The sequence below is a fragment of the Sphaerospermopsis sp. LEGE 00249 genome (assembly GCF_014299995.1).
Lineage (GTDB): Bacteria > Cyanobacteriota > Cyanobacteriia > Cyanobacteriales > Nostocaceae > Sphaerospermopsis > Sphaerospermopsis kisseleviana.
Genome location: NZ_JACJUZ010000009.1, coordinates 1 through 57,671 on the forward strand (window position 1 = coordinate 1; position 57,671 = coordinate 57,671).

General features: G+C 38.4%; 58 protein-coding genes, 1 tRNA gene and 2 pseudogenes. 38 read left to right on the forward strand and 23 right to left on the reverse strand.

Going from position 1 to position 57,671, the window contains the following annotated elements; all coding sequences use genetic code 11:
* Positions 1-305: 305 nt before the first annotated feature.
* The 3 genes from H5968_RS04945 to H5968_RS04955 all read right to left on the reverse strand — a co-directional run bounded on the left by H5968_RS04945 (position 306) and on the right by H5968_RS04955 (position 4,619).
* Complete coding sequence (locus H5968_RS04945; protein ID WP_187039031.1) at positions 306-2,372, reverse strand: NAD(P)H-quinone oxidoreductase subunit 5; 2,067 nt, start codon at positions 2,370-2,372, stop codon at positions 306-308.
* Between the two features lie 820 nt (positions 2,373-3,192).
* Entirely contained in the window at positions 3,193-3,579 is a 387-nt protein-coding gene (locus H5968_RS04950; RefSeq protein ID WP_096570599.1) for a co-chaperone YbbN, read from the reverse strand.
* Between the two features lie 323 nt (positions 3,580-3,902).
* Positions 3,903-4,619 (reverse strand): NnrU family protein, encoded by a 717-nt coding sequence (locus H5968_RS04955; RefSeq protein WP_187039032.1) that lies wholly within the window; start codon positions 4,617-4,619, stop codon positions 3,903-3,905.
* A 412-nt stretch (positions 4,620-5,031) separates the two neighbouring features.
* Here H5968_RS04955 and H5968_RS04960 point away from each other — a divergent pair, with 412 nt between their 5' ends.
* The 4 genes and pseudogenes from H5968_RS04960 to H5968_RS04975 all read left to right on the forward strand — a co-directional run.
* The gene (locus H5968_RS04960; RefSeq protein ID WP_187039033.1) at positions 5,032-6,051 is read left to right on the forward strand and encodes a LysR family transcriptional regulator; all 1,020 of its coding nucleotides are present in this window, start codon (positions 5,032-5,034) and stop codon (positions 6,049-6,051) included.
* 92 nt (positions 6,052-6,143) lie between these two features.
* On the forward strand, positions 6,144-7,583 hold the full coding sequence (locus H5968_RS04965) for a serine/threonine-protein kinase (protein ID WP_187039034.1): 1,440 nt from the start codon (positions 6,144-6,146) through the stop codon (positions 7,581-7,583).
* Positions 7,584-7,924: 341 nt separating this feature from the next.
* A pseudogene (locus H5968_RS04970) lies at positions 7,925-9,258 on the forward strand (ABC transporter substrate-binding protein).
* Positions 9,255-9,908, forward strand: a pseudogene (locus tag H5968_RS04975) (PstS family phosphate ABC transporter substrate-binding protein); the annotation flags it as partial. The pseudogenes H5968_RS04970 and H5968_RS04975, both read left to right, overlap by 4 nt.
* A 71-nt stretch (positions 9,909-9,979) precedes the next feature.
* On the opposite strand, the gene H5968_RS04980 reads toward H5968_RS04975, so the two are convergent.
* Complete coding sequence (locus tag H5968_RS04980; protein WP_096572776.1) at positions 9,980-10,699, reverse strand: Crp/Fnr family transcriptional regulator; 720 nt, start codon at positions 10,697-10,699, stop codon at positions 9,980-9,982.
* Positions 10,700-10,995: 296 nt separating this feature from the next.
* Between H5968_RS04980 and H5968_RS04985 the strand changes: the two genes are divergently transcribed.
* Together H5968_RS04985 and H5968_RS04990 are read left to right on the forward strand one after the other, a co-directional pair.
* Positions 10,996-11,883 carry a DALR anticodon-binding domain-containing protein gene (locus H5968_RS04985; RefSeq protein ID WP_222620563.1) on the forward strand — a complete coding sequence of 296 codons (888 nt, stop codon included), beginning with the start codon at positions 10,996-10,998 and terminating at the stop codon, positions 11,881-11,883.
* A gap of 111 nt (positions 11,884-11,994) precedes the next feature.
* Positions 11,995-12,174, forward strand: coding sequence for a hypothetical protein (locus tag H5968_RS04990; RefSeq protein ID WP_187039035.1), 180 nt, complete (start codon positions 11,995-11,997; stop codon positions 12,172-12,174).
* A gap of 215 nt (positions 12,175-12,389) precedes the next feature.
* Here the strand turns inward: H5968_RS04990 and H5968_RS04995 are convergent, their stop codons facing one another.
* Positions 12,390-13,241: a Cof-type HAD-IIB family hydrolase gene (locus H5968_RS04995; protein ID WP_187039036.1), complete on the reverse strand. Its 852-nt coding sequence runs from the start codon at positions 13,239-13,241 to the stop codon at positions 12,390-12,392.
* Between the two features lie 76 nt (positions 13,242-13,317).
* Here H5968_RS04995 and polA point away from each other — a divergent pair, with 76 nt between their 5' ends.
* Positions 13,318-16,293: a DNA polymerase I gene (gene polA / locus H5968_RS05000; RefSeq protein WP_187039037.1), complete on the forward strand. Its 2,976-nt coding sequence runs from the start codon at positions 13,318-13,320 to the stop codon at positions 16,291-16,293.
* A 92-nt stretch (positions 16,294-16,385) separates the two neighbouring features.
* Here polA and H5968_RS05005 read toward each other — a convergent pair whose 3' ends face one another.
* The 3 genes from H5968_RS05005 to cofH all read right to left on the reverse strand — a co-directional run bounded on the left by H5968_RS05005 (position 16,386) and on the right by cofH (position 20,202).
* Positions 16,386-17,882: a family 10 glycosylhydrolase gene (locus H5968_RS05005; RefSeq protein WP_187039038.1), complete on the reverse strand. Its 1,497-nt coding sequence runs from the start codon at positions 17,880-17,882 to the stop codon at positions 16,386-16,388.
* A gap of 657 nt (positions 17,883-18,539) precedes the next feature.
* Positions 18,540-18,938: a photosystem II protein Psb27 gene (gene psb27 / locus H5968_RS05010; RefSeq protein ID WP_096572777.1), complete on the reverse strand. Its 399-nt coding sequence runs from the start codon at positions 18,936-18,938 to the stop codon at positions 18,540-18,542.
* Between the two features lie 124 nt (positions 18,939-19,062).
* Positions 19,063-20,202: a 7,8-didemethyl-8-hydroxy-5-deazariboflavin synthase subunit CofH gene (gene cofH / locus H5968_RS05015; protein WP_187039039.1), complete on the reverse strand. Its 1,140-nt coding sequence runs from the start codon at positions 20,200-20,202 to the stop codon at positions 19,063-19,065.
* 543 nt (positions 20,203-20,745) lie between these two features.
* On the opposite strand from cofH, the gene H5968_RS05020 reads away from it, so the two are divergent.
* Positions 20,746-21,990, forward strand: coding sequence for a glycosyltransferase (locus tag H5968_RS05020; RefSeq protein WP_187039040.1), 1,245 nt, complete (start codon positions 20,746-20,748; stop codon positions 21,988-21,990).
* A gap of 56 nt (positions 21,991-22,046) precedes the next feature.
* Here H5968_RS05020 and H5968_RS05025 read toward each other — a convergent pair whose 3' ends face one another.
* Positions 22,047-22,589, reverse strand: a complete 543-nt coding sequence (locus H5968_RS05025) for a hypothetical protein (RefSeq protein ID WP_187039095.1) — start codon at positions 22,587-22,589, stop codon at positions 22,047-22,049.
* 101 nt (positions 22,590-22,690) lie between these two features.
* On the opposite strand from H5968_RS05025, the gene petN reads away from it, so the two are divergent.
* Together petN and H5968_RS05035 are read left to right on the forward strand one after the other, a co-directional pair.
* Positions 22,691-22,777 carry a cytochrome b6-f complex subunit PetN gene (petN, locus tag H5968_RS05030; RefSeq protein WP_013189847.1) on the forward strand — a complete coding sequence of 29 codons (87 nt, stop codon included), beginning with the start codon at positions 22,691-22,693 and terminating at the stop codon, positions 22,775-22,777.
* Between the two features lie 7 nt (positions 22,778-22,784).
* On the forward strand, positions 22,785-22,946 hold the full coding sequence (locus tag H5968_RS05035) for a hypothetical protein (protein WP_096570625.1): 162 nt from the start codon (positions 22,785-22,787) through the stop codon (positions 22,944-22,946).
* A 250-nt stretch (positions 22,947-23,196) separates the two neighbouring features.
* Here the strand turns inward: H5968_RS05035 and H5968_RS05040 are convergent, their stop codons facing one another.
* From H5968_RS05040 to H5968_RS25480, 3 genes are all read right to left on the reverse strand, one after another.
* Positions 23,197-23,565 carry a type II toxin-antitoxin system PemK/MazF family toxin gene (locus H5968_RS05040; protein WP_187039041.1) on the reverse strand — a complete coding sequence of 123 codons (369 nt, stop codon included), beginning with the start codon at positions 23,563-23,565 and terminating at the stop codon, positions 23,197-23,199.
* Positions 23,562-23,837, reverse strand: coding sequence for a ribbon-helix-helix domain-containing protein (locus tag H5968_RS05045; RefSeq protein ID WP_096570629.1), 276 nt, complete (start codon positions 23,835-23,837; stop codon positions 23,562-23,564). The genes H5968_RS05040 and H5968_RS05045 overlap by 4 nt, the downstream gene beginning before the upstream one ends.
* 302 nt (positions 23,838-24,139) lie before the next feature.
* Positions 24,140-24,274, reverse strand: coding sequence for a hypothetical protein (locus H5968_RS25480; RefSeq protein ID WP_255427049.1), 135 nt, complete (start codon positions 24,272-24,274; stop codon positions 24,140-24,142).
* Positions 24,275-24,789: 515 nt separating this feature from the next.
* Between H5968_RS25480 and H5968_RS05050 the strand changes: the two genes are divergently transcribed.
* The 3 genes from H5968_RS05050 (at position 24,790) to H5968_RS05060 (ending at position 29,806) form a co-directional block, all read left to right on the forward strand.
* Positions 24,790-27,999: a glycoside hydrolase family 15 protein gene (locus H5968_RS05050; protein ID WP_187039042.1), complete on the forward strand. Its 3,210-nt coding sequence runs from the start codon at positions 24,790-24,792 to the stop codon at positions 27,997-27,999.
* A gap of 144 nt (positions 28,000-28,143) precedes the next feature.
* A complete protein-coding gene (gene dmeF / locus H5968_RS05055; protein ID WP_187039096.1) occupies positions 28,144-29,133 on the forward strand; it encodes a CDF family Co(II)/Ni(II) efflux transporter DmeF in 990 nt (329 codons plus the stop codon).
* Between the two features lie 61 nt (positions 29,134-29,194).
* The gene (locus H5968_RS05060) at positions 29,195-29,806 is read left to right on the forward strand and encodes a Uma2 family endonuclease (RefSeq protein ID WP_187039097.1); all 612 of its coding nucleotides are present in this window, start codon (positions 29,195-29,197) and stop codon (positions 29,804-29,806) included.
* 98 nt (positions 29,807-29,904) lie between these two features.
* On the opposite strand, the gene H5968_RS05065 is transcribed toward H5968_RS05060, so the two are convergent.
* Positions 29,905-30,843, reverse strand: a complete 939-nt coding sequence (locus H5968_RS05065; RefSeq protein ID WP_187039043.1) for a serine hydrolase — start codon at positions 30,841-30,843, stop codon at positions 29,905-29,907.
* Positions 30,844-30,902: 59 nt separating this feature from the next.
* Between H5968_RS05065 and H5968_RS05070 the strand changes: the two genes are divergently transcribed.
* From H5968_RS05070 to H5968_RS05100, 7 genes are all read left to right on the forward strand, one after another.
* Complete coding sequence (locus H5968_RS05070) at positions 30,903-31,145, forward strand: hypothetical protein (RefSeq protein WP_255427050.1); 243 nt, start codon at positions 30,903-30,905, stop codon at positions 31,143-31,145.
* Positions 31,142-31,369, forward strand: coding sequence for a type II toxin-antitoxin system HicB family antitoxin (locus tag H5968_RS05075; RefSeq protein ID WP_187039044.1), 228 nt, complete (start codon positions 31,142-31,144; stop codon positions 31,367-31,369). The genes H5968_RS05070 and H5968_RS05075 overlap by 4 nt, the downstream gene beginning before the upstream one ends.
* Entirely contained in the window at positions 31,362-31,586 is a 225-nt protein-coding gene (locus tag H5968_RS05080; RefSeq protein ID WP_187039045.1) for a type II toxin-antitoxin system HicA family toxin, read from the forward strand. Before H5968_RS05075 ends, H5968_RS05080 begins: the two co-directional genes overlap by 8 nt.
* 89 nt (positions 31,587-31,675) lie before the next feature.
* Positions 31,676-31,864 (forward strand): hypothetical protein, encoded by a 189-nt coding sequence (locus tag H5968_RS05085; protein ID WP_187039046.1) that lies wholly within the window; start codon positions 31,676-31,678, stop codon positions 31,862-31,864.
* 226 nt (positions 31,865-32,090) lie between these two features.
* Positions 32,091-32,804 (forward strand): C40 family peptidase, encoded by a 714-nt coding sequence (locus H5968_RS05090; RefSeq protein ID WP_187039047.1) that lies wholly within the window; start codon positions 32,091-32,093, stop codon positions 32,802-32,804.
* Between the two features lie 99 nt (positions 32,805-32,903).
* On the forward strand, positions 32,904-33,914 hold the full coding sequence (locus H5968_RS05095) for a glycosyltransferase family 2 protein (protein ID WP_187039098.1): 1,011 nt from the start codon (positions 32,904-32,906) through the stop codon (positions 33,912-33,914).
* Positions 33,915-33,961: 47 nt separating this feature from the next.
* A complete protein-coding gene (locus H5968_RS05100) occupies positions 33,962-35,194 on the forward strand; it encodes an MFS transporter (protein ID WP_187039048.1) in 1,233 nt (410 codons plus the stop codon).
* Positions 35,195-35,440: 246 nt separating this feature from the next.
* Here the strand turns inward: H5968_RS05100 and H5968_RS05105 are convergent.
* Positions 35,441-35,514 (reverse strand) — tRNA-Arg (locus H5968_RS05105).
* 37 nt (positions 35,515-35,551) lie between these two features.
* On the opposite strand from H5968_RS05105, the gene moaC reads away from it, so the two are divergent.
* The 5 genes from moaC (at position 35,552) to H5968_RS05130 (ending at position 37,617) form a co-directional block, all read left to right on the forward strand.
* Positions 35,552-36,073, forward strand: a complete 522-nt coding sequence (gene moaC, locus H5968_RS05110; RefSeq protein ID WP_187039049.1) for a cyclic pyranopterin monophosphate synthase MoaC — start codon at positions 35,552-35,554, stop codon at positions 36,071-36,073.
* Positions 36,074-36,240: 167 nt separating this feature from the next.
* On the forward strand, positions 36,241-36,498 hold the full coding sequence (locus tag H5968_RS05115; RefSeq protein ID WP_187039050.1) for a hypothetical protein: 258 nt from the start codon (positions 36,241-36,243) through the stop codon (positions 36,496-36,498).
* Positions 36,499-36,627: 129 nt separating this feature from the next.
* Entirely contained in the window at positions 36,628-36,936 is a 309-nt protein-coding gene (locus H5968_RS05120; RefSeq protein WP_187039051.1) for a DUF3181 family protein, read from the forward strand.
* Positions 36,902-37,432, forward strand: coding sequence for a hypothetical protein (locus H5968_RS05125; protein WP_187039052.1), 531 nt, complete (start codon positions 36,902-36,904; stop codon positions 37,430-37,432). Before H5968_RS05120 ends, H5968_RS05125 begins: the two co-directional genes overlap by 35 nt.
* Positions 37,399-37,617 (forward strand): acetyltransferase, encoded by a 219-nt coding sequence (locus H5968_RS05130; protein WP_187039053.1) that lies wholly within the window; start codon positions 37,399-37,401, stop codon positions 37,615-37,617. The genes H5968_RS05125 and H5968_RS05130 overlap by 34 nt, the downstream gene beginning before the upstream one ends.
* 81 nt (positions 37,618-37,698) lie before the next feature.
* Here H5968_RS05130 and H5968_RS05135 read toward each other — a convergent pair whose 3' ends face one another.
* The 4 genes from H5968_RS05135 to H5968_RS25485 form a co-directional block, all read right to left on the reverse strand.
* A complete protein-coding gene (locus H5968_RS05135; RefSeq protein ID WP_187039054.1) occupies positions 37,699-38,160 on the reverse strand; it encodes an ABA4-like family protein in 462 nt (153 codons plus the stop codon).
* Between the two features lie 75 nt (positions 38,161-38,235).
* A complete protein-coding gene (gene cobW, locus H5968_RS05140) occupies positions 38,236-39,297 on the reverse strand; it encodes a cobalamin biosynthesis protein CobW (RefSeq protein WP_187039055.1) in 1,062 nt (353 codons plus the stop codon).
* 190 nt (positions 39,298-39,487) lie between these two features.
* Positions 39,488-39,697 carry a hypothetical protein gene (locus H5968_RS05145; RefSeq protein ID WP_187039056.1) on the reverse strand — a complete coding sequence of 70 codons (210 nt, stop codon included), beginning with the start codon at positions 39,695-39,697 and terminating at the stop codon, positions 39,488-39,490.
* A gap of 112 nt (positions 39,698-39,809) precedes the next feature.
* Positions 39,810-40,910, reverse strand: a complete 1,101-nt coding sequence (locus H5968_RS25485) for a pentapeptide repeat-containing protein (RefSeq protein ID WP_255427051.1) — start codon at positions 40,908-40,910, stop codon at positions 39,810-39,812.
* Positions 40,911-41,059: 149 nt separating this feature from the next.
* Here H5968_RS25485 and H5968_RS05160 point away from each other — a divergent pair, with 149 nt between their 5' ends.
* Genes H5968_RS05160 through H5968_RS25490 form a run of 3 tightly spaced genes read left to right on the forward strand, consistent with a single transcriptional unit; the run spans position 41,060 to position 42,431 of the window.
* The gene (locus H5968_RS05160; RefSeq protein WP_187039057.1) at positions 41,060-41,515 is read left to right on the forward strand and encodes a hypothetical protein; all 456 of its coding nucleotides are present in this window, start codon (positions 41,060-41,062) and stop codon (positions 41,513-41,515) included.
* The gene (locus tag H5968_RS05165) at positions 41,515-42,276 is read left to right on the forward strand and encodes a DUF1828 domain-containing protein (RefSeq protein ID WP_187039058.1); all 762 of its coding nucleotides are present in this window, start codon (positions 41,515-41,517) and stop codon (positions 42,274-42,276) included. The genes H5968_RS05160 and H5968_RS05165 overlap by 1 nt, the downstream gene beginning before the upstream one ends.
* 23 nt (positions 42,277-42,299) lie before the next feature.
* Entirely contained in the window at positions 42,300-42,431 is a 132-nt protein-coding gene (locus H5968_RS25490) for a type II toxin-antitoxin system HicB family antitoxin (protein WP_187039059.1), read from the forward strand.
* 398 nt (positions 42,432-42,829) lie between these two features.
* Here the strand turns inward: H5968_RS25490 and H5968_RS05175 are convergent, their stop codons facing one another.
* The gene (locus tag H5968_RS05175) at positions 42,830-43,090 is read right to left on the reverse strand and encodes a hypothetical protein (protein ID WP_187039060.1); all 261 of its coding nucleotides are present in this window, start codon (positions 43,088-43,090) and stop codon (positions 42,830-42,832) included.
* Between the two features lie 270 nt (positions 43,091-43,360).
* Complete coding sequence (locus tag H5968_RS05180) at positions 43,361-44,077, reverse strand: heme oxygenase (biliverdin-producing) (RefSeq protein WP_187039061.1); 717 nt, start codon at positions 44,075-44,077, stop codon at positions 43,361-43,363.
* 398 nt (positions 44,078-44,475) lie between these two features.
* Between H5968_RS05180 and glmM the strand changes: the two genes are divergently transcribed.
* From glmM to H5968_RS05215, 7 genes are all read left to right on the forward strand, one after another.
* Positions 44,476-45,942, forward strand: coding sequence for a phosphoglucosamine mutase (gene glmM / locus H5968_RS05185; protein ID WP_187039062.1), 1,467 nt, complete (start codon positions 44,476-44,478; stop codon positions 45,940-45,942).
* A 547-nt stretch (positions 45,943-46,489) separates the two neighbouring features.
* Complete coding sequence (locus H5968_RS05190; protein ID WP_187039063.1) at positions 46,490-47,128, forward strand: peroxiredoxin; 639 nt, start codon at positions 46,490-46,492, stop codon at positions 47,126-47,128.
* Positions 47,129-47,321: 193 nt separating this feature from the next.
* Complete coding sequence (locus tag H5968_RS05195) at positions 47,322-47,906, forward strand: Uma2 family endonuclease (protein WP_187039064.1); 585 nt, start codon at positions 47,322-47,324, stop codon at positions 47,904-47,906.
* Between the two features lie 243 nt (positions 47,907-48,149).
* A complete protein-coding gene (locus tag H5968_RS05200) occupies positions 48,150-49,124 on the forward strand; it encodes a cysteine synthase A (protein WP_187039065.1) in 975 nt (324 codons plus the stop codon).
* 158 nt (positions 49,125-49,282) lie between these two features.
* A complete protein-coding gene (locus H5968_RS05205; RefSeq protein ID WP_187039066.1) occupies positions 49,283-50,056 on the forward strand; it encodes a peroxiredoxin-like family protein in 774 nt (257 codons plus the stop codon).
* A 153-nt stretch (positions 50,057-50,209) separates the two neighbouring features.
* A complete protein-coding gene (locus H5968_RS05210; protein WP_187039067.1) occupies positions 50,210-50,524 on the forward strand; it encodes a ferredoxin in 315 nt (104 codons plus the stop codon).
* Between the two features lie 55 nt (positions 50,525-50,579).
* Positions 50,580-51,254, forward strand: coding sequence for a DUF5331 domain-containing protein (locus H5968_RS05215; RefSeq protein WP_187039068.1), 675 nt, complete (start codon positions 50,580-50,582; stop codon positions 51,252-51,254).
* A gap of 94 nt (positions 51,255-51,348) precedes the next feature.
* On the opposite strand, the gene H5968_RS05220 is transcribed toward H5968_RS05215, so the two are convergent.
* Entirely contained in the window at positions 51,349-52,332 is a 984-nt protein-coding gene (locus H5968_RS05220) for a folate-binding protein YgfZ (RefSeq protein ID WP_187039069.1), read from the reverse strand.
* Positions 52,333-52,659: 327 nt separating this feature from the next.
* Between H5968_RS05220 and H5968_RS05225 the strand changes: the two genes are divergently transcribed.
* The gene (locus H5968_RS05225) at positions 52,660-53,532 is read left to right on the forward strand and encodes an S-methyl-5'-thioadenosine phosphorylase (protein WP_187039070.1); all 873 of its coding nucleotides are present in this window, start codon (positions 52,660-52,662) and stop codon (positions 53,530-53,532) included.
* A 4-nt stretch (positions 53,533-53,536) separates the two neighbouring features.
* Positions 53,537-53,659 carry a hypothetical protein gene (locus H5968_RS25495; protein WP_255427052.1) on the forward strand — a complete coding sequence of 41 codons (123 nt, stop codon included), beginning with the start codon at positions 53,537-53,539 and terminating at the stop codon, positions 53,657-53,659.
* On the opposite strand, the gene H5968_RS05230 is transcribed toward H5968_RS25495, so the two are convergent.
* Together H5968_RS05230 and sat are read right to left on the reverse strand one after the other, a co-directional pair.
* Positions 53,647-55,782 carry a caspase family protein gene (locus H5968_RS05230; RefSeq protein WP_187039071.1) on the reverse strand — a complete coding sequence of 712 codons (2,136 nt, stop codon included), beginning with the start codon at positions 55,780-55,782 and terminating at the stop codon, positions 53,647-53,649. The two genes, H5968_RS25495 and H5968_RS05230, sit on opposite strands and share 13 nt — an antisense overlap.
* 100 nt (positions 55,783-55,882) lie before the next feature.
* A complete protein-coding gene (gene sat, locus H5968_RS05235) occupies positions 55,883-57,064 on the reverse strand; it encodes a sulfate adenylyltransferase (protein ID WP_187039072.1) in 1,182 nt (393 codons plus the stop codon).
* Positions 57,065-57,374: 310 nt separating this feature from the next.
* Here sat and H5968_RS05240 point away from each other — a divergent pair, with 310 nt between their 5' ends.
* Positions 57,375-57,599, forward strand: a complete 225-nt coding sequence (locus H5968_RS05240) for a CopG family transcriptional regulator (RefSeq protein ID WP_137668961.1) — start codon at positions 57,375-57,377, stop codon at positions 57,597-57,599.
* Positions 57,600-57,671 lie beyond the last annotated feature (72 nt).

A 57,671-nucleotide genomic window follows, 5' to 3' on the forward strand; every position in this document is an offset into this window, starting at 1 on the left:
CAAAAAGACTACCACCATCATTGCTTGGTTTTCGCGTCGGCAATAGTCTCAATTCAATACTTGATATCACCGTATTATATATCAAGTAGTTGATTTTTTCCTAAAAATATATTGATTTTTGTCAATACAAGTATAGTTTTGTCTATGAAATTGTCAACTTAGGACTTGCTCACTTCTTTAATAAAATTCCTTCCTCTTCCCCTCTTCCCTTCGCGTTCTTCGCGTTCTTCGTGGTTCAATAACTTTGCGCCTTTGCGTCTTTGCGTGAGAAAAAATAGGGGCAGGAAAACCCACCCCCATAAAAATTAAGTCACACCAAAAACGATCACCAAGCCCAGAACAGCCCCAAAAACAATTAAGGCATAGAACTGAACCCGACCGCTTTCCAGGTACTTCAAACCTTCACCACTAACAAGAGTAAAGAAACCAGTCAAATTAACCGCACCATCAACAACGCGGAAATCAACTTCCATCACTTGTCGAGCAACACGACGCAAACCAAGGACAAATACCTGATGATAAATATCGTCAAAATACCATTTATTCAACGATAACTCATACAGAGATTTGATCTTAGAAGCGATCGCACTGGGGTCAATTTTCCGAGCCAAATACATCAGCACGGCTAAAGTAATACCCACCACAGAAATAGCCACAGAACTACCCGCCATCACATAAAACTCATGGGGGTCAAATTCCGCAGCTTTTTCCATTACTTCAGCTAAGGTTTCATTAGGAGAGTAGATAAACTGCTCAAAATAATTAGCGTAGGGAGTACCCACCAAACCGATCAAAATAGAAGGAACAGCCAAAACCAACAGAGGTAGAGTCATTGTCCAAGGAGACTCATGAGGTGAACTGCTGTGGTGTCCGTGACCATGACTTTCTAACTCACCTTTTTTCATTGCTCCTGGTCCAAAATTAGGTTGTAATTCCAAACCTAATTTAGCAGCAGCAGCATCTTTGAGCATGGTTTTGATTTTCTCATCATTACCCCGGAATTTGCCTTCAAATGTCGAGAAATACATTCTAAACATATAAAAAGCAGTAATACCCGCTGTCACCCAACCAATAAACCATAACAGAGGGTTAGCAGCAAAAGCCGCACCGAGAATTTCATCCTTAGACCAGAAACCAGCAAAGGGAGGAATACCGGAAATTGCTAAACAACCAATAAAGAAAGTAAACCCGGTAGCGGGCATATATTTTCGCAGTCCACCCATTAAGCGCATATCTTGAGCTAATACGGCATCATGGCCTACCACTGCTTCCATACCGTGAATAACTGAACCTGAACCCAAGAACAGCATCGCTTTAAAGTAAGCATGGGTCATCAGGTGGAATAAACCCGCACTGTAAGCGCCTACACCCATTGCCATCACCATGTAACCAAGTTGGGAAATGGTGGAGTAAGCGAGTCCTTTTTTGATGTCGTTTTGGGTAATAGCGATAGTCGCGCCCAAAAATGCTGTAAATGCCCCAGTGAAAGCGATCACGTTCATTGCTGCGGGGACGTGTTCAAATACTGGGTACATCCGCGCTATTAGGAATACACCAGCCGCCACCATTGTTGCTGCGTGGATCAGGGCGGAAATAGGTGTAGGACCTTCCATTGCGTCTGGTAGCCAGACATGGAGGGGGAACTGGGCAGACTTGGCAACTGGACCGAGGAAGACCAAAATGGCGAAGAGGATAGCCAGGAAATTGCTGATAGAACCAGATTCTACTAATTCACCCAGGCGATCGCCCATGATTGTAAAATCAAAGCTGCCTGTTGCCCAAAATAGACCCAAAATACCTAGCAGTAAACCAAAGTCACCAACGCGGTTAGTTACAAAAGCCTTTTGACAAGCATCCGCCGCCGCCTTGCGATCGTACCAAAAACCAACGAGGAGGTAGGAACACATCCCTACCAATTCCCAAAAGATATAAATTTGTACTAGGTTGGGACTAACCACCAACCCTAACATGGAAGAGCCGAATAAACTGAGATAGGCGTAAAACCGGACATAACCAGGGTCATGCGCCATGTAGCCATCAGTGTAAATCATCACCAAAAAGGCTACAGTTGTCACAACCACTAGCATCATAGCTGTGAGATTGTCAATTGTGTAGCCCATCGTCAAGTGAAAATTACCTGCTGCTGCCCATTCAAAGGTACGCAGATAAGGTGCATGACCTTGGTATTGACTCCACAGCAGAGCCATAGACAGCCCCATAGCTGCGCCCATCAGGGAGATAATAACCACAGCGTTTAGCTGTCGCAGGCGGTTTGTTACCTGATTTAACGAGATTAACCCTAGACCTACCAGCATTGCTCCTAATAGGGGTAATACTGGAATAATCCAGGCATACTGATAGATTACTTCCATCACTCACGCCTACTTTGAAAATTATTGACAAATTAAGGACAATGCTGTAAGAATATTCTTCTTAGGCTAAATTGTCCAGGTCGCAACTCCTAATAATTGTAAGATAACGCCAATAGTCATTAAAAATATAGTCAAGTATTTACAGCTTTCAGAAGATTAGACCTGAAGCACAAGGTTTGCTGAACAAGTCCTGTCGTGGAGACAGGGAACAGGGAACTCTTAACAGGGAACAGTTTTAGCTATCTGTTGGTAACAAATTTTTGGATTTCTTAAAGCCAAAATGCAGGGTTTTTTAGGTCTCAGCTTCAAAAATCTTGCATTTATTGAAAATTAAAATCGCTAAAACTCTTTTCCACTCCCGGTTTTACATTTATAGAACTTACGCATAAACCAGGTTTCTTGACGATTGATGCGTAAGTCCAGATTTATTCAGCAAGCCCTAAATATATTCACTTTTTCCGAAAGAAAATATAAAAACCCTTATCAGATATTGTGAGAAGGGTTTTTAATTTTGTTAAGTTTGTTAAGGATAATTTAATATTTGAATCATGGAAAAAATTGGGGATGAAGTAAGCTGTTGTGCATTTAATTTGTACAAGTGGAACAGGCATCTTGCCTGTTAAACAAGAGTTCAGAATATTAGGATTATACAATTTAGCTGTGTAACAGCTTAATGTTGATATAGGTAAGCTGGCGTTAACAATTGTCGTTGTGACAAGGTAGGAGGCAAGGGCAAGAAGAAGCAGGGAGCAGGGAGCAGGGAGCAGGGAGCAGGGGAAAATTATTTGTATTTTCCCAATCACCAATCACCAATCACCAATTAAGCAGAGCGGCACTCTAAATCAGGCATTGTTGTTATACTCAAGGTGTTATGGTTAGTCATGCAACTGAGTTGAATTTCTTCCAGCGCTTGACGTAAATCATCTCTGCTGCGGAAACCCTCAAGGCGTTGTCTGATCACACCTTTTTCAATTAGTAGTAAAGTTGGTAGTGACTTGAGACGATAGGTGGTAGATAGCTTGAAATTTTGATCAGCGTTAACCGCTACAAGTTTAATTCCGTTGTCGCACTGAGCTTGAAATTGCAGCAACAATGGGTGAATGATGCGACACAAGCCACACCAAGGAGCCTCGAAATTAACTAACACAGGAATTGGAGATTCTAAAACTTCTTGAGTAAATGTCCGCTCACTGACCGACAACACCATGACGCCTCTTGATTTATAAGGTTTTTATATCAAAGTAACTACCACTGATGTGAGTTGGCAAGTCAGTATCATTAGAATTTGCTGACAAAAAAGCCAGCGCGATTAAATTCACGGTAGCTTTTTTTGGTGTTTAACTTTCTGACTGCCGTTTCCTCCCCAGGAAAGTCAAGCGACCAGCAAATCCCAATATTAAATCTCAAACCGACTGAGGAAACCCACACTGACAGTTGGTTTAATTCATCTTACATTGATTTGGTGGTATTTGATAAGCGGGAATTTGGATGAAATTAGTATTTTATGTTGATCTTGGGGATCACTTAAAACTACCACGATATTCTACTGGTGGCTACGATTAATAAGGGGTGAGACCACCAGAGTAAGGCTACAAAAATGGCAACTCCCAAGTAAGCTGGACGAATAAATTCTTGCCATTTCAGAGCTTGACGACCATCAAAAACTGCTTGAAAGGGAATAATTGAAGTGCGTTGTTTGACTACTTGAAAAGCTTCTCCATAGCGTTTGCTCAAACGGCGATCGCCATGCCAAACTCCAAATAAATGGTGTACCACTAAACCTATTGATGTCACCAAAGTAAAGCTTGTACCTAGCCACAGAGTATGGGCAATACACCAAATAACTTGACCCACCATTTGCGGATGACGGGTGATACGAATAATACCTGTTTCATAAAGATGAACTTGGGGCTTTTGAATAGCCGCAATTTCTAGTAGATTGAAGGTAGCAGGATATAAAAATAAAAAGGAAATTGCTGATAGTACCCAAACTACTGGTTTCACACCCGGTATATCCTGCACTTGCCACAGTTGCCAACCATCATAACGGTGATTAAAAAAGTAAGTAATTAATATCACTGCTAAAGGTAAACTAACTAATGCAAACAAAATGCGATACAACCTTGGTCCGATGTATTTTTCAGCCCAAGGACGCAAAGCAGCACCTCCGCTGTGGGCGATCGCAAAAACTAACTGTAACCCCAGCATCACAAGATGACTGCTGGTGAACCAAGGACTAGACATCATAGACACAACTCAATTTCCGATGAAAAATTCAAAATTGAAAATAAAAGCAGCTAATATTGGTAATTATCTTGACTAATAATTACTAGATGGTAAAAGCCAAGATAGTTGATTGCACCCTTAACAGTTTATACACAAGAGGATTTTTTGCAAGATGTTGTGTTAATTTCTTTTTCGGATCACGTTTTTAAATGTCATATTTAAATGTCATAGCAGTTTTCAGGATCATTAGGAGCAGTGTATATTTTGGAATCTTTGTCAAACAAGAGTTTTCCAAAGCTGACTACTGACTACTGACTACTGACTACTGACTGCTGACAGCTATTACAATGCCATAAATCATGCCTAGCCCAAAAGCTATAGACCTTGATTTATTTTTAAAGCTGCTCCTTCCCAAGTTTGTGGGTTAAGCCTTATGTCTGACCTTCCTTTCACTTTAGATCAGTTACGCATTCTCAAAGCGATCGCACAAGAAGGGAGCTTCAAACGCGCCGCTGATAGTCTTTACGTCTCTCAACCAGCAGTGAGTTTACAGGTGCAAAATCTGGAACGCCAACTGGATGTCCCCTTATTTGATCGGGGTGGAAGACGCGCTCAGTTAACCGAAGCTGGACATCTACTCCTCAGCTACGGTGAAAAAATTCTCAGTCTGTGTCAAGAAACTTGTCGCGCTATTGAGGATTTACAAAATCTCCAAGGTGGTACTCTAATTGTCGGTGCTTCTCAAACTACTGGTACTTATTTGTTACCGCGGATGATTGGGATGTTTCGTCAAAAATATCCTGATGTGGCGGTACAACTTCACGTCCACTCTACCCGTCGTACAGCTTGGAGTGTGGCTAACGGACAAGTTGATTTAGCTATCATCGGTGGTGAAATTCCCTCTGAACTAGCTGAATCTTTGGAAATCGTTCCCTACGCAGAGGATGAACTGGCGCTGATTTTACCTACATTCCATCCCTTTGCCAAACTCGATACCATTCAAAAAGAAGACCTATATAAATTACAATTCATTGCTCTTGACTCCCAATCTACTATCCGCAAAGTCATTGATCAGGTACTAGCACGTTGTGATATTGATACCAGACGTTTTAAATTTGAAATGGAACTAAATTCCATTGAAGCAATTAAAAATGCTGTGCAATCAGGTTTGGGGGCGGCTTTTGTCTCTACTTCGGCGATCGCTAAAGAATTACAAATGGGTGTGCTACACTGTACACCTATTGAAGGTGTGGTTGTCAAACGCACTCTTTGGTTGATTGTTAATCCTAATCGCTATCGCTCTAAAGCCGCAGAAGCCTTTAGTCAGGAAATTTTACCCCAGTTTGCTACCCCTGGATGGGATGGAGATGCGTTAAAATTATCACAAAAAAATCTGATGTTAAGTACATTAGAAATAGATACATCAACGTCTATTTCATCTGATCCAGAGTAAATTTTTTGTCAGTAGTCAGTAGTCAGTAGTCAAAGGTGTAGATAGCTAATGACTAATGACTAATGACTGGTGACTCATGACTAACAACTAACATGGAAGTTTACTGCACTCGTCCTAACTGCCCCAGGCCAATCAACCATTTCGCGGATTTAGATGATGTTACAACTTTAAAAACAACCCAGCAAAAATACTGCATTAGTTGTGGTATGCCACTACTTTTAGATGGTCGCTATGTACCTACTCAGTTACTAGGTAAGGGCGGTTTTGGTGCCGCTTTTTTGGCACGCGATCGCCGTATTCCGGGAATGCGCTCCTGTGTGGTTAAGCAATTCCAACCTGCTGGGAATTTAACACCTACTCAACTACAACTAGCACAACAACTCTTTGAAAGAGAAGCAGAAGTTTTAGCGCAAATAGGCAATGAACATGAGCAAATTCCTGACTTATTTGCTTTCTTCCCTGTCTCTGTGTCCAGTTTACCACCAGGAAAACAAGAGCAGTTTTTTTACCTCGTTCAAGAATATATTGATGGACAAAATCTAGAAGAAGAATTACTGCAAGAAGGGAAATTTTCAGAAATCGGAGTTACACAAATACTCACAGAAATTCTCCCAGTTCTCACTTTTATCCACGAAAAAGGCATTATTCACAGAGATATTAAACCCTCTAATATTATGCGTCGTCGGGATGGTAAATTATTTCTGTTAGATTTTGGTGCTGTAAAACAAGTTGCTAATGTTCCTGGTGCTTCTACTGCTTCTACGGGAATCTATTCTCTGGGTTTTGCACCACCAGAACAAATGTCAGGAAATCAAGTATTTCCTTCTACAGATTTATACGCTTTAGCTGTGACTGTGATTAATTTATTAACAGGACAGGAAGCTAGTAAACTTTTTGATTCCTATACTAATCAGTGGAAATGGCGGACACAAGTTACTGTTAATGACAGACTAGCTGATATTTTAGACAAAATGCTGCTCCCTGCTGCTAGTCAACGCTTTCAGTCAGCAGCAAAAGTTTTACAAGCTCTTTCTCCACCTGCTCCTAGTGTAATTCCTACAGCTTCACCTCCACAAATACAAACACCTCCATCAGTACCACAGGGACAAAAAATACAACCACATCCATCAACCCAACCTCCAACACCAATACCACCACCACTAAAACCAATCCCACTACAACCAAAATTTGCTACTTGGGAATTATTAGCTGGGGCAGCTTTTAGCGGGTTTGAAGGAGCATTAATAGCGATCGCCCTTTTCAGCTTACTCAAAAACCCAATCATCACTATGGCTATTTCTATTGTGATTTTGAGTGGTTTAATTTTTGCTCAAACTCAACGTTGGTTGGAAAAATTTGACTTATTAATTATCCCCGCAATTACTTTTGCAATTATATTTTTTATCCCCTTTTTACATGGTGGTATTGTTATTCAGAATGTGGTTATTTTAGCATTTGCTTCAGCTTTAATAGCTATTGCGGTAACATCAATATTTCGTTTGATTTATAAATTAATATCTTCAATAATTTAGATAGTTTGGTTTTTCAAAAGTCACTTAAAAACAAAGGAGTCAATTATGTTACAAAAAGAAGTTAAAGTATTACTATTATCCTTATTATTGACAAGCGGTGTACTAGGAATTGGTATATGGTTATTTTTAGGGCGAATTTTGCCAATAACTAGTGTGAACACATTAGAAAATAATCAGAAAAAAAACAATAATAAGCTGTTATGCCTTTAACTTGAATAATTAATACAAGCAAGATGCTTGTGCTACTGTAACTTCAGGTTTTTTAATTATACAGTTTAGCTGCATATTAGCTTAATCAATCAGAAACATCAGTTAAAGAAAGGATTAGTTTTGGGGAAAAAATATTTAGGACTGGTGAAGCTTCTGCATTTAAAACAGATGGGGCTAAAGCAATAGCTAATAAAAATTATCAACAAGCGATCGCCAAATTTACAGCATCTTTAAAATTCCAACCCAATGATCCAGAAGCACTAATATATCTGAATAACGCGCGGATTGGATCTAGCAAAAACTATACAATTGTGGCAACAATACCATTAGCCAATAATCCTAATACTGGTACTGGATTAGAAATACTACGAGGTATCGCTCAAGCCCAAGAGGAAATTAATAGTCAAGGAAAAATTAACGGAGCTTACTTAAAAGTCGGCATAGCTAACGATGATGATAAACCAGAAATATCTAAAGAAATTGCTAGTCACTTAGTCAAAAACCCAGAAGTAAGCTGTTGTGCATTTAATTTGTATAAGTGGAACAGGCATCTTGCCTGTTACACAAGAGTTCAGAATATTAGGATTATACAATTTAGCTGTGTAACAGCTTATTAGGTGCAATCTGCTGTAGTAGCAGTAATGCAACATTAACGGCAGGTAAAGTTTATGATTCTGGAAAACTTGTTGCTATTTCCCCTAATAGCAGTTCTGTGAAAATTACCAACTTTAGCCCTTACATTTTTAGAACAGTTCCCAGTGATTTTATCACCGCTAGAACTTTAGCAAATTACATGGTGAAAAACTTAAATAAGCAAAAAGCAGCAATTTTCTTTAATTCTCAAAGTGATTATAGTCAGTCTCTAAAATCAGAGTTTGTTTCTTCTATTTTATTGGAAGGTGGAGAAGTATCTCAAGAATTTGATTTATCCAAAGCCGATTTTAGTGCTGCTTCCAGTGTGAAACAGGCAACTGAACAAGGGGCGCAAGTATTAATGTTAGCCGCTAACACAGGAATTGTAGACAAAGCATTGCAAGTAGTTCAGGTAAATCAACAGCGTCTAAAATTACTGGCTGGTAATGGTGTGTATACACTAAAAACCTTAGAAATTGGTAGAGAACAAGCAGTAGGAATGGTATTAGCAGTTCCCTGGCATATTCAAGGTAATCCCAAATCGGAATTTCCCAAAACATCCCGAAAATTATGGGGTGCTGATGTGAGTTGGCGTACTGCCCTAGCCTATGATGCCACAAAAGCTTTTATTGCTGCCTTAGGAAAAGATCCCACCCGTTCTGGTATTCAAAAAACTCTTGTATCTCCTGGATTTTCTGCTACAGGTGCTGGTGGTGAAATTCGCTTTTTACCATCAGGAGATAGAAACACCTCAGTCCAACTTGTAAAAATAGTCCCTGGTAGTCGATCTCGTACTGGCTATGACTTTGAGCCAATATCACCAAGAAATTAAATCAAGAATTAAACCGCGCTCAAAAACGTGGATTCAAACTCAATCAAATTCCTGTAGCGATTGATGGGTTAGCTGTAGCCGTAAACCCGAACCTAAATATCCCAGGATTGACAATAGACCAGCTAAAATCCATCTACACAGGCAAGATTAATAATTGGAATCAGGTGGGTGGACCAAATCTACCAATTAAGGCATTTACACGCCGTGTTAGTGATGGTGGCACAGTTGAACTTTTTGTCCAAGACATTTTGGGTGGTCAAGCTTTCAGTTCCCAAGTCGAGTTTGTCTCTACGACCACCCAAGCCTTAAAAAAGGTGGCTGATAGTCCTGGTGGCATCTATTACGCTTCTGCTCCAGAGGTTGTTCCTCAATGTTCCATTAGACCCTTACCTTTGGGACGCACGGCTGGGGAATACATTCCTCCTTATCAAGAACCATTGATTCTCCCTAATCAATGTCCTGAAAAACGGAATCAATTGAACATTCAGGCTTTTCAATCAGGAAAATACCCGATTACCCGGAATCTGTTTGTAGTGGTTAAACAGAATGGTCAAACTGGGGAGCAAGTCGGCGTTGCTTATGCTAACTTACTGCTAACAGAGCAGGGACAGGAACTAATTACCCAAACTGGGTTTGTTAAAATCCGCTGACACCTGCTAGTCATCGCTTCTAAAATTTCCAGAACCAGATTAAACACTTCACTTGGCTTGGTGAAAGTGTTTTAGCTCGCTCTGTTAATTGACTCTGCTGGCAAGCAAATCAGATTATCCCCTTGGGTGAGGATGAGTCCACGTTGACGCAATTTACCCATCAAGCGAGTAACGGTGACGCGGGTAGAACCAATGGCGCTACCAATTTGGGCATGGGTGAGAGGGAAAGGTAGGCAATAGCCGCGAATAACATCGGGATCGGTTTCGCTCATTGCTGGTTCTCCATATTCCTCAATTAACAAGGTGAGGAAACCTAGCAGTCGGTCAATGGTACGTCGTTGTCCTAAAGCACTTAGCCACAATAGCTTGCGCTGATGTTGATATCTAAAGGCATCCATGACTTCACGACGGAAGTGAGGCCAGTTATCCAAATCATGCCAGTACATCCACAGCACCGCAGTTTGGTCAACGTGGGCGTAAGCTTGGAGTGTAAAGGGGGACTGAGCGACGATTTCAAATGGTTGTCCTGCGCCCACAAAACCCAAAAAGGCTTCTTCAGGGGTTCTGTTAATGCGTCGAGATGTTAGCTGGCTGGCAGTAGCACTTACTTGGGCTGTTCCTACCATGCGGATTGCACCTCTCTGCACTAAATACAGCAATCCGGGTCTGGCGGGAATGCGCTCATCTTTGCTGAAGGTGCGACAGCGGTAGTGTTCTTGCGCCCAGTCAAGAATTCGTTGCCAAGTTAAGAAAGGCCGTGATGCCTCGGAAAAAGAGGATTGAGATTGCATAGTTAACAAAGAGCGTTCGGCTAAAAACAAAGACTAAATAAAAAGGTGCAAGGAGTGTCTTTGTGTTAACAGGGTAGGCTGAACACCCAACAGCGTCAGCCATCCAAAGTGTAGAAAGCGAATTTTGCCCTCTACTCTTTTGTTATACTTCTTACTGTACAATGAGGGTAGTAAAGTTTACTAATCATTCATTGATTATTCACGAAATTTTATCCTACTCTCATTTTTCTTTACTTAGACTAAACTTCTATCTAAAGGTGGATGGAACAGGATAAAATCGTGATAACCGCAAAAGTTTGCTAAATAACTACGTGCAACATTGGCTACTATTTAAGAAGTATACCTCAATTAAACAAATAGTCTATATCCATTTAATAAATTTCCTCAGTGTTTATACCAAGGATGAGAAAATTCTATGGATAAAAAAGGGAAAACTGCCTCTATATCAAGGCACAGATGGTAAAAAAATTTTATATATTTCTAGTGTAGCTTTGCAACTTGCCTCATCTGATAATTCAAAAGTAACAGGTATTATCAGGGCGATTGCTGCTCATTTGGCAGCTTATGGTGAGCTTTTTCACGTTAAAGTTGTTCCTCCTGCTTTGATTCATATAGAACTGATTGATTCTACTTTGGCAGTTTGGTTACATAATCTAACAGTCGGTGAAACTAGCTTAGAAGGAATTGGAGGTGGGGGAGATGGGGAGACGGGAAGATGGCCAGATGGTGAGAATTACAACAATAAATTGTTTAAAATTCAATATGCCCATGCACGCTGCTGTTCATTATTGAGATTAGCTGATCGAGAGGGATTGATTCAACTGATAGATAATAGTACAGAAGTGCTAGGTTTGCTGTCTACCCAACCGATACCCTGGCTAGACTGTGATCAAAAATTGCGTCTTTATCAAGGGGATGAGGTGCGTCTGATGCACCTGTTGGTAAAAATGGTAGATGATTTGGTATTCCCTGATTCTAACACTTCAGTTAACTGGATGACCACTGCACTGAAATTGAGCGAAGCTTTTGAAAGTTTCTGGTGTAATTGTCGCATCTGGGGGGAAGTGAAGATTAATTCATTGGAGTTAGCTCAGGCTAGGTTAGGATTGCTGATTGTTACCCAGTTGGTTTTAAGGTCTGTATTAGAAAGTAAATTGGGAGTTTTTGCGCCTGTGGAGTTGTGATTGGGGACTGTTGACTGGGGAGCGTTGACTGGGGAGAATAAGATATTACTTCTTGCCTCATGACTCCTAACTCCGGTCTGGGCGAAGCATTCGAGCAAAGAATTATTAATTTTGATCACAGGTTATTTTCCTGTAAGGGCGAAGCATTCGAGCAAAGAATTATTAATTTTGATCACAGGTTATTTTCCTGTAAGGGCGAAGCATTCGAGCGAAAAATTATTAATTTTGATCACAGGTTATTTTCCGAATGCTTCGCCCCTACGACTCCTGAACTCCTGTGACTGCAATTGAAAAAATTTGACTATAGGTATTGACGCGATCTGTCTCCTGGGATATATTAGCTGGTGTGTGAGGAGCGAACCAGCAAGGACACCGAGACGAAACACGGCCAGTCGTCGGTGTCCTTTCTGATGTTTGGGTAGGATTCAGGAGTCAGGAGTCAGGAGTCAGGAGTCAGAAAGTAGGGGAGGAAAGATTTTTCCTAGTCACCAGTCCCCAGTCACCTGTTAAAGTAAGAATTTTTCTATGGCGATCACTACTCCATCATGTTCGACACTGGCTGTCACCCACGTTGCTATCGCTTGTACTGGTTCTGGTGCGCTTCCCATTGCGACACCTATTCCCGCATATTCCAACATTTCTACATCATTAAAGTTATCCCCAATAGTCATTACTTGACTGCTTTCTATTCCTAACATTTCTTCTGCAAGGTAACGGACAGCAGTACCTTTGTTAACAAAAGGATTTGCTACTTCTAGGAAAGTTGCGACAGAAGTTGTCATGTATAATTCTGCGGGTGTGTATTGTAAACGTAAATCACCCATCATTTTTCTAATCAAATCTACTTTATTACACAAGGCTAAAACCTTAGTCGGGATGTTATCAGTTAATACTTGCCGCAAATCACCTACAGGAAGAGGAGTAACACCACAGCGTTGAGAATAGTCTGCAGTATCTGTAGTTATTTCTCGCACGTAGAGTTGATCATTAATATAGAAATGGACTGAAAGAAGCGATCGCCATTGTGGTTGTTCAAAGTAATCTAATAATTGATAAGCAATTTCCTTGGTTACAGTTAAATGACGGTGCAGTTTACCACTATTGGGATCTTGAATCCAAGCACCCTGATAAGCTACCAATGGTAAATTAGACTGAATATCTTGATGAAAGCGCAAAGCTGAACAATACATCCTACCTGTAGCTATAGCTACTTGAATACCTTTAGCTTGGACTGCTTTAATAGCTTGCTGTACAGTGTCACTGACTTGGTTATCATGGCCAGCGATCGTACCATCTATATCTAGTACCAGTAGCTTAATATCTTTTTTATTTTCAGCCTGATTGTTGATAGATGTCATAAGATGAGCAGATACATTATTTAATAATCGTCCCAGTAAGAGAGTAACAGGCGATCAGCAATAGTTAAAATAGGCTATGTTCCCAAACTCGACTAATTCAGTGATTTCAGATTCTGCAACTACAACCAATCCTACTATTATCCTTGTAGATGGACATTCTTTAGCTTTTCGTTCCTACTTCGCTTTTGCTAAAGGTAGAGATGGCGGTCTGCGTACAAAAACAGGTATTCCTACCAGCGTATGTTTTGGTTTTATTAAATGTTTATTAGAAGTATTAAAAAGCGAAAATCCACAAGCAATAGCAGTAGCGTTTGATTTAGCAGCGCCTACATTTCGCCATGAAGCAGATGATAATTATAAAGCGGGAAGAGCAGAAACACCAGAAGATTTTATTCCCGATGTAGAAAACCTCAATGATTTATTAACAGCTTTAAATATACCGATTATTACACAACCAGGTTATGAAGCAGATGATGTATTAGGAACTTTAGCCGAAAAAGCTGCTGCTGCTGGTTATCGAGTGAAGATTTTATCAGGAGATAGGGATTTATTTCAACTAATTGATGAAAAAAAAGGGATTACAGTTTTAAATTTTAGTCCTGAAGCTCTAAAACGTTCTACCAATAGTATCACGGAATTTCAAGCAGCACAAGTTCAAGAAAAGTTAGGTGTTTTCCCTACACAAATTGTAGATTTTAAAGCCCTTTGCGGGGATAAATCTGATAATATTCCTGGAGTTAAAGGAATTGGGGAAAAAACAGCAGTAAAATTATTAAATACTTATCATTCTTTAGATGAAATTTACGCTAAAATAGATGAAATAACAGGTGCAAATCATCAAAAATTAATTGCAGGTAAAGAAGATGCACTGCATTCTCAATATTTAGCCAAAATAGTTGTAGATGTACCTTTAGAAGTTAATTTAGAAGATTGTCATTTAAAGGGTTTTGATACTGCTAATTTAATTCCCATTTTAGAGAAATTAGAATTTAAGAAATTCTTAGAACAAATCAACGAACTCCAAGCAAAATTCGGGGGAGAAGTTACAGAAATCAAAACCGAAACTATCAAAAATAACCAGATTAATATTGCATCTGAAGAAGATAATGAAGTATGGTTTTTTAGTGCGGAAGATACAGCGAATGCTGAAAAATATCATCATGAAAAAATGCCAATTCGGATTATTGATACAACAGAAAAATTAGAGGATTTAGTGAGCATTTTAGAAAAATGTACTAACCCAGAAAAACCCGTTGCTTGGGATACAGAAACTACAGATTTAGAACCAAGAGATGCAGCTTTAGTAGGAATTGGTTGTTGTTGGGGAACAGGAGAAAATGAAGTTGCTTATATTCCCGTTGGTCATAAAATAGGCAATAGTGGCAATAATTTACAGTTAGATGTAGTATTATCAAAACTACGTCCAATTTTAGAAAATGCAGATTATCCGAAAACATTTCAAAATGCCAAATTTGATAGATTAATTTTCCAATGTCAGGGAATTAATTTAACAGGGGTGGTATTTGATACTATGTTAGCAAGTTATTTGCTAAATCCCGATAATACCCATAATTTAAGTGATTTATCTTTAAGATATTTGGGATTACAACTCACAGAATATAATGATATTGTACCCAAAGCAGGGAAAAAAGAACCACAAAAAACTATTGCTGATATTGGCATAAATACAGTAGCATATTATTGTGGAACTCAAGTTTATGCCACATTTCAATTAGTTGATAAATTGCGAAATGAATTAAATCAAATACCAGCATTAGAGAAATTATTGCTAGAGGTAGAACAACCCCTAGAAACAGTTTTAGCAGAAATGGAATATACAGGGGTGAGAATTAATTCCGGTTATTTACAAGAATTGTCTCAGTTGTTAGAATCAGATTTAGCATTTTTAGAAGCAAAAGCAATAGAAATTGCTGGAGAAACATTTAATTTAGGTTCTCCTAAACAATTGAGTTATATTTTGTTTGACAAACTCGCTTTAAATACCAAATATTCCCGCAAAATTCAAACTGGTTATTCTACCGATGCTGCAACTTTAGAAAAACTCCAAGAAGTTGATACCACAGGTTTGGTTGATGCGATTATTGAATATCGAACTTTAGCAAAATTAAAATCTACCTATGTAGATGCTTTACCAGCGTTAGTACATCCGAAAAGTCAACGATTACATACTGATTTTAATCAAACTGTAACTGCAACAGGTAGGTTATCTTCTTCTAATCCTAATTTACAAAATATTCCCATTCGTACCGCTTTTAGTAGACAAATTAGAAAAGCGTTTTTACCCCAATCTGGTTGGTTAATGGTTGCTGCTGACTATTCACAAATTGAGTTAAGAATTTTAGCACATTTGAGTCAAGAACCTGTATTAATTCAAGCTTATCAAAATAACGAGGATATTCATACAGTAACAGCAAAATTAGTCTTTGAAAAAGATGAAGTGACATCAGAAGAAAGACGTTTTGCGAAAACAATTAATTTTGGTGTAATTTACGGAATGGGTTCTTTAAAATTTTCCCGTTCTACAGGTGTAGATAAAAATACTGCCAATGAATTTATTAAGCGATTTAATGAACGATATCCCCAAGTATTTAAATATTTGGAGGGTGTAAAAAAACAAGCTATTTCTCAAGGTTATGTAGAAACAATTTTGGGAAGAAGACGTTATTTTGATTTTACTACTAAAACCTTGAAAGAGTTAAGAGGTAGAAATTTAGAAGATATTGATTTGAGTAAGTTAAAAAATTTGGGTGCTTATGATGCGGGGTTATTGCGTTCTGCTGCAAATGCACCAATTCAAGGTTCGAGTGCGGATATTATTAAAATTGCAATGGTTAGAATACATGAAGTTTTAAGAAGATATCAAGCGCGGTTATTATTGCAAGTTCATGATGAATTAGTATTTGAAATTCCTCCGCAAGAGTGGGAAGAATTGCAATTACAAATAAAGTCAGTGATGGAAAATGCTGTGAGTTTAAGTGTTCCTTTGGTTGTTGATGTGCGTGCGGGTGATAATTGGATGGAAACAAAATAGGTTTTAGGTGACAGGTGACAGGTGACAGGTGAAAGAAAGAAGGCAAAAGTTGCAAAATTAATTCTTTCTCCTAACTCCTGACTCCTGCTGTATTAATTCCGGCAAAATTTCCTCTGGTTATCCAGTTCTGGATGTTGCCAAGAATAGGCAAAATGACTAACTGCATTAATTTGAGGTGCAAATCTCCTTAAAGCTGCCATTTGTTGTTCTAAAGGTGGACGGCCAGTTATTGGTTCTCCCCATTTACCAGCTAAAGCAGGAATAACTTTTGTACCTGGTTGCGCCATACTTAAAACTCTTTGCACTTGGTCCATAATACAATTAGCATTTCCACAAGTCGCATAGGACATAGGATGCCATTCTAAAGTATTAGGAAATCTATCCCAAGGTTGTAAACGGGAATCATAACCTTTTCCTATTGTTTGATTACCTTCTGGGAAAAATACTACTCCCGCTGGAATATTATTTTGTGTGGCTGGATAACTAGCTAGGGCAACAAAATCTAATATACCTTGCATGGCGTGAGCAACTGCCAAAAGCCATAAATCTGTTTGTAAAATTGGTTGTTTATCGTTTGCTGTGAGTAATGATTTTTCTGCAACTGGAGGAATACGACCTTCCCACATTGGTTCATCTTCTTGGGGATAAAGTTGATCAACTTGTCCTATATCTCCTGCTGTGATGTATCCTTTACTTAAAAACCGGCGAATTAATTCTAGTCCTTTATTATTTTTGGCACGACGCAATAAAGCTTCTTGAATTGCCGGAGTAAATAACCATAAATCGCCAACTTTTGTAGCTATGGAATCAGTTCCAGCTTGTCGGGGATAGCGTACATAGTCTAATAATAAGCCATCAGGACGACGACGCATTATTTCTTGTACCATGCGGTAAAAATCGGTTTTTGCTTGGGTGTTATAGGGGTCTACAAATACTTGGGAACGGTTATCTACAACTTCTATGCTAGTTTGACCTTTTCCATTACGAGCGATCGCATCTTTTCTACTCTCAATTTGACCATAAGTGTAGCCAAAATTTATTGTAAACATCCAAGCATAAACTTTTAATCCTCTTGCTTGTCCTTTTTTAATTCCTTCAGCTAATAAATCAACTTTTTCTTTTCCTGGAGTGCGAACTACAGCAGGCCAAACTGTGGGATTATTTGCTACTGGTAACAATACCTGTCCATCATAAAATGCTTCTAAATAAACTTGGTTATAGCCACTATTGACTATATGATCCATTATCTGATCAATTGCTCCTGGCTGAGAGTCACAGGGATACAAACGTAACCAGATAGCTTGAGTTTGTGGCCAATTTTGACGGCGACAATTTTGTAATTCTTCTGCGTGTTCTTTGAGGATTTTTTGATAACGACTTTGAGCATTTCTATTGCCTTTAATGGCTGATAAACGTAGTTCTTCTTTTTGTTTAACTGCTTTTGGTGATAATTGACATAACTCCATTACTTGTGCTGCTGCTGGTTGAGTGCTAAAGTTAGGAATTAACATACTACTGCTAAAGAAAACAGCAAATAGACTGCGACGCAATAATCTTGGTGTGGGAAAGTTGAAAAGAGTTTTGTACATATTGCTTAATTAACCTTAATTGATCTATCTTTTGCTAAATTTCTTACTTAATTAATATATGACAACAGGAAAAATTTATTTAAGGAGTCGTAGGGGCGAAGCATTCGGACAATAACCTGTGATCAAAATTGATAATTTATCGGCCGAATGCTTCGCCCTTACAGGAAAATTGTGATCAAAATTGATAATTTATCGGCCGAATGCTTCGCCCTTACAGGAAAATTGTGATTACAATTGATAATTTATCACCCGAATGCTTCGCCCTTACAGGAAAATTGTGATCAAAATTGATAATTTATCACCCGAATGCTTCGCCCTTACAGGAAAATTGTGATCAAAATTGATAATTTATCACCCGAATGCTTCGCCCTTACAGGAAAATTGTGATCAAAATTGATAATTTATCGCCCGAATGCTTCGCCCTTACAGGAAAATTGTGATCAAAATTGATAATTTATCACCCGAATGCTGATGCTTCCAGCACGCTTCGCAAACGCTCTTACAGGACAATAACCTGTGATCAAAATTGATAATTTATCGCCTGAATGCTTCGCCCGTATAGGAGAAATATTCATGAATCTAGAGAAATTTTTGCATAAAAAGCAGGCCAAGCCTGCTATTAAGAATATTTGCAAATTATCAACTTTTGCCTAATAATTAACCACCACGGTTAACGACTGCTTCAACACGAGCAAATTCTTTTTCTAGGCGATTTTTCAACTTTTCAGGTATGGGACGGTTAGGGTAGGAACTGTAGTGTCCAGCTAAAGCGTTCAGGGCGGTTCTCATGGTTGTAAAGGAACTCAAGCCAGAAACGGCATTGGATCTTTGATAACGTGCAGAAAAGTCATTTATTTTTTGACGTGCTTCTGCTTGTATTGCTGCTTTATTAGGATCATCTGGTGATAATTCTACGGCTTGTTTTAAGACTTTGACTACGGCCAAGGTGTCTTGACGATAATCTCCGGTTAAGCCGTCTGGACTGCCAGAACAACCCATTAAACCGATGGTGACTACTAAAAGTAGTGCCAGCAGACGCGACCAATAATGCTTCATATCCATTAATTAAATACGTAAATCACAGTCCATCGTATCAGGGAATAGGGGACTGGTGACTGGTGACTGGTGACTGGGTAATGGGTAATTACTTATATTTTTTATTTTTCCCAATCACCAATCCCTAATCACCAATCACCTCATATAAAGTATTCCGTTGTTGATAAGGTCTGTTGAGGGAGGCGATCGCACTTTGCAGGGTTTCTACTTCCATGCACGTACCACCGATAGCCCCGGCCATTGTGGTAATGTGTTCTTCCATTAATGTGCCACCAATATCGTTACAACCCCAAGTTAAGGCTTCTGTCGCCCCAGCTAACCCTAATTTTACCCAACTTGGTTGATGGTTAGGTATGCAGTTTCCTAAGAATATCCTTGCTACCGCAGTGAGTAAAAGTGCATCTGCTAATACTGGTTGATCTCTTCCTACTCGACGACGTAAGGATTTAGGTGCTTCTTGACCCACAAAGGGTAATAAAATAAATTCTGTAATTTTGGCTGGGTATCCTTTTTCTAAGGCTGTTTGTTGCAGCGATCGCAATTTTTCTAAATGTCCTATTTGCTGTTCCGGTGTTTCAATATGCCCCGATAACATGGTACTCGTAGTTGGTACACCTATTTTGTGCGCTGTACTGACAATTTCTAACCAAGTTGCAGTATCTATCTTTTCAGGACATAATACTTTTCTCACTTGATCATCTAACACCTCGGCTGCTGTTCCTGGCATTGAACCCACACCCGCATCACGTAAAGCTTCTATGACATGAGTATAGGAAATTCCGTCAACTCTAGCAATAAATTGGATTTCCTGGGGCGAAAAGGCGTGTAAATGTAGCTGGGGAAACTCTTGTTTAATGGTTTCTACCAATTTAATGTAATAAGGTAAGGATTTACCGTTAATTTGCGCTTGTGGGTTTAATCCCCCTTGCATACAAATTTCTGTAGCTCTTCGACGCACTGCATCTGTAGATTTTTCTAAAATCTGCGCCCAATCTAACCAGTAAGCATCCGTATCACTATCATCTCGGCGGAATGCACAAAAACTACAGTGCTGTTCACAAATGTTAGTAAAATTAATGTTACGGTTGATTACGTAAGTAACAGTCTCACGAGCTTGTTTTTGTCTCAGTTTGTCAGCAGTTTCCCGAATAGTATTTACAGATTCCTGGTCAGTTTGGTTTAATAAAACTACTGCCTCAGATGGTGATATATTAAACCCTAGCAAGGAACGCTCAAGAATAGAATCCAAGGTTATATTAGTCACAGCTATTTAAAATTTTATTAATGTATGAATAAATTAAAAGCCAACTTACTATTTTAATGCTTTGGCTGTATGTTGAATTGGTTTTTAAGAGGTTTTCTAAAAAGTTGATGGCTAACGCTACGCTACGCTCTAGGCGAATATACAGCATTTTCCGGTGTCATGAGGTACACTATGGGCGGGCAAGACTTGTACTGAGCTTGTCGAAGTATGCCCACCCCACAAGAGTTTCATGATTATGATTTGTACCTCATAAAAACGAAATCTGCTGTAAATCGCTACCACACAAACAAAATTCACCAGTGAACTAAGGAAAAATTAGGGGTTTCAAACCTGTATAGGCAGCTTTGGCTGTGTAGATGTAATTTCTCATCACCCAAGTTAGACTTTTTAGACATCCTCCAAACCTCTGTTTTATTGTGCATGAGTACCTTTTGTCTACCTAAATAAATAATTTCAGATATCAACCCGGATTCCTATAGTTTTTGCCAATAAAATAAATAACATAATTAATTTTTTAGACTAAAATATTTGAAATTTTAATTTATGGACTTCGATGCCTATCATTCCCTATTAAACGTTCCCACGGGTCCATTAAAGATTGCGGAACATCCACCTAGTGATGTTGTAGCTAGAAACAATGATCTTCTCCTATCTCTGGTAATTCCTACTTACAAAGAGCGTGATAATATCGAGAATATCATCAATATCCTCACTGGTTTACTAGATGCAGCGATACCTAATAATTATGAATTAATTGTAGTTGATGATGACAGCCCAGACCTCACCTGGCAGGTAGCACAATCTTTGATATATGATTATCCGCAGTTGCGGGTAATGCGTCGTCAAGATGAAAGAGGACTTTCTTCGGCGGTAATTAGAGGTTGGCAAGCCGCTAAAGGTCGTGTTTTGGGTGTGATTGATGGAGATTTGCAGCATCCGCCAGAAGTATTATTACAACTATTACAAAAAATAGAACAAGGGGCGGATTTGGCTTTAGCTAGTCGTCACGTTGAGGGTGGTGGTGTCAGTAGTTGGAGTGTGGTGAGGCGGTTTTTATCCCGTGGGGCGCAGGTTTTAGGGTTGATTATTTTACCAGGGGTATTGGGTAGAGTTACTGACCCGATGAGTGGTTATTTTATGGTGCGTCGAAGTGCGATCGCTGGTGCTACGATGAATCCTGTGGGGTATAAAATTCTTTTGGAGGTGATTGGTAGAGGTAACGTTAGAGAAATTGCTGAAGCGGGTTATGTCTTCCGCGAAAGAACAGAAGGAGAAAGTAAAGTAACGTGGAAGCAATATGTTGAGTATATTCAACATTTAATTCGTTTACGGGTATCTACTGACAAGTTAGGTAAAATCAGTCGCAGAATAGATTTCCCCATTGGCAAATTTATCCGCTTTGGTTTAGTGGGTTTGAGTGGGGTGTTTGTAGATATGGCAGTGCTTTATTTACTCAGTGATGCTTCTACTTTGGCTTTACCTTTAACTCGCAGTAAAATAATTGCTGGTGAAATTGCCATTTTTAATAATTTCCTGTGGAATGATGCTTGGACATTTGCAGATGTGTCCATGCAGCAAAAAGGATGGAAACAACGGATTAAGAGGTTTTTAAAATTTAATCTGGTTTGTTTAGCAGGATTGGTAATTAATGTTTTGGTTTTGAATGTTGTTTATAATTTCTTGATTCCTAATCAGTATATTGCTAACTTGATTGCGATCGCAGTAGCAACAATTTGGAATTTCTGGGTTAACCTCAAATTAAGCTGGCGGGTGACAGATGTAAAATAATCAATTTGATTGGTGATTGGTGATTGGTGATTGGTGATTGGGGAGAAATTCCTTAACTATTCCCTATTTCCTATAAATGGTTTTAACCAAGTTAGAGAAATAGCAAGATCGAGAAGAGTAACTGCTAAGGCAAACCAGAAAATACTCTCTGCGGCTAAGATTAAAAAAGGTAAAATTGTATTATTGAAACTCCAACCAAATTCTATTTGAGTTAATCCGCGTACTAAACCAAAAGCAAATACCGCACCAGATTTAAGGTGACTATTTTTATCTACTCTGATGATATAGCGATAGGTGACACCAAATAGAAAACCGGAAAAACCTGCAATTACAGCACTAAGTATAAATTGTAAATTAATTTGTAAATTAATTTGTGAATTAATTATTTGTGAAATTTGTGAAATTTGTGAAATTTGTGAAATTTGTAAATTAATTATTTGTAAATCAATTGACGAACCTTGATGAATATTCAGTATAGGAAAATACTGCTTTAGCAACAACCCATTAACAACAGTCGTAACTAAGAAAGCAGAACCAACGGATAAACTACCAATAACACCTGCTTTAACAGATTCTAACCTTTCTTGCATGAGTTCCATAAACCTGGCCAGCCTTCTGTAAACACCAATGAACAATCTACCGCCTTTTCCCGGTATGATAAACATTAGAAACCTTTTGCAATTATTTGAAAAGTAGAACTATGATTTTGACACTAGGTTGGGTATCACTTCTGGTTGTGTTCACTTGGTCGATTTCTATGGTAGTCTGGGGACGGAACGGACTCTAGAGGCATCGTGGAAAGTCCATTACTGAGTATTTTGGCTATAGTTGCCCTAGTGCTGCTAGTGGGAGTTACAGGTGGTGTAGTCTATTTAACCTTGGCAGATTGGCGCGATCGCCGTCGTCGAGAAGACGAAACCCGTGAACTTAAACGCAGCACTGCCAAACGTCGCTGATTTTACAGCCCATACAAACACATACAAAGCTTTATGTGGGGACATGATTAGATTCGTGTCTCCACATATTCTATGGCAACAGGAGGCAGGACTTTTTTATTTTGGATTTTGGATTTTGGATTTTGGATTTTGGATTTTGGATTGTTTTTGTTAACTCCAATCTAAAATCTAAAATCTAAAATCTAAAATTTTCTTCCCCAGTCACCAGTCACCAGTCACCAGTCACCAGTCACCAGTCACCAGTCACCAGTCACCTGTCACCTGCTATATCTACTTCCCCTGGTAGATCCAAAGCGATTAATAAAGCCTGTGCTAGATGTGCCATCACTGCGTCAGAAAGTACACCTCGTAATCGCAAAAAGCGCGTTTTAGATAATACCCGCACCTGATCTGCCATTGCGATCGAGTCTTTCCTCAGTCCGCCATCTGGTGCTAAAATTAAAACTTGAGTGGGGTAAACCCGCTTGCCGGTTTGATAAGTCGTGCAAGGTACTGCCAAAACAACTGGGCTAGATAAATTAATTACGTCACGACTGACAATAATTACGGGGCGAGTTCCTCCTTGTTCTGAACCTTCAGTCATTTCTAGACGCGCATCGTACACTTCACCCCTTCTCATCGTGGAGATTCCCCTAGCTGCAACGCCTCCCATTGAGCCGTAGCAAATTCCGCCTCCATTCTTAAAACTTCTGCTTGATAATCTGGATCTCTGGTCATTTCCGCTAAAGCGGCATCAATTTCGGCTCGCCTTTGTGCTGCTAGTTCTCGCTTCAAAGCTTGCACCACAAACTCATTTCTACTTTTGGCTTTCCCCTCTAACACAGCTTTATCAGTCGCTTCTAACAATTCTTTCGGGATCGTTAACGTCGTGCGAATAGTTTCTACTTTCATGGCGCGTTCAGTCTGTGATGTCTGAAGTGATGCCTTTTATGATATCGTTTTCGGCATCCATTAGGAACTGTAAATTTGTCATTGGTAATTGGTAATTGGTGATTGGTAATTGGTGATTGGTGGGTTATTATTCTCCCCTACACCCCCAAACAAATTTAAACCCCCCAAACGGAAAATGTCAGGGGGGTTAGCAATTGCAAAAAAACAGGCTCTATATCCATAAATTAATTATTCACTTGGGAAAAATAACCTTGGGGCAATCTACGATCATCGGTACTGGAATACTCATGTCTGGTTTCGACTCAAGATTTACCACGTTTAAGCGAACCATCAGCATATAGTTCTAGGGGTACTAATTCAGTTTTGCCATTAACTTTTACTTGGGAGTAAACTACTTTGAGCAAAGGAGAGTGGTTTTCATTGTAACGTAAACACATAACATATCCTCTCTTGTCTGTTACAAATTTTTCTGGTCTTCAAGGCAGTTGATCTCTATAATATAAAGATGTTTTTTAAGTTGTTTGTAGTTTGCATTGCCTTGATTGAGTGTTTTTTTCTCTTTACTTTATAATACCAAAGAAAAGGTTAAATTTGGGAAAAATAGCGGTAAATATCATGAAGATTTGAACAAGTTAGCAAGTAATGTTGTCAGTGGAAATTATTAGATATACTTACTGAAAGCACAATTTAGTTACCCAAAAAATCATATATAAATAACAACTGGTTATGATCTGTAATTCCCTCATGATTTGCCAGTTAATTGATTGCTTGGGAAGAAAAATTTACGTCACAGTTACAGAGTATAATTGATTTATAACTTTACTGACAAACTAAGTAAGTCGGTACAAAAAAAACAAGCAAGTACAAAAATGTAAAATTGCTAAAAACCTATTCCCTTCTGCCTCCTGCCTTCTGCCTTGCCATAACGACAATTTTTAATGCCTACCTACTTATGAAAACACCCACAGAACTGCCAACTCGCTTAGATTACTACTACCAACAAATCAAAACCATTATTCTCGCTCGTCAAAATCCTATCACGGGTTTGTTACCTGCGAGTACCGCAATTACCGCTCATGGTGATTATACTGATGCTTGGGTGCGAGACAATGTTTATAGCATTTTGGCAGTTTGGGGTTTAGCACTGGCATACCGAAAAATAGATAATGATCAAGGACGTACTTACGAACTTGAATATAGTGTTGTTAAATTAATGCGTGGTTTGCTTTTCGCTATGATGCGACAGGCGCATAAAGTTGAAAAATTTAAACATACCCAATCTTTGTTAGATGGACTGCACGCCAAATACAACACAGCTACTGGTGATATTGTTGTTGGTGATGATGAATGGGGACATTTACAACTAGATGCCACATCTATATATTTGCTGATGTTGGCAGAAATGACAGCAGCAGGTTTATCAATTATTTTTACTTTGGATGAAGTTAACTTTGTCCAAAATTTAGTTTATTACATTGGTAGAGCTTACCGCACACCAGATTATGGAATTTGGGAGCGAGGTAATAAAATTAATCATGGTAAGGCAGAATTAAATGCTAGTTCTCTGGGAATGGCAAAAGCTGCACTAGAAGCTATCAATGGACTGAATTTATTTGGTGTGCATGGTAGTCAAGCATCAGTAATTCATGTTTTACCAGATGAAATTTCTAGAGCGAGAATTACTTTAGAATCTTTATTACCAAGAGAGTCTGCATCTAAAGAAGTTGATGCTGCATTATTGAGTATTATTAGCTATCCTGCTTTTGCTGTTGAAGATGTACAATTGAGGGAACGCACATATAAGGAAATTATTAATAAATTAGCTGGTAAATATGGCTGTAAACGCTTCCTCAGAGATGGACATCAAACAATTTTAGAAGATACTCATCGGTTACATTATGAACCTTGGGAATTGAAACAATTTGAGGATATTGAATGTGAATGGCCGCTATTTTTCACTTATTTAGTGCTTGATGGTATTTTTCGTCAAGACCAGGAACAAGTGCAAAAATACCAAGAATTGTTAGCAGCATTACTGGTAGAAAGAGATGGTTTCCAGTTATTACCAGAATTGTATTATGTACCAGAGGAAAAGATTGAAGCGGAGAAATTAAATCCCCATTCCCAAACAAGATTACCTAATGAAAATATCCCCTTAGTTTGGGCGCAAAGTTTGTATTTTCTGGGGCAAATGTTGAGTGAAGGTTTAATCGCAGTAGGTGATATTGATCCCTTGGGTAGACATTTGTGCGTGGGTAAAAAACGGCAAGCAATGATACAAATTGCTTTATTGGCAGAAACTGAAGAAGTGCAAGCACAATTAGAAGTATATGGCATTGAAAGTCAAACACCCAACCAAGTAGAACCCATTCAAGTGAGACAAGCTGGGGAATTATCAGAAATTTATACGCAAATTGGGCGCAATGATCAATTAGGTTTAACAGGTCGTCCGGTGCGAAGGTTGCGGAGTTTGACAACTTCCAGAATATTTAAAATTCAAAATCAAACTGTTGTATTTTTACCTGCTTTCTTAGATGCACAGCAGTTTTATTTAACGCTAGATTATCATTTTCTGCTGGATCAAATTAGAGGTGAATTGGCTTATATCCAAAAATATTGGAGTGATTTAGGTCGTCCTATTTTGACATTGATGATTACTCGCACGATGCTAGAAACAGGTTCAGAAGCATTATTAGCATTAATGCAAGAACTGAAAAATGGTGTTTGCGGTGGTGTGCAGGTAAAATTAGGCAAGTTAAATCAATTAATGTTGACTGCGGCAATTCAAAGAATTGATTTTATTACAGATATAGAATTATTCTGTCCTCCAGTTAAAAATGCGAGATTACGTTGTTATTACTTGGTTTCTCAGCCTGAGAAAAATTGGCGGTTGGGACATACTCAAGAATTTCAAATGGAATGTGAAACTAACTTAGATTTGTTACTAAGTTATTTACGTTCCTCAGAAAATATCTATGAACAAATTGAATTACTGCAAACTTTAAATCGGTTAAAGGGTTTGGATTTTGATACTGGTTATGGTGAAGATGGTTATAGTGTGACAGTGGGTGATTTATTGGATGAAGTTTACACTAAAGCAGGTTATTTAGGTTTGTGGGCGGTGGTGCGTCGTGCTGCTGGTTTACGGCAAATGGTGGATATTGGTTTATCGGATGCGGTGACAAGTATTTTGGTAAGAGGTAAACAAATTGCTGTAGGTAGGGCTTATAGTGAAGCTTCGTTAATAATTGTACCAAAATCACATCATGAAATTGCCGAGAAAATTAATAATTTCTGTCGGGAAGATATCAGAGACAGGGTTTTAACTCAAGAAATTCTCATTTATTTAGGGGTGTTAATCAAAACAGAACCAGAATTATTTAAAGGACTTTTAACACTGAGGGTTGGTTATTTAATTCTGTTAATTACTAGCGAATTAGCTCAAGAATTAGGTGTTACCCAAGACGAAGCTTATGATCACCTGATGCAGCTTTCACCTTATGAAGTGAAACTGCGTTTGGAAAAAGTTTTAACAAGTTATAGTGGGGTAAGTGGTTTATTACGTCAACAAGAATCACTGCATATTAAGCAAAAAGAAAGTGATATTGCTTGGGTAGTGCAACCTGTAATTAGTGAAGATGAAATTGCCGTGACTCCAGAAAATTGGCGGAGATTTCGTCAAGCGGAAGGGGCAATAAATCGAGTTCCCAAGGACTTTTTTAAACAAGTTTGGTTGTTAATGCACCATTGTAAAGGTTTGGTGATTGGCGATAAGTTGGAAAGACGGAATCGTTTAGAAAGTGAGGTGATGATTTCGGAAATGACTGCGGGTGAAAGAAATTTTGCCTTGAGAATTGAACATTTACTCAATAAAATTGAAGCGCCAGAATATCGCCAAGTAAATGTGGAAGCGTTGATGGAGTTAGGAGCTATAGCTGCGAATAACCCTAATTTACAAATTCAAGATTATATAGTATTAGATGTGTTAATTGGTCACGCAGTGCGGTTAGCGTGGTTAGAAAAAAATCCTGAACGGGGCGATCGCTATGATGAAGATAAAGGTTTAGCATGGCCTCAATTTTACAACACTTCACCCAGAGATTGCGCTAATTATATTTTGAAAGCCTTGAAGTTCTTGACAGAATTTGCGAGGGATTTTTAAACTCAAAATTAGGACATTAATCCAAAATCATGCAACTTCTAGTTGTGGCTGGTAATTGGTAATTGGTAATTGGTAATTATCAATTACTACCCAGTCACCAGTCACCAGTCACCAGTCCCTTATTACAAGGAGTGTAAAAAATCCGTGCATATTCATACCCTTGAACAATGGCAGCATTCTCACGATTTTTCTGTAGATCAAAATCAGGCAGAAAAAAATACTAAAATTGTGATGCTGCTGACGGCATTAACAATGGTTGCGGAAATTGCCGCAGGAACGTTTTTTGGTTCGATGGCTTTGCTTGCTGATGGTTGGCACATGGCCACTCATGTTGCAGCTTTTGGAATTACGATTTTTGCTTATCAATATGCACGCAATAATGCCAATAATCCAAAGTATACTTTTGGCACAGGAAAGGTTAGTGTTTTGGGTGGTTTCGCTAGTGCTGTGGCGTTGGCAGTGATCGCTTTTTTGATGGGAATGGAATCACTGGGGCGGTTTTTTGAACCGCAAAATATTCACTTTAATGAAGCAATTGGTGTGGCTATTATTGGCTTGGTTGTGAATATCGCCAGTGCTTTTTTATTGCAAGATCATCATCACCATGATCAAGGTGATGAACATCATGAACATCATGAACATCATCATTATGAACATCATGAACATCATCATCATGAACATCAAGATCATAATTTGCGTGCTGCTTATATTCATGTTTTGGCAGATGCACTAACTTCTGTGTTTGCGATTATTGCTTTATTTGCTGGTAAATTTTTGGGTTGGGTGTGGATGGATGCAGCAATGGGATTTGTGGGTGCTGCGGTAATTGCTAAATGGTCTTATGGTTTGGTGCGTGATACGGGTTTAATTTTATTAGATGGATCAGGTGATAAACAAATCAAATTAGCTATTGTGAATGCTATAGAAGAAAATGCTGATAATAAGGTTACAGATTTACATATTTGGTATGTGGGTCAGCATCATCTAGCTGCTACAATTTCTTTAGTTACCCATTATCCACAAACACCGGAATATTATAAAAATCTCCTCAAAGATATTCCTTCTCTTGCTCATGTTGCTGTGGAAGTTAATCATTGTCAAGGTGAACCTTGTGTAGATATTCATGCAGTCTAAAATGCTGATTATTGCTGTAAGTTATAATGGTTTCAGTTCTAATTATTCATGAGGTGAGATGATGGTTATTGCTAATACCAACCCGCCGATTATTACCCCAGAGATCACAAAAACTCACTTTACTCCAGATGAGTATAGAGAGATGGAGAAAATCGCTAAAGAACGCCACGAATACCGCGATGGGGAGATTATTGTTATGCCTGGAGGTTCAGAAATTCATAGTGCGATCGCTAGTAATATTTTAATTTATTTGGGATTTTTGCTCAGAGATACTGATTTTCGTTTTTATGGTGGTGATTTGCGGGTTTGGATTCCTAATTTTAATCATGGAACCTATGCTGATGTTATGGTAATTAATGGTGAACCAGAGTTTAATAATAATCGCACGGATGAAATTCTCAATCCTCTCCTAATTATTGAAGTTCTTTCACCTTCAACAGAAGGTTATGATAGAGGGAATAAATTCAGAAAATATCGTTCTCTTCCTAGTTTTTGTGAATATGTACTGGTTAGTCAAGCTGAAGCTTATATTGAGCAGTATTATAAACAGGAAGAAGAAAATAACCATCTTTGGCAATTGAAAGCTAATGATCATATTGATCAGTCAGTTTTTCTGCACAGTTTAAATATAGAACTTCCCATGAAAGAAATTTATCGACGGATTAAATTTTAAATTAAATTTAAAAGCGATATTTTCACACACAACATCTGATAATATCACTCATCTAGTAGAGTGCGTTAAGAACATTTAACGCACCATGTATTTCATGTTTATAAATTGCTAACTGCTTCGGCAATTTTTCCCGAAACAAAAGGTAAAATTTCCCGACTCTTAGCTTGTGCTTTTCCTTCTGTAAATACTACTAACAAATAAGGACGCTGTTCTGGTAATTCAATATAAGCCGCATCATGGCGCACAGAACTTGTCCAACCGGCTTTTGACCAGATTTGACTATTTTGGGGTAAACCACCGCCTAAAAAGCCTATAACTTGGTCTTCTTCCACATCTTGGGGTAACTCATCAGGGTTAAGACTGCGTTTGAGTAAAGACATCATTTGTTGCGATCGCCCACTGGAAACCGCCACCCCTCCCACGATACTATGTAATAACCTGGCAGTGGCATTAGTTGTTAACATATTTCTATTTTCAAACATTTCCCCATAAAACGCCCTTTCTCTACCAAAAGGACCATCACCCCAAGTTTTTTGACAAACATTAATATTTGTCATTTCTTCCCAACCCAAAGATTGATAATAACGGTTAATAATTTGGCGTTGATATTTCCAAGTTTCAAAAGGTCCTATAGGTAATTCTGGTCCAGAAGTAGTACCGCTGAGAATATCAACTATTAAACTGGTAGCATCATTGCTGGATTCAATAATCATATCACTTAACGCCCGTTCTAATTCCTTAGAGGTGTTAGTCATGCCTTTTTCTAACCATTCATGAACAGAAACTAAATAAAATAATTTGACAACACTTGCAGGATAAATACGTTCTCCACCACGATAATTAAAACCTCTCACACCATGACCCCAAAAAGCGTCAGGAGTCAAAGCGCCACCAGTATTTACAGGAATTGGAGGATCATAAACAACCCAAGTTAAAGCAATTTGATCACGGTTTAAATTAGGAAAATTAGAAAAAGTAGATTCTAAGATTTCATTACCGAGATTTTCTAGTTGTTCGTTGTGATTGAAGAAAACCATTTGTGAATAATTCCTTGAAAATATCAAAATGTGAATTTCTTTATTTATTCTAACATTAATTGTATAATAGTTCAGGAATTTTAGCATTTATCACCAATCATGGTGATTTAGATCCTACATTTCGAGGAATGCGACCAAGTTTAGCAAAAACCTTTGATAAAATATATATAATGAATTTACATGGTAATAGCAAGAAAAAAGAAGTCACTCCCGAAGGTTTACCAGATAAAAATGTATTTGATATTCAGCAGGGAGTCGCTATTTGTTTTATGATTAAATATCCCCAGGAGGAAAAAATATGATCCGCACCCAAAAATTTACAGCAATTATTGAGCGTGAAGGTAATGGTTATGTTGCTTTGTGTCCAGAATTAGATATTGCTAGTCAAGGTAATTCTATTGAAGAAGCAAGAAATAATTTGCTTGAAGCCTTAGAATTATTTTTTGAAGTTGCTGATCCTTCAGAAATCGAAAATCGCTTACATCCAGAAGTATTTGTAACTCAATTGGAGGTAGCAATTGGGTGAGCTAAGAGTGTTATCAGGAGAAGAAGTCTGTCAAATTTTAGCAGCAAATGGTTTTGTAGAATTTCGACAACGTGGTAGTCACATCATTATGCAACTTAAAACTGATGAAACAACTATCACTGTTCCTGTTCCTAACTATTCAGAACTAAAAATTGGTACTTTGCAATCAATTATTCGTCAATCAGGATTATCACGTTCTCTGTTTGAGGTGAGCTAACGATCAAGTTTTATCATAATTTTTGTATTTGATATTCAGCAGGGAGTCGCTATTTGTTTTATGATTAAATATTCCCAGGAGGAAAAAATATGAAATGGCGAGACACAGAAAACGCTCAAGGAACATTATTTATAGAATGCACACCCAACCTATCACAAAAATTCCTCAACGCTATCAAAGAAAAATTAGGATATAATTATCCTCAGCTTAATTTGATTGAACCGCAAAGGACGCAAAGTACACAAAGGAAAGAGAGTTTCAGAGGGTTTTTGATGTGACTGCGTTTATTTCTTGAAAATTGGGATGCTCCTTATAATTTCGATGAAATTATCGTAATTTTTGGTTTATTGACTTACTCTAATCTACAAATAGGAGACTCTTTTTTAAACCAAACATGATATAATCATGTAAATCCTTAAATCCTGAACATCCTGATTCTGACAAAAATTAACTATATAATCCTTTAAATCCTTAAATCCTGGACATCCTGATTCTGACAAAAATATGTCTTTAAATTTAAATTTACTAATTCCCCATTCCCCAACCAACGAATATCAATGTCTAGCTGACCTCAATTTATATGATGCTCCTGAATGCGTCCGGTTAGCAACTCAAGCTGCTGCTGGTCGCAATTTACGCATTACATCAAATCATCAAGATACAGCAGTTCAAGTTTGTTTATGCGAAGATGATTATCCGGGATGGGTTGCTGTTAATGATTTGTCATTATTAAAACCTGCTACCACACCCTACGAACTTGCATTTTTTACTGAATTGGAAATTAAAAAATTGCTTCCAGAGGTAATTGAATTTACTCAACAAGCAATGCAGCAAAATAATTATTATTTGTGGGGTGGAACAGTAGGGCCAAATTATGATTGTTCTGGTTTAATGCAAGCTGCTTTTGTATCTGTGGGTGTGTGGTTGCCAAGAGACGCTTATCAACAAGAAGCTTTTACCCAACCAATTAATATTAATGATATCGAACCAGGGGATTTAATCTTTTTTGGAACTCCACAAAAAGCAACTCATGTAGGTTTATATTTAGGTGATGGTTATTATATTCACAGTTCAGGAAAAGAACAAGGACACAATGGAATAGGAATTGATCAACTTTCGGAACAAGGAGATAAAGTTAGTCAGTCATACTATAAACAATTACGGGGTGCTGGTAGAGTTGTGAAAAGCTATGTTAGTCAATTGATAATTGATAATTGACAATTGATAATTATTTATAGGACTTACGCAAGATTGGACTGGGAACGAGATAAACCCAATTTTTTGTTAAAATCAACCATCAGCGATCGCCTATCAGCAATGACCAATTACCAACTACCAACTACCCATCACCCATCACCTATCACCCATCCCCAATTACCTAATGTATCCGTAGTTGTACCGATTAAGGATGAAGTAGAAAGTTTGCCTTTATTACTAGAATCCATTTCTACAACTTTAACAGCTAGTGAGTTAAGTTATGAAATTATCTGTGTAGATGATGGTTCTACGGATGGTTCACCAGAATTTCTCAAGGAACAAGCACAAATTCGCACTGATTTGAAAGCGGTGATTTTGCGGCGTAATTACGGTCAAACTGCGGCTATGTCTGCGGGTTTTAATTATGCTACGGGTAAAGCAATTGTTACCTTAGATGCTGATTTACAAAATGATCCGGCTGATATCCCCATGTTATTGGCAAAATTAGATGAGGGTTATGATTTGGTGAGTGGTTGGCGCAAAAATCGTCAAGATGGGGCAATAAATCGGTTACTTCCTTCAAAAATTGCTAATTGGTTAATTCGTCGTACCACTAGCGTCTATATTCACGACTATGGTTGTTCTCTCAAAGCCTATCGTGCCGAACTGGTGGCAGATATGAACCTTTACGGAGAACTACACCGGTTTTTACCAGCTTTAGCTTATATCGAAGGGGCAAGAATCACCGAAATGCCTGTGCGTCATCATGCGCGACGCTTTGGTAAAAGTAAATATGGCATTTCTCGGACTTTTCGGGTGTTGATGGATTTGTTAACAATTCTATTTATGAAAAAATTCCTCACCCGTCCTATGCACGTTTTTGGGTTGTTTGGCTTGTTGTCAATGGTTACAGGTGGCGGACTAGGAATTTATTTAACTTTCCTGAAACTGGCTTTTGGTGCAGATATTGGTAATCGTCCTTTATTAATTTTAGCGGTTTTATTGTTAGTTACTGGTGTACAGTTATTTTGCTTTGGTCTTTTAGCAGAATTATTAATGCGTACTTACCACGAATCTCAGGGAAGGCCAATATATCGAGTGCGGGAAGTAGTGGCAAAAAATGTTAAGTAACGTAACAATAGAAATATAAAATTACTAAATATTACATTGCATCTGCCGTGAAAAATTTTGAGACTATTGACGCTAATTTGCGGCGCAACCTACTAATATTATTTGCAGCAGGTTTATTATTCTGGTCGGCTTTAGCTTCTTTGTTGCCAACATTACCTTTATATATAGAATCTCTAGGGGCAACAAAACAACAAATTGGCATTGTCATGGGCTGTTTTGCCATCGGGATGTTGGTATTTCGTCCCCAATTGGGGATTTTAGCAGACCGTCAGGGTAGAAAAATTTTGTTACTGATTGGGTTGGCAGTAGCAGCGATCGCACCTTTGGGGTATTTAGCAGTAAAATCACTACCCTTATTAATGGTAATTCGTGCCTTTCATGGTATCAGTATTGCCGCCTTTGGTACTGGTTTTATTGCCTTGGTGGGAGACTTAGCACCAGAACACCGTCGGGGCGAAATCATTGGTTATATGAGTTTAGTTAATCCCATCGGTGTAGCACTCGGTCCAGCTTTAGGGGGATATTTACAAGCCACAGTAGGCTACACACCTTTATTTATCGCATCTACCACTTTAGGTTTTTTAGGCTTACTTTGTCTTTTACCCGTTGTTAACCCACCGATTATTGAAAAACCCAAAGACGTTACTGATGATAAATTTTGGCAACTTATTACCAGTCCCCGTGTCCGTATACCTGCTATCGTTTTATTACTCATTGGCTTATCTTTAGGGACAGTACATACCTTTATTGCCTTGTACATTAAATCCACAGGAGTTGATTTAAATGCAGGGTTGTTTTTCACAGCCGCCGCTATTGCTAGTTTCAGTATTAGATTATTTGCCGGTAAAGCATCTGATAAATATGGTAGGGGTTTATTTGTCACCTTCAGCCTCACTGCTTACACCTTGGCAATGATATTAATTTGGCAAGCAAACAGTGCCTTAATGTTTTTAATAGGAGCAGTTGTTGAAGGTGCGGCTTCTGGAACTGCTATTCCCATGATTTCTGCAATGATGACAGATAGAGCCTTACCCCATGAAAGAGGGCGAATATTTGGCGTGTCTTTAATGGGATTTGATGTAGGACTAGCTATAGCCGGTCCAGTTGTCGGTTCTATAGCCCAACAAATGGGATATCGCAGTATGTTTGGTTTTGCTATGAGCTTAACTTTACTGGCTGTGCTGATTTTTATTACACAGTCGAGTAAAAATATCTCCCAGTCGTTCCGCTTTGCCCTTGGCCGTGGTGAAGATGCTTATTCTTTGAAAAGCAAGGTGTAGTTATCAATTGATAATTGACAATTGACAATTGATAATTGTTTCATTCAAGGTTTAAAACCTCCTCTTTCAGGGGGAAAAGCCAAAAATTCCGCTTTTGAAATCCTCTTCCTGGAACGGAGAAGTAATTGTCAATTGTTCATTGTTAATTGTCCATTATTGAAACCCTTTCAGGAGTCACCAATCACTAGTCACCTAAAAAAATTGCACAAACCCACTTACCGAGTTTGTGCGATGATTGTTATTTAACGGGCGAGGAGGGATTCGAACCCCCGACACCGTGGTCCGTAGCCACGTGCTCTAGTCCACTGAGCTACACGCCCTTAACCAACGAATCTTATAATAACACACACTTCCCAAATGACGCAAGAGGTTTTTTCAAATTCTTCCCATAATTCTCAAAATATTTCTCAACTTTCTCATCTCACCCCCCAGGGAGAGGCGCAAATGGTTGATGTGTCTGGGAAAGTCGCCACTGTGCGGGAAGCTGTGGCTACTGCTAAAGTGCGAATGCTCCCAGAAACGTTAGCAGCTATTGAAGCGGGGAATACTCCTAAAGGGGATGTTGTGGCAACTGCTAGGTTAGCGGGTATTATGGCTGCTAAACAAACAGCTAATTTAATTCCCCTTTGTCATCCCTTACCTTTGCAAAAGATTGCTGTTGATATCACGCCAGATGCACAACTACCCGGTTATCAAATTTATGCCACAGTCAAAACCAAGGCGGAAACAGGTGTAGAAATGGAAGCTTTAACAGCGGTTTCTGTTGCTGCTCTTACCTTATACGATATGGCCAAAGCTCTGGAAAAGTCGATTCAAATTGAATCTATTAGTTTAGTCAGTAAGACAGGTGGAAAATCTGGAAATTATCAGCAATTTTAGATTTTGGATTTTAAATTTTAGATTGGGTAATTGCTAATTGCTAATTGCTAATTGGGAAAAATAACATAGATTACCCAGTCACCAGTCACCAGTCACCAGTCACCAATAATAACGAGAATGTGTTAATATCTGTAACAAATTCACAAATTCACAAATATTAATTATTTATGCCTCCTCGTTGGCCACGCAAACCAGATCGTCAAGATCCAGAGTTCCGTAAGTTAGATGATCGGATGAATTTTGCTTTTCATGTAGCTGTTGCTGCTACTGTTAATTCTGGGTTGTGGTTTTTCCACATCTTGAAATCTACATCCTGGGAATGGTTGACACCATTAACTCTAGGTTGGGTAGGGGTAATATTGCTGCATTTCATTTATATTAGTGCGATCGCTAATTACTCAGAAACTCCACCCTCATCAACCTGAAGACTGACTGCTAATGCTGGGGCGTTGTCACCGATGGTAGTAGATACAGTCTAGCTAATTGCGCCATAATATGAAATAAGCTGAAATCAACTAAAAATCTGCGCCCTTGTTTTGTAATGAGGTTATTTTATGGCTACAACTCCTACCACAGAAATACTAGAAGCCCTAGCAGCAGAAATAGGCGAAAATGTCTATATAGACATTGCTAAATGGCATCTTTACCTATCTGATGCCAAACTTCATACCGTCGTTGCTGAAAAATTATATCCTTTAATTGTTGATAGAAATGTCAATGAAGACAGAGTTTTAGAATTATTAGCATCCATCCCTGTGAAAATTGGTGGTGGGAGAAAAGAACTACCTTTGATTGATTTATTGCCGCTGCAATGTCAAGTAAGCTTGGTTGATATATTGGAAAAATATCAACGGGAAGTTTAAGTTATTCAGGAGTCAGGAGTCAGGAGTCTTAAGGGCGAAGCATTCGGGCAACCAATTATCAATTTTTATCACAGGTTATTTTCCTGTAAGGGCGAAGCATTCGGGCAACCAATTATCAATTTTTATCACAGGTTATTTTCCTGTAAGGGCGAAGCATTCGGGCAACCAATTATCAATTTTTATCACAGGTTATTTTCCTGTAAGGGCGAAGCATTCGGGCAACCAATTATCAATTTTTATCACAGGTTATTTTCCTGTAAGGGCGAAGCATTCGGCCGATAAATTATCAATTTTTATCACAGGTTATTTTCCGAATGCTTCGCCCCTACTTCGCCCCTACTTCGCCCGTACAGGAGTCAGAAGTAAAATTGACTTGATTTACCTGTTAATCGACGTTATTATCGGTTGTAAATTCACACATCCTTCAATACTAAATAACATAATTAAAGGAGGATTTTTGGTATGTTTTTACAAATCAAAAATAGTCGGGATTTAGTCAAAATTGTTGATTTTCAAGAATTAATTGATCCTAATAGTGAGATTGTACACGCTAAAGATCAAGAAGGACAAGAAGAACAGGAAACAGACACCTATCAAAAGGAAGATTTGGTTTTTCCATCAGGGGAAAATTTACCACGTTGTTGGTTAGATGCTAATTACCAAACAGCGCACGCTGCATAGTAGAATTAAATATCATGGTAGATATTGTAGGGGTTTAGCAATGCTAAACCCCTACATTTTTATCAATTCTCAATTTTGCATCTAATTAACAGCAGCTTTTTCTTCTACTGTCACACTTTCACCTTTAGAAAAAGCTTTAAAAATCCAAGCTGTGAAAATATGAGAAAGTACACCCATTGGACCTGCAAATAAACACAAAGCTAAAGAGTGAATTGTCCAAACTCCGGTTTTTTGACCTTCCCAATATATCCATCTTCCGACAAATAAATCCATTACTAGAAAATGAATCCAACCTGTAGCAGCAGCTTTTTCATCTGCAAAAAATCTAGCAATATCTGCTAACTGAGGATTTGATAAAGCAGCGGCATTTTCTGGGCTAATACTGCTGACAAATAAATACACATAAGCAGCAGCTAAAACCACAAAAGGAATAAATGATTCCATTACCTTGCGGGTGACTTTCCAGTTAGGTAATAAAATCATTAATGCCCAAAAGGGTAAAACAAACAAATTGGCGATATTGAATAAATCGGTGATATTCATATTAGGTGACAGTTGACAGGTGACAGGTGACAGTAGGGGTTTAGCATTGCTAAACACCTACCGATTCATAATATATTACAAAGCTACTAATTCAGATTCTATTTCTGATGATTGTAAATCACGACCGATAAAAACTAAACGGGTTTGTTTTGCTTCTTCTGGTTTCCAAGGACGATCATAAAATTTTTCAAATCTTGTCCCTACACCTTGCATCACTAACCGCATGGGTTTATTCGCAACTGCAACAAATCCTTTAATTCTGTAAATTTCTTGTTGTTCTGCCAGTTTCTTTAATGTTTCTTGCAGTTTTTCCGGGTCAAAGGTACGATTTAAAATGACGTGAGTTGAATTTATTTCATCATCGTGATCATGATCTTCTTCGGTGTCGTGATGACTAGGACGATCATCTAAATTATCTTCAACTGCGGATTCAAATCCTAACAATATAGATGGGTCAAGTTTACCATAATCACTAGAGACGATTTTCACTTCTCTAGGTAATTCATTTTTGACTAATTCTACTACTTGGGATTTTTGTTGATCATCAACTAAATCAGTTTTATTCAAAATCACTAAATCTGCACAAGCAAGCTGATCTTCAAACAATTCTTGTAACGGTGTTTCATGTTCTAGACTATCATCTTCTTGTCTTTGGGCAGCGATCGCTTCTAAATCACTAGCAAATGTTCCCGCAGCAACCGCAGCACAATCTACCACTGTAATTACTGCATCTACTGTAGCAGCATTGCGGATTTCTTGCCAACGAAAGGCTTTAACTAAGGGTTTTGGTAATGCTAAACCAGAGGTTTCAATTACAATACAATCAATACTATCACGGCGTTTAATTAACTCCTGCATTGTGGGGTAAAATTCCTCTTGCACAGTGCAGCATAAACAGCCGTTTGTGAGTTCAAATATATTGTTATTATTTTGGGTTTCTGGATTTTCTTGTATTTCATCTTCGGGGCAAATTTGGCAGGATTTTAATAATTCTCCATCTATTCCAAGTTCGCCAAATTCGTTAACTAATACTGCTATGCGTCGTCCTTCGTTGTTTTGGAGTAGGTGACGGATGAGGCTGGTTTTACCGCTTCCTAAAAAGCCGGTGATGACTGTAACGGGGATTTTTGTTGCCATGTTTGGTGTGTTGTTTTGTTATTTGATTTTACCACAATATCCAGATCCCTGAGTTTTTAGATTAATTTACAATTTATTGACAGGTTTAAAAAAGAAGTCGGGGATCTTGTTTTATTGAACCACGAAGACACGAAGGACACAAAGGAAGAAGAGAATAAGAAAGAAAAATTGATTTCAGAAGTGGGGGATTTTATCTCATTTCTGAGATAATATTAGTAATTGTATCTTGTAAAGATTGATTGTTAAGTCTTTGATTCAGTATTTCTCCTCTTTGAAGTATGCTTTTTTTGATAATATTCCAATCAGGTTTGATGTGTAATTCTGTTTCTAATAATTGTTTCTCTTCTGTGGATAAACAATGAATAATTTCAACTAATTTTTTGACTAATTCCCTGTTCATAGTTGTGATTATCGGTAAGGAATAATTATTGATATTTATTTGATTATAACGTAAGTTGCTTTATTTAACCTACGTTACCTATAAAAGTTAGGGATATTAATGTTACTTGATTTTAAGAATATCCAATTTCTATCATCTTGAAAAATTCCTGGACTACTTCATCAGGATTGTTATAACATCTTTCAGCATCAAATCTTTCTACAACTTTGATACCGTTTTTCTTGAAAATCCGTTCTCTTTCTTGTTCTTCTACTCTGCGTTCTGCGGTGTGATATGGTCCATCAACTTCTAAAACTCCCCATTTACCGTTATAACAAATGAGAAAATCAGCTTCTTTATTTTCTCTACCTTTGGGTGTGGTAAGTCGTGCTAAGGAGTTGGGTACAAATAAAACTCCAGTTCTGTCTAATGCTTCAGCAATTTTGATTTCTGTTTTTGAGCGAAAACGTAGGTTTTCCCAAGTGTGAATTGTTGAGTTTGAATAAAATTGAACGCCTTGGTTATTGATATTATTATCACTTTGTGTTCTTTGGGTCTTTTCTATTGTTGTTGTTTTGGTTGAAGAAAATTTCACTCCTTGGTTATTAACAGTATTCTCATTTTCGGGAGTTTTACGTAGAATTAAATCTGTATTTTCTATTATATTTTTATATAAACTGGCAAATTCTCCAGCGTCAAAATTACCATTTATGGGTCGTCTTTCTTTTTTCTCTTTTTTCTCCACATTATCAAAATCTAAATATTCACAATCAAGATATACATATTTACAAATTACTTCGTCTAGGTTTGTTTCACTATTAATATGCCAATCTTTTATATGAGAACCTGTTAAAGTTGCATTGTGAAAATTTGTATGAATTACTTGGGATCTTTCTAAATCAGCGCCACTCAGGTTAGCCCTACTCAGGTTAGCCCTACTCAGGTCAGTCCCACTCAGGTTAGCCCCTCTCAGGCAAGCCCCACTCAGGTTAGCCCCTCTCAGGCAAGCCCCACTCAGGTCAGCCCCACTCAGGTCAGCCCTACTCAGGTTAGCCCTACTCAGGTCAGCCCCTCTCAGGTCAGCCCATCTCAGGTTAGCTTCTGTCAGGTCAGCTTCTGTCAGGTCAGCTTCTGTCAGGTCAGGTGTTGGCCCCCACGAACGATTTTCATCTCTCCACTTATTCCAAACCTCCACCCCTTGATTCAGTATTGCTAAATGCTCTGGATTTGCCATAATCTAGTTTTTATACCTAAAATTCCCAATATTCAGATTTTAACCTAATTTCATTAAGTTTAATCAAAATAGCGATCGCATTTGGCGTTAACTAGGTTTTTTAGTGTTTTATATGACACAATAACTTATGTTGTGTTTTTCAGCTACTGATGTTGACTCAAGCAGAATTTGAGGAATTGATAAATGATAGTACAAAACAAATTGATGTTGATATTTTATGGATTGAAGATGAAGACCATTCTCCTACCGTAGAATTTCGTGTTGAGCTTACCTCAAATCCTGGTTATCCCATTTTTGTCAAAGGTAGTTATAACCCGCTAACAGAAAAACTGACCTACGCACTCATCCATCGGGCTGCTGGTAGAATATATGCTTTGGATTTAGGACAAGATCATAAAAATCCTGATGGAAACCTAGTAGGAGAAAAACACAAGCATCGCTGGAAAGAGTTGTATCGAGATAAAGAAGCTTATGTTCCACCGGATATAACTGCTCCTGTCACCGATCCAGTCAAAGTATGGCAACAATTTTGTCTAGAGTCAAAAATAAAGCATAATGGAATTATGCAAGATCCACCGCCATTACAGCTAGATTTATTCATCTAATGTTAAGCCCTTGTGAAGAAATTGCCAGAACGATTGGAGAGTTGTTTACCTGTTCAACGGTAAACGACTATATCCGTATACGTACCCCATTTCTTTATCCTGACGGTGACGTTATTGATATATATCTAAAGGAAAAAGAGGGTCAATATATCTTGACAGATTTAGGTGAAACTTTACGCTGGCTACGGATGCAAACTATATCTGAGAAAAGGTCAGAAAAGCAAGAAACGCTGATTCAAGATACACTATTAACTCATGGTGTCGAAAAATACAGAGGAATGTTAATAATTAGAATACAAGGAAATGAAAACTTAGCTTCTGCCGTCACAACTTTATCGCAAGCAGCATTTAGAGTTTCTGATATTTGGTTTACATTTAAGACTAGAGCTTTTGAGTCAATTATAGAAGAAGTAGCAGAATTTTTAACAGAGAAACAAATACCTTTTGAACAAAATAAGAAATTTGCAGGGCGTTCTGGGCGTTCTCGAAAAGTAGATTTTTTCACCGAATATCGCCAACAAGTATCATTAATTGATGTATTAAGTACAGCAAGCGTGGCAGTAGGTAATAGTAGGGCTGACAATGTTTTTACTGTTTGGTCAGACCTTAGCTACCTTCAAGAAAGAAATTACAAATTTATTTCATTATTTGACGATACTATAGACATTTGGAAACTTGAAAATATTACTCTTCTAGAACAAGTGTCTAATGTAGCATACTGGTCGCGCAAAGCTGAATTTCAAGAAATGCTCCTTATATAATATCATTTTTCATAAGTAAATTAATGAAATTTGTAAAACAATCTTTAGAATACTATTTAAACCTTAAATATTCTGTCACTCTTTACCCTGACGCAGAACAAGGTGGATATGTAGCAGAAATCAAAGACTTACCCGGATGTCTCACTCAAGGATAAACCCTAGAAGAGATAATAACAAATATCAATGAAGCGCGGGAATTATGGATTGAAACAGCTTATGAAGCGGGTGATAATATTCCTTTACCCAGTGAAAAAAATATCATAAATGATCCACTAGCTGAGTTTATTGGAGTAGTAGAAAATGGGAGTTTAGCGCAAAATATAGATCAAGAATTATATGAATGAATAGTCAATTATTTATGGATACAAAATTAAAACTTGTCTGATAGTAAGCTGTGATGCAGCTAAATTGTATAATCATAAATTTCTGAACTCTTGTGGCACAGGCATCTTGCCTGTATCATTTATACAAATTAAATGCACAACAGCTTATCTGTAACTGCATGGATGGGAATGGTAAATTCTACTTTAGTCATAAGATTGCGTAATTTATCTTAGTTTAATTGAATATTTCCCCTGCGAACTTCTCGCACAACTTCACAAATTTCTTCTGTTGTTAATGGGTTAGGATCATTTACTGCTTCTCTTCTCTTTCTTAATTCCTGCCAATCTATTTTAGGAGCTTTTTTAAACAAAATACCATCTTCTGTGAAGCTAACTGCATATTTTTCACCATTAACAAATTGTTCTCGAATTTCTGGAGGAAGTTCTAAATTTCCTTCTGGTGTGAAAGTAATAGTAATTGTTTTTTCCATAATTACCTCATTACAGCAGGAGTCAGGAGTCAGGAGTCAGAAGTAAAAGTGAGGTGAATTGAACTGACTTTATTTTACAGGACTGACGCACAATCTCTCTAGTGCGTAAGTCCTAATATAGATGATTTTAAAATTTAGGGGTAATCTCCCTCCGGTTGCTTTCATCCACAGAAAACAATCACAGGGAAATTACCCCTAATTCAATGCTTGTTAATTATAGACTAGACAATGAAAGGCTTTTAATACTGTCACCTGTCACCTGTCACCTAATTACTCAGCAGTCACCAATTCTGTACTACCTTTTGTCCGCTTACGAGTCAAGGTATTATAAACCATGATACCGATCGCTTTAATCAAATTACCTTCTAACTCTTGGAACATCTTCATGTTCACACCAAAAGCGTCGTTAGCTTCTTCGACAATGCGATCGCCTGTAGCATCATCAATGGGCATTTCATCCAAATTTTGCCGATATTTGGCTTTAAATCCCTTCTCATCGCTAATATCTGCAAATTCATAAAAAGCTGTACCTTCACCTTCACCCAGGTTCATTGCAGTTACAGCAATGTTTTTAAGAATTTGTCCACCAGACAAGTCACCCAAATAACGAGTATAGGAATGTGCAACCAACAATTCGGGTTCTGTAGCGGAAATTTCCCGAATGCGGTTTACATAAGTCTCACCAGCAGGGGATAATTTGATCTGCTCCCGCCAGTTATAACCATAGTAGTAAGCTAAATCCTGCTCTAAAGAATGCTTGCGGTTCAGTGCAGGAAAATAAATTTTACCCACAACAGGGTGATTTTTGTGCTTTTCCATCTCCTCTTCCATTGCTGAGTAGATGAAATAAAAGTTAGCAACCAGTTTCCGGTATGAATTTTTTTCTACCACTCCTTTTAAAAAGCACTTGACAAAACCAACGTTTTCTGCCATTGTATGCGCTTTTTTTGTACCTACTCGTAACTTGGAGGCTAAATTACTGCTCATGCTAAATTTCTCTACTTTAAAAAGTCAACTGTTGGGATTTTTCACAAATGGCGAAAAAATGCCACTAAAAGGTTACATTAGAACTATTTGATGAGAATTTATATTAAAATTCATTAAGTTACATTATTTTCGTATTTATTTATACCTTAACTCTGGCAATAGACATTTATTAGGTTATAAATACAAAGCTAATTGCTTGATTTAGCCAACAATGAGGATTTTTTATAGTAAACAATTAATAAGCACCTGTAATATTACTTAACATAAAATCGTTAAAGTTCATAGTCATTCAGAAAAAAATTACAGGTGTACTGTTTGTTAATAATTCCTCAGAATTGTTGAACAGGGGTTAAAGTGTTATTCTCCGAAATGTTTAATGGTGTGGAGTGTTGAAAAATATGGTTTCTTCTATAACTCGGACTCAAAGCAGTATATCTGATGGTTATGTGGCTAGTCTTGCAAGTAATTTTGTTCCTAGTTTGCTATCCTTGCCAAAAACACCGTTATTTGGTACAGACGGCATTCGGGGAAAAGTGGGAGAATTGTTAAATGCTCCTTTGGCTTTACAGGTTGGTTTTTGGGCGGGTATTGTTTTACGTGATCATGCTGCAAATAATGGTTTAGCAAAAAATGGACCGATAATTTTAGGTCAAGACTCCAGAAATTCTAGTGATATGCTGGCAATGGCGTTAAGTGCAGGTTTAACCGCCGCAGGGTTAGAAGTTTGGTATTTGGGTTTATGTCCCACTCCTTGCGTTGCTTATCTTACCAGCATCACAGAAGCTATCGGTGGTGTAATGATATCTGCCAGCCATAACCCACCAGAAGATAATGGTATTAAAATCTTTGGGGCAAATGGTACAAAGCTGTCAAAAGAATTACAAGGGCAAATAGAAGCGGGTTTGCGGGGTAAACTGGCAACTGTTAGCAGTGTAAGCAACTGTGGAAAGCATTATTCAAGAACAGAATTAATTGGAGATTACGGACAGGCATTGCAACAACCATTACAGCCACAAGTAAATCTGCAAGGAATGAAAATTGTCTTAGATGTGGCTTGGGGTGCGGCTGTGGGGTTAGCACCGACCGTATTTACCCAGATGGGTGCGGATGTAATTTGCTTACATAATCAGGCGGATGGCGATCGCATTAATGTCAATTGCGGTTCTACCCATTTAGATATTTTAGCTGACGCAGTGAAAGAGTATAAAGCCGATATGGGATTTGCCTTTGATGGCGATGCAGATCGAGTATTAGCTGTAGATAACACTGGTAGACAGGTAAACGGTGATTACATTCTTTACCTTTGGGGTTGTCATTTGCAAGAGCAACAAAAATTACCAGATAACTTGATTATTTCCACCGTCATGGCTAACCTGGGATTTGAGAAAGCTTGGGAAAAACAGGGTGGTAAATTAATTCGTACCGCCGTCGGGGATCAGTACGTACAAGCAGAAATGTTAAAAACTGGGGGAATGTTAGGGGGAGAACAATCAGGACATATCCTCTGTCGTCATTATGGCATGACTGGAGATGGTTTATTAACAGGATTACATTTAGCCGCAGTGGTGAAAGCAGGAGGAGTTTCCTTAGCAGAAATGGTAGATCAAAGTTTTCAAACCTATCCGCAACTATTACAAAACGTGAGAGTAGAAGACAGAGAAAAACGCTTAGTTTGGGAAAAATGCGAACCAGTACAAAAAGCGATCGCCAAAGCCGAAGCCGCAATGGGTGATAATGGACGGATATTAGTCCGTGCATCTGGCACAGAACCAGTAATTAGAGTTATGGTAGAAGCTGCGGATACGGAATTGGTAAACTATTGGACAAAGGAATTAGTTTCACAAGTTCAAGAACACATAGCGTAAATAGGTGACAGGTGACAGGTGACAGTATAGCTGATGCTCATAGCACACCAGATAGATGCTATCAGGAGAAAGAAGAATAAAGAACTAATTTTTCTTCCCCCATACCCTACACCCTGTTCCCTTTCAATTGTCACCTGTCAACTGTCACCTAAACAGTTATGTTCAAAACCAAGAAAAAAACCAAGTTAAATCAATTTTTGAGTTATTACAGCAGTTTTCATGTATTTAGACTACACCCTAAATTACTTTACTTCTTCCTTTGCGCCTTTGCTCCTTTGTGTCTTTGCGCGAAACCTAAATCACGATGTGGTTCATTTACCTGAAAGATCGCACAACAAGTAATTCAAGCATATCAAGAAATTATGCCAGGAGTCAGGAGTCAGGAGTGAGAATAAAGAGAGAATAAAGAATTAATGGAATTGATATCCTCAGAGTTAAGAAACTTAAAATTTTGTTGCAATCTGCAAAATGTCCATAGGATAATAGTTAATTTGTGTCATACTGTCACAGTAAAATAATTATCTTTTCTAATTACAGGGAATCTAGCATGGCTCTCCGTCTTGGTGATACAGTACCTAACTTTACACAAGCGTCTACACACGGCGACATCAATTTTTATGAATGGGCGGGTGATAGCTGGGTAGTATTATTTTCTCATCCTGCTGACTATACACCTGTTTGCACCACAGAATTAGGTACAGTTGCAAAGTTAAAACCCGAATTTGACAAACGCAACGTGAAAGCGATCGCTCTCAGTGTTGATGATGTAGAATCTCATAACGGTTGGGTAGGTGATATCGAAGAAACCCAAAACACCGCCCTCAACTACCCAATTTTGGCAGATGCAGACAAAAAGGTTTCTGACCTTTATGATATGATTCATCCTAACGCGGCTGCAAACATCACAGTGCGTTCTGTATTCATTATCGATCCCAACAAAAAATTACGTCTTTCTTTCACCTACCCTCCCAGCACTGGACGCAATTTTGATGAATTATTGCGGGTCATTGACTCTTTACAATTGACAGATAACTACAGTGTTGCTACACCAGCAGACTGGAAAGATGGTGATGATTGTGTAATTGTTCCATCCTTAAAAGATCCCGCAGTTCTCAAAGAGAAATTTCCCAAAGGTTATCAAGAAATTAAACCTTATTTGCGGATGACTCCCCAACCCAATAAATAATTTTTAGGTAGCTATCAGCAGTCAGCAGTCAGCTAATAACAGCAATAACAAAGATTGAGAAATATTAATTTCTGGCTGATTACTGAAATTTTAGTAACATTAATATTCATGATCATGGTGGGTTAAAGATTTTATAACCCACCATTTTTTATATAATAAAATAAGTTAGATCAGCAAAGTAGGATTAAAGATAATGCTGTCATCACCTATAGTTTTTCAATTACCATCATCAGTTAAAATGACAGATGAACAATTTTTTGATTTCTGTCAAATTAACCGTAACTTACGCATTGAGAGGAATAAATTTGGAGAAATATCAATTATGTCACTAGCAGGATCAGAAACCGGAAACAGAGAGATTAATATTCTAGGACAGTTGTGGGTATGGACAGAAAAAGATGGTACGGGTATTGCTTTTTCTTCCAGTACAGGTTTTAAACTTTCCACAAGTGCAGAACGTTCTCCCGATGCTTCCTGGATAAAATTAGAAAGATGGAATACTTTGACATCAGAACAACAGAAAAAGTTTGCTCCTATTTGTCCAGATTTTATCATTGAATTAAGGTCAGCTTCCGATAATTTGCAACCATTAAAAGAGAAAATGGTGGAATACATGGAAGAACCAGGAATACAATTAGGATTATTAATTGATCGTAAACATCGCCAAGTTTATATTTATCGTCCTGGACAACCAGAGGAATGTTTAGAAAATCCTGAAACCGTAAATTGTGATCCTATTTTACCAGGGTTTGTGTTGAATATGGCGAAAATTTGGTGATTGTGATTGTTGCTTTCATGGAAAATATTAATATTCATTAATATTCATTGAACAAATTTTATTTCATCTTTGGGAATTTTGATTCTAGAAATAGTTGATAAACAAAAAGTATTATAACCTACGCTTTTTGAGCTACTTTCAGGAAATGATGCACAAATTTTTCACCAGGGGAAGTGTAAAAGATTGTGAATAGATGCAAATAAAGGCAAAATTTGAAAGGGTAGAACTCAGATAGATTTGAATATGGATATAAAACAAGGATTTGTAGGTACTATTGGTAACACACCACTGATACGGTTAAACAGCTTTAGTGAAGAAACCGGTTGCGAAATTTTAGCCAAAGCAGAATTTCTCAATCCTGGTGGTTCTGTGAAAGATCGTGCTGCGCTTTATATTATCGAAGATGCAGAAAAAAAAGGTTTACTCAAACCCGGTGGTACAGTAGTAGAAGGAACTGCGGGTAATACAGGAATAGGATTAGCGCATATCTGTAATGCTAAAGGGTATAAATGCCTAATTATTATTCCCAATACCCAATCTCAAGAAAAAATAGATGCGCTGACAACATTGGGTGCGGAAGTTCGTCCTGTTCCGGCTGTACCCTACAAAGACCCTAATAATTACGTTAAATTATCTGGTAGAATTGCCACCGAGATGGAAAACGCCATTTGGGCAAATCAATTTGATAATTTAGCAAATCGTCAAGCCCATTACGAAACCACCGGTGAGGAAATTTGGCGACAAACAGAGGGTAAAATAGATGGTTGGGTAGCTGCAACCGGAACAGGTGGAACTTTCGCAGGTGTGGCAATGTGTTTGAAAGAAAAGAACCCCAATGTTAAATGTGTAGTTGCTGATCCGATGGGTAGCGGTTTATATAGCTATGTGAAAACCGGCGAAATCAAAATCGAAGGTAATTCTATTACTGAAGGTATTGGTAATAGTAGAATTACCGCTAATATGGAAGGCGTACCCATTGATGATGCCATTCAAATTGATGATCAAGAAGCTTTACGAGTGGTTTATCAACTATTAAGAAAAGATGGTTTATTAATGGGTGGTTCAACAGGAATTAATGTTGGTGCTGCGGTGGCTTTAGCGAAACAATTGGGACCCGGACATACTATTGTGACTATTCTTTGTGACAGCGGATCTCGCTATCAATCACGGATATTTAACAAAGAATGGTTAGCCAGTAAAGGGTTGTCTGTTAGTTAAAGGGTTGATAAGATCCCCGACTTCTTTGATGATCGTGTCAATAAATTGTGAATTTATCGCAGAAGTCGGGGATCTGGGGATGATGTTTTTGAAAGTTGATTTACTTAAAACTGATAAAATCTAAAATCCAAAATCTAAAATCTAAAATCTAAAATCCTATGAATCCCTACACTATTTTTTCTCAAATCAAACTTCAATGTGTGAGTGATGGCACTATAAAACCGTTGTTAGAAAATTGCGAAAGTGCTGCAAAAATCCTAGTTTTAGTATTGCCACAACTGGGAGATTTTGATAGTTTAGAATATGCCTGGTGGTTACAGCGAGAAGCGCAAAATTTAGCAAATCAAAAAATTGCTATTCGTGCAGTAGGTATTGGGAATCTCACTTCTGGAAGAAAATTCTGTGAATATACAGGATTTCCCCAAGAAAATTTATTTGTTGATGAAAATGCTGAATTACATCAAAAACTGAATCTTTATCCAGGTTTAAAAGTTTCTGTTCCTGGACTTTCTCAAAGTCAGAAATCTTGGTTAAATTTAATGTTAATGTGTGCAGGTATTGGTAGTCCTGGAACATTAAAAGAAGTTTTTCGGGGATACAAAGGAGATAAACAAGCACCCCAACTTATAGCAGATGATGAGATGATTCAAGGTACTCCTTTACCAGCTTTTAAAGGTTCGTTTTTTAAACTAGCTGGAGGTAGTGGTTTTCAACGTCCTTTTGAATTAGCTACTCTGCGACTAAAAAATATGGTAGAAGTATTAAAAAATTGGTCAACTTATGTGCCAAATTCTGCTTATTTAACTCAACGTGGTGGAACATTTTTATTTAATAATCAAGGTGAATTACTTTATGAACATCGAGATCCAGGAATTTTAGGTTTTGCTGCTAACATGAGTCAACCTCTATCATTTTTACCAATTGATAATTGAAAATTGACAATTGATAATTGTTTTATTCAAGATATCGCAGATTGCAGATTGATGAGGTACAGCATTTAAGTTTAAAGCCACTCACCAAGCCAGTTTTCCTCCTGCCTCCTGCCTCCTGCCTCCTGCTATAATTCAAAATTTAGGTTATTCGTAATGTTAAATCTACCAACAGAAGATCAAGTAAAATCTACTAAATGTGTGCAGGTGTGTCAACATCGTAGCTGTAGAAAACAAGGTGCAGCAGAAGTATTAGCAGCTTTTCAAGCTTTACCGATTCCCCATGTGACAGTTACAGCTAGTGGTTGCTTGGGTCAGTGTGGTAGTGGTCCAATGGTGTTAGTGTTACCTGAGATGGTGTGGTATTGTCGGGTTTTACCTCTGGAAGTACAAACACTGGTAGAAAAACATTTAATAGGTGGTCAAAGAGTCCACAGAATGCTATATCATCATTTTCATCCTCAGAGATAATGCTGATGAAAAAATATCCGAAAACAGCATCTTGTTCACGGAAGAGAGAAAACTGATGGACATTAAGCAGCTACGCCAAGTTTTAAAATTAAAGTGGTTAACTTACTATCAAGAAAATATTTCTTGGTTAACAAAAATGCAAATTTGGCGCACCTATGATGGTGTGAGACGACCTTCATCTGGTTATATTTTAGCCACTCTCTCGGTTTTAGAACCGCGTTTACAGCACATACTTCCTTTTATTCTGGAGTTAAATAATAATCCTGATCAAATAGTCGCTGCTTTAGGGTTGAATTTTAATCCTGATGAGGAGTTGCGTTTATTAGAATTAGAAAAATCTTTAGCTAAAAACCAAATTGTTCACAAAAATTCCGTGACTTGTTCTCATACAGATACACAGATAAAACAAGATTTTCAGTCTAGGGTTGAACCGAAAAAAAAACAGGTATTGTTAAGAATTGTTCCCAGTGTTGAACACAAACAGCAATCTGTTTCTGCGGTGACAATTAGCAAACCAGTAGATCATCATTTTACCGCAGCTAGGGAAGAAATATCTCAGAAAACCCATAGATTAGGAATTGGGCGATCGCCAAATATCACCGAACCAATTCCTATCAAATATCAATTTACAGGTCTTCCCGTCAAAGAAATTTCTTATATTTCTGCTACTACTAACGCCCGCAGTTTACCCGCTTGGATGGATGAATTTTGTCCAGGGGTAGGTAGGTGACTGGGGACTGGGGACTGGGAAGAAAGCAGGGGGCAGGGTGCAGGGTGCAGGGGGAAAGGGGAAGTTAATAACCCAATCACCAATCACCAATCACCTATAATGGATATTCATGAGAAACAAAGGGGATGGAAACAACTTCTCCTTCACTGTTTCCTACTTGCACTTTTAACCCTACACCACCAGCTTTAGAACGAATGTAACCTAGTCCAAAATGACCTTCAGGGGTTTCTGTGTAACTGGTAAGTTTACCGACTTTTTCATCTCCTATGGTAATCACGCTTCCTGGTGCTGCGGGAGCGTTAAGACTAATTCCCCATAAATATTGTTTTACACCTTTATAGGTGTTTAATCTAGCAATGGTTTCTTGACCGATGTAACAACCTTTATTAAAAGATACAGTTTGCCACAAACCGATCTCCAAGGGATTATACTCATCAGTAATTTCTGCATCGGGTACAGGACGACCTTGTAATATTCGCAAAGTTTCCCAATGGCGATCGCTCAATTCTACCGCATCATATTCTAATATTTTCTCCCACAGTTTTTGTTTTTCCGCTACAGGGAAAATGAGAGTATATCCAGGGATAGCTAACCCACTACCCACGGCAAAAATCATATTATCAACCACAATGTGACTATTATTGGGTTTACCAATCAGTGAACCAGCCCCCAATTTTTCTACAATAGCATCGCTTTGGGGTCCGATGAGGCTAAAAGTTGCAGTTTCATTAGTGATATCAGTTAACGTTACCTTGTCTGCAAAAAATATGTAACGATCTAACCATGACATCAAAAATTCTCGCCGATGGGGTGAAACTAAAAGTAACACTGCATCATCGAGAACATAACCAGTTACTAAATCTATAGTTCTGGCTGTGGATGTAACCATTACAGTATCACAACCTTCACCTGGTTTGAGGCGTTGAAAATCATTGGTGCTTTGGTTGTGTAAAAACCGCAGACTGTCATCACTAGAAACACGGATGCGTCCCCAATGGGAGCGATCGCACACAGCAACCCCTTCTTTAGCTGCATGAATAGCTGCTGCATTTTTATTATCAATTGCAGATGTTGGCATAGTAATCAAGACTTACCCTATTTTCAGGTTTTTTACATCACAAATATTAACAAATATAGATACCTGCTGACCAGTGACGTTGATAATAAAATAAGCTGTTGTGCATTTAATTTGTATAAGTGGAACAGGCATCTTGCCTGTTAAACAAGAGTTCAGAATATTAGGATTATACAATTTAGCTGTGTAACAGCTTACCTGAGATTTATAGAGTTAATCCAAAATCTAAAATTTCAAATTTCTTAATCTACGACTCTAATTAAGCCTTTAGGTTATTCATTTTTTCGGTAAAATAACTTAGATGTTTAAAAGTTCACAGGTTTATCAAATATGACATTAGCGGAAATTGGAATTATTGGTGGCAGTGGTTTATACAAAATGGAAGCTCTGAAGGATGTAGAAGAAATAGAAATAGAAACACCTTTTGGCTCACCATCAGATGCGGTAATTATCGGCACTTTAGCAGATACAAAAGTTGCCTTTTTGGCTCGTCATGGTCGTAATCATACGTTATTACCTTCTGAATTGCCGTTCTGTGCCAATATCTATGCTATGAAGCAATTAGGAGTAAAATACTTAATTTCTGCTAGTGCAGTTGGTTCGTTGAAAGCAGAGGTAAAACCATTAGATATGGTAGTTCCAGATCAGTTTATTGACAGAACTAAAAACCGTATTTCCACGTTTTTTGGTGAGGGAATTATAGCGCATATTGCATTTGGTGATCCAATTTGTAAAAATTTGGCGGCTGTTTTAGCTGATGCGATCGCTTCTCTAAATTTACCTGATGTCACTCTTCACCGTGAAGGTAATTATGTCTGTATGGAGGGTCCTGCATTTTCTACCAAAGCTGAATCAAATCTTTATCGCAGTTGGGGTGCAACAATTATTGGCATGACCAATTTACCAGAAGCAAAGTTAGCCAGAGAAGCGGAAATTGCTTATGCAACTTTGGCTTTAGTTACAGATTATGATTGTTGGCATCCAGATCATGATAATGTCACAGTAGAGATGGTGATTGGCAATTTACAACGCAATGGGGTAAATGCCCAAAAAGTAATTCAAGAAACTGTAAAGCGGTTAAGTGAAAACCCCCCTCAAAGTGATGCCCATTCTGCTTTGAAATATGCGATTTTGACAAATTTAGCAAATGCACCAGCCGCAACCAAGGAGAAGTTAAGTTTGTTGTTGGAGAAGTATTTATAGGGCATTGGGAATTGGGAATTGGGAATTGGGAATTGGGTTATTCATCCTCCCAGTCCCCAGTCACCAGTCCCCAGTCACCAGTCCCCAGTCCCCAGTCACCAGTCCCCAGTCCCCTCACGCTACCTGAAAACTAAAATTCAGACTTGCCCAGTTATTCACATTTAATACATAAGAATCAGTAGTAGTTCCATTGATTTCAGCTTTAGCTTTAGTACCATTATGTAAATCTTGCAGTAAAGCCTGGGCAACTTCTAAGGTATTAACTAACGAAATGATGGGCTGTTGATCAGCGGTGGGATACCTAGCCGTTACCAAGGCTGCTAAAGTGTCCGTAAAAGGAGATGTACTCAAAATTAGTTGATGTTCACAAAACAATGCTCGTGTAGGCAACAACCAGCCAAAGGTAGTATCATTTTGGGGGAATTTCAGGGTTTGCCCTGGGGGAATGACTATTTCTTGCAGATCGGGTTTGGTGTCAGAAACACTTGCTTCTGGGGACATCTGCCAAGGATAAAAAGCTATGGCACTTCTAGTATTATTTAACCCCACCAACATTAAATAAATCGGGCGATCGCTCAAATTTTCTACCCGGTACTGCATCCTACTACCCACGGGAACTGTAGGAACAACTGTTCCTGGGGTGGTAAATGCTTTGTTAGTTGTAGTTTCCCCACTCAGATTGCGCCATGTTTGTCGCTGCATAACTACACGAGGCGAGATTTTGTTCATCATCTCTAAACTCGCTTTCACCGGTAAACGAGAAGAACCTTCATTTTCTGTCAGTCGCCATAACTTGGCGGCTAACAAGGTGGAAAATTTGGGTGTTAATCTTTGTACTGCAACTTTAACTGCTTCTCCAATTTCTCCAGAAGTATTATTTATTAGCTCACCACTGAGAGAAAAAAGACCATAACGACTAGGAACATTTTCCACTTTACCAAATACGTAATCAGCGCCCTGATCTGCTGAGGCAATATTGATCATGCGGGTAATGGCTGCAAAGGCACTGGTAGCGTCTACACGCTCAATTCTTTCCAGTCCCGAATCTAAGGCTACTGTTAAATTAATATTCCGGGGTAACACGCGCACCGCTTCTTGTACCAGTTGCCCAACTTGTAGAGATTTGCTATGTTCTTGACTAGATATCTGTGCTTTTGCAGTTAAGCCACTGCGGGACTTTAATATTAACTGTTCTCCAGTCGGCAAAGTCAATCTCGAATTAACACCATAGTATTGCCAAACGTGCGGGGGGATTCCTCCTAACCATAATTGTACTGTTTTACCATCGTCATCCTTAGCTTTCACTACTCCTTCGGCTGTATTGCTTTCTATAGGAAAATTCTCATTAATTAAAGCACTTTGAGGATTTTTCTTCTCACTGAGTAACCCTGGTCGCTGTTCACTACCCAGTTTGTACATAGAACTACTAGCATGAGAGAGAAGAATTTGTATAGTTGTGGCGGGGGTTACTTCCCATAGATATTGGGTTAAAGCGTAGGTAAATAAACCCGCACTGAAACCGGAAAACAATAATTCTCCCGCTGGTTGCTCTGGTTGTGAAGTTGCTTTTAGCACCATGACATTTTTAGCAACTGAGTTCTGTGTTTGCAGGTGGTTGAACAGATCCAGTTCTTTGAGTGCTAACTTTGCTGTTGATGGTTCTGGACGGGCGCGAAATCGCAAACCGGCAGGATGTAATGTACTGTTAGCAGAGTAGCTAGTATCTAATACTGCTGTTACTCGGTCTGTGGGGAGCGATCGCAATAAACCTAAAAGATTTTCTTCTAATAAATAGTTGACAAAATTAATATTTTGTGTATTTTCGTCAACTGGGATCAGGGCATTCTGCAAATTTTCTGGGAAAGTACCCAACTTGACACGACTACCATAGCCGCTAAAGTGGAAAATCACAACATCATCGGCTTTTGCTTGTTTACCCAAGTGATCTAAAATAGCTGCCTCAATAAATTCTCGACTGGCTTGTTCCTCAGTTAAGGTAAGAATATCTGAAGTTGCAAAGCCAAAACGGTGAATCAAAAGTTCTTTTTGCAATTCCACATCTGTCAGACAACCACCAAGGGCGGGACTTTGTGGATATTGATTTATACCTATTAGCAATGCCAACTTGCGGCTATTGGGTGCTGCTAAAGCTTGATAATAGTGATTTCCCAAAGTCAACCACTCAGCTTGAGTTAAACCCAATAGTGCCAGTATAGAGCCAATTCTTCCTAAAAACGCACGCCGTTTCATAAATTAGCTGTTAACCCTCAGTCGATAAGGTACAGCTTAAAGGGCTGAGGGCTAAAGAGTAAAGTTTGAAATTAGACTTTTTGCTACTTTTTCAGTCTCTTTAAACCAAAGCTGGTTGTTGGATCATTGCCCGTGCTAACTCGGCTGCCACTTCTGGACGAGAAAATTCTGGTGGGGGTAACTCACCACGACGCAACATTTCTCTAACTTTTGTTCCCGATAGGTGAACCCGTTCCTCTGGTTTGCTAGGACTGGTTTTAGTGGTGGCCATTTGTTTGGTGCGTGTGCAGTAGAAAGCGTGTTCAAACTTCATTGGCAGAATGCCCAGTTCTTCTGGCGCAAACTCATCAAATATATATTGAGCGTCATAAGTACCGTAGTAGTCACCTACTCCCGCATGATCTCGCCCAACTATAAAATGTGTACAGCCGTAATTTTTACGCACTAGAGCATGGAAAATAGCTTCTCTGGGTCCTGCATAACGCATTGCCGCTGGGTTAATTGCCAGAATTACTCGATCTAAGGGGTAATAATGATCCATTAATATTTCATAACAACGCATCCGTACATCCGCAGCGATGTCGTCTTCTTTGGTTGCACCGACTAATGGGTGTAAAAATAGACCATCAACTGTTTCCAAGGCGCACTTTTGAATGTACTCATGGGCGCGGTGGATGGGGTTGCGAGTTTGGAAACCAACGATAGTTTTCCAGCCTTTTTCTCTAAACATTTGCCGGGAAGCAGCGGGATCTATTTGGTAGGCGGGAAACTGGGGATGAGGATCACGTTGCAGTAACCAGATATCCCCAGCCAGATTCACAGAACCTTGGTTATATACTACCTGTACTCCAGGGTGTTTGGCTTCATCTGTGCGATATACATTTACAGCTTCGCGTTTTTTGTCGTAAGTATATTTTTCGCTTAGTTCCAAAACCCCAATGTACTCGCCATTGGGGTTATCCAGACGCACTAAACCACCTACTTGGAGAGGGGCGGCAACTTCTTCTGTGACAGATAGTGTAATGGGAATTGACCAAACAGTACCGTTAGCCAATCGCATTTCTGCAACTACGCGATTATAGTCGGCTTGGTTCATGAAACCAGTCAGCGGACTAAAACCACCGATCGCAATCATTTCTAGATCGGAAACGGCTCGCTCATCAAGGGTTACTCGTTGTAAAAATTCTGCTTTGGAAAGAAATAATTCTCTTTGTTCAGTTGAAGCAATTCTGTTAATTAATTCTCCGCCGTGGGGGGCGATCGCATCTGGTTGGTAACTCAACGTGATTCCTTCCGTAATTTATAAATATTGTTATTGTTGCAATCTATGTACTAAGTTATCAAATTGTGGGTACTTTGTGTTACAACTTCACAAAAAAAATTTTCTATTGCCGGTCGGAAAGGGTGTGATTGGTGACTGGGGACTGGGGACTGGTTACTGGGAAAAATCTTTCCTCCTCTACTCCCCTACTTCCCCTACCTCTTGAACTCCTGACTCCTGACTCCTATCCCCTAACGAAAAGACTTTCAAAAGCATTCCCTAATTATGCTACCTTTGAGTAAGAAATATGAGATTGCCAAATGGTAATACTATGCAAACGGAAAAAATATCTATTTCCTTGCCAACAGCTTTATTGCAGTTTGTGGAGAACTACAAAATTACCAAAGGTTGTAAATCTCGTTCTCAAGTAATTGAGTTAGCATTAGATTTATTGAGATTTCAAGAGTTAGAGCAAGCATATCGGGAAGCATCAGCAGAAATTGACCCAGAATGGGAATTAACCCTAGAGGATGGGCTGAAAGATGAAACGTGGTGAAATTTATTTTGCTAACCTCAGTCCCGCAGTAGGATCAGAAATGGATACCTGAACGGTTGCTTTAATTAATAT

What these genes read in the sequence shown, in the direction of transcription:
- H5968_RS04945 (WP_187039031.1), bottom strand. Translation starts at nt 2,372, where the DNA reads ATGGAAGTAATCTATCAGTATGCCTGGATTATTCCAGTATTACCCCTA.
- H5968_RS04950 (WP_096570599.1), bottom strand. Translation starts at nt 3,579, where the DNA reads ATGGTGTTGTCGGTCAGTGAGCGGACATTTACTCAAGAAGTTTTAGAA.
- H5968_RS04955 (WP_187039032.1), bottom strand. Translation starts at nt 4,619, where the DNA reads ATGATGTCTAGTCCTTGGTTCACCAGCAGTCATCTTGTGATGCTGGGG.
- H5968_RS04960 (WP_187039033.1), top strand. Translation starts at nt 5,032, where the DNA reads ATGTCTGACCTTCCTTTCACTTTAGATCAGTTACGCATTCTCAAAGCG.
- H5968_RS04965 (WP_187039034.1), top strand. Translation starts at nt 6,144, where the DNA reads ATGGAAGTTTACTGCACTCGTCCTAACTGCCCCAGGCCAATCAACCAT.
- H5968_RS04980 (WP_096572776.1), bottom strand. Translation starts at nt 10,699, where the DNA reads ATGCAATCTCAATCCTCTTTTTCCGAGGCATCACGGCCTTTCTTAACT.
- H5968_RS04995 (WP_187039036.1), bottom strand. Translation starts at nt 13,241, where the DNA reads ATGACATCTATCAACAATCAGGCTGAAAATAAAAAAGATATTAAGCTA.
- polA (WP_187039037.1), top strand. Translation starts at nt 13,318, where the DNA reads ATGTTCCCAAACTCGACTAATTCAGTGATTTCAGATTCTGCAACTACA.
- H5968_RS05005 (WP_187039038.1), bottom strand. Translation starts at nt 17,882, where the DNA reads ATGTACAAAACTCTTTTCAACTTTCCCACACCAAGATTATTGCGTCGC.
- psb27 (WP_096572777.1), bottom strand. Translation starts at nt 18,938, where the DNA reads ATGAAGCATTATTGGTCGCGTCTGCTGGCACTACTTTTAGTAGTCACC.
- H5968_RS05020 (WP_187039040.1), top strand. Translation starts at nt 20,746, where the DNA reads ATGGACTTCGATGCCTATCATTCCCTATTAAACGTTCCCACGGGTCCA.
- H5968_RS05025 (WP_187039095.1), bottom strand. Translation starts at nt 22,589, where the DNA reads ATGGAACTCATGCAAGAAAGGTTAGAATCTGTTAAAGCAGGTGTTATT.
- petN (WP_013189847.1), top strand. Translation starts at nt 22,691, where the DNA reads ATGATTTTGACACTAGGTTGGGTATCACTTCTGGTTGTGTTCACTTGG.
- H5968_RS05040 (WP_187039041.1), bottom strand. Translation starts at nt 23,565, where the DNA reads ATGAGAAGGGGTGAAGTGTACGATGCGCGTCTAGAAATGACTGAAGGT.
- H5968_RS05045 (WP_096570629.1), bottom strand. Translation starts at nt 23,837, where the DNA reads ATGAAAGTAGAAACTATTCGCACGACGTTAACGATCCCGAAAGAATTG.
- H5968_RS25480 (WP_255427049.1), bottom strand. Translation starts at nt 24,274, where the DNA reads ATGTGTTTACGTTACAATGAAAACCACTCTCCTTTGCTCAAAGTAGTT.
- H5968_RS05050 (WP_187039042.1), top strand. Translation starts at nt 24,790, where the DNA reads ATGAAAACACCCACAGAACTGCCAACTCGCTTAGATTACTACTACCAA.
- H5968_RS05060 (WP_187039097.1), top strand. Translation starts at nt 29,195, where the DNA reads ATGGTTATTGCTAATACCAACCCGCCGATTATTACCCCAGAGATCACA.
- H5968_RS05065 (WP_187039043.1), bottom strand. Translation starts at nt 30,843, where the DNA reads ATGGTTTTCTTCAATCACAACGAACAACTAGAAAATCTCGGTAATGAA.
- H5968_RS05075 (WP_187039044.1), top strand. Translation starts at nt 31,142, where the DNA reads ATGATCCGCACCCAAAAATTTACAGCAATTATTGAGCGTGAAGGTAAT.
- H5968_RS05085 (WP_187039046.1), top strand. Translation starts at nt 31,676, where the DNA reads ATGAAATGGCGAGACACAGAAAACGCTCAAGGAACATTATTTATAGAA.
- H5968_RS05090 (WP_187039047.1), top strand. Translation starts at nt 32,091, where the DNA reads ATGTCTTTAAATTTAAATTTACTAATTCCCCATTCCCCAACCAACGAA.
- H5968_RS05095 (WP_187039098.1), top strand. Translation starts at nt 32,904, where the DNA reads ATGACCAATTACCAACTACCAACTACCCATCACCCATCACCTATCACC.
- moaC (WP_187039049.1), top strand. Translation starts at nt 35,552, where the DNA reads ATGACGCAAGAGGTTTTTTCAAATTCTTCCCATAATTCTCAAAATATT.
- H5968_RS05115 (WP_187039050.1), top strand. Translation starts at nt 36,241, where the DNA reads ATGCCTCCTCGTTGGCCACGCAAACCAGATCGTCAAGATCCAGAGTTC.
- H5968_RS05120 (WP_187039051.1), top strand. Translation starts at nt 36,628, where the DNA reads ATGGCTACAACTCCTACCACAGAAATACTAGAAGCCCTAGCAGCAGAA.
- H5968_RS05130 (WP_187039053.1), top strand. Translation starts at nt 37,399, where the DNA reads ATGTTTTTACAAATCAAAAATAGTCGGGATTTAGTCAAAATTGTTGAT.
- H5968_RS05135 (WP_187039054.1), bottom strand. Translation starts at nt 38,160, where the DNA reads ATGAATATCACCGATTTATTCAATATCGCCAATTTGTTTGTTTTACCC.
- cobW (WP_187039055.1), bottom strand. Translation starts at nt 39,297, where the DNA reads ATGGCAACAAAAATCCCCGTTACAGTCATCACCGGCTTTTTAGGAAGC.
- H5968_RS05145 (WP_187039056.1), bottom strand. Translation starts at nt 39,697, where the DNA reads ATGAACAGGGAATTAGTCAAAAAATTAGTTGAAATTATTCATTGTTTA.
- H5968_RS25485 (WP_255427051.1), bottom strand. Translation starts at nt 40,910, where the DNA reads ATGGCAAATCCAGAGCATTTAGCAATACTGAATCAAGGGGTGGAGGTT.
- H5968_RS05160 (WP_187039057.1), top strand. Translation starts at nt 41,060, where the DNA reads ATGTTGACTCAAGCAGAATTTGAGGAATTGATAAATGATAGTACAAAA.
- H5968_RS05165 (WP_187039058.1), top strand. Translation starts at nt 41,515, where the DNA reads ATGTTAAGCCCTTGTGAAGAAATTGCCAGAACGATTGGAGAGTTGTTT.
- H5968_RS25490 (WP_187039059.1), top strand. Translation starts at nt 42,300, where the DNA reads ATGAAATTTGTAAAACAATCTTTAGAATACTATTTAAACCTTAAATAT.
- H5968_RS05175 (WP_187039060.1), bottom strand. Translation starts at nt 43,090, where the DNA reads ATGGAAAAAACAATTACTATTACTTTCACACCAGAAGGAAATTTAGAA.
- H5968_RS05180 (WP_187039061.1), bottom strand. Translation starts at nt 44,077, where the DNA reads ATGAGCAGTAATTTAGCCTCCAAGTTACGAGTAGGTACAAAAAAAGCG.
- glmM (WP_187039062.1), top strand. Translation starts at nt 44,476, where the DNA reads ATGGTTTCTTCTATAACTCGGACTCAAAGCAGTATATCTGATGGTTAT.
- H5968_RS05190 (WP_187039063.1), top strand. Translation starts at nt 46,490, where the DNA reads ATGGCTCTCCGTCTTGGTGATACAGTACCTAACTTTACACAAGCGTCT.
- H5968_RS05195 (WP_187039064.1), top strand. Translation starts at nt 47,322, where the DNA reads ATGCTGTCATCACCTATAGTTTTTCAATTACCATCATCAGTTAAAATG.
- H5968_RS05200 (WP_187039065.1), top strand. Translation starts at nt 48,150, where the DNA reads ATGGATATAAAACAAGGATTTGTAGGTACTATTGGTAACACACCACTG.
- H5968_RS05205 (WP_187039066.1), top strand. Translation starts at nt 49,283, where the DNA reads ATGAATCCCTACACTATTTTTTCTCAAATCAAACTTCAATGTGTGAGT.
- H5968_RS05210 (WP_187039067.1), top strand. Translation starts at nt 50,210, where the DNA reads ATGTTAAATCTACCAACAGAAGATCAAGTAAAATCTACTAAATGTGTG.
- H5968_RS05215 (WP_187039068.1), top strand. Translation starts at nt 50,580, where the DNA reads ATGGACATTAAGCAGCTACGCCAAGTTTTAAAATTAAAGTGGTTAACT.
- H5968_RS05220 (WP_187039069.1), bottom strand. Translation starts at nt 52,332, where the DNA reads ATGCCAACATCTGCAATTGATAATAAAAATGCAGCAGCTATTCATGCA.
- H5968_RS05225 (WP_187039070.1), top strand. Translation starts at nt 52,660, where the DNA reads ATGACATTAGCGGAAATTGGAATTATTGGTGGCAGTGGTTTATACAAA.
- H5968_RS05230 (WP_187039071.1), bottom strand. Translation starts at nt 55,782, where the DNA reads ATGAAACGGCGTGCGTTTTTAGGAAGAATTGGCTCTATACTGGCACTA.
- H5968_RS05240 (WP_137668961.1), top strand. Translation starts at nt 57,375, where the DNA reads ATGCAAACGGAAAAAATATCTATTTCCTTGCCAACAGCTTTATTGCAG.